Below are 57,671 nucleotides of genomic sequence, written 5' to 3'. Positions count from 1 at the left end.
ATACCATACGACTTTAAATCGAATGCTAAATGCTTAACAAACAATTGACTTCCACGGTTATTTAACTTAAATCCCCCATCACAAAATAGCTCGGGTGAATTTTGAAACATCTCATCTTCCTGATAATCAAGAAATGGAATATTAATTTCGTCTATTATTTCCATAATATTATCTCTAATTATTTTCTCATTAAATTCATCAGAAAAATATTGATTTAACCTTATAGAAAATGGAGGAATAACCACGATTGGTCTTAATCCTTTCTCAATACAATAGCTAATCATTCTTTTTAAAACCTCGCAGTTTGAAGAAAGAATCAATCTATTTTCCTGCGATAAGTCAGATTTTCTTAAATCAGATAAATTAAATAATTTTTTCCACACTTTAACCAAGTTATCCATTTCTTTCTGTGAATTATTCACAGAAAGAATATCTGGGTAATTATCATAAATACTATTCATTTTTTTTAAATCTTTAATGATTTTTTTTATTTTTTTAGGATGAAAAAATAAAGGATATTTTGATTTTATTTTTTTACTAAGTTTATAATGTGGTATATTCTCTTTACTTAGAATTTTATAATATTGCAAATTATCATCTTGACCTTTATATAGCAACACACAAGCTGCAACAACTATAACCACAATACCGTCAGGCATAATATTGTTAACATAGTGATGCAATATCTTCTCATCCATTTCAAGGCTTTCCGATTGTAAAGCAAAATTAAAGCCACTCATACATAAATCATCATAAGTATCAAAAGCATATTTTGCATACGTACTTCCCAAATTGACAAATTTGAGATCATATGGAATCCCCTCAATATATTTCTGAATATCTAATTGAGTATTTTTATATTCGTTTGTTTTCATGTACATCTGATTCAAAAATATTGAACCAAGTAGAATAATCACAACTATCAAAATAACAATCCACATTACTTAATCTCCTATCTTTGTCTATCAATGCATTTTATTCAAAAGTGTTTTTAATTTTGCCTTGATTTTTTTTAGTATTTTTCTTACCAAATTTATTTTTTCCGGTTGACAATATTTTTCAAACAGTTTATCTTTAGGCAGCTTATCGTAATCATGCCAAAATGCTTCCCTATCTTTTCCCATGGGTGCTGATTTACAATAATTGCTATTATATTTTAAAACATCATCTAACGAAGCATCTTTCCAGACTAATTGTTCTTGAATCTTCTGAAATAATTTAAGCCCTTTTTCTGAATGACATACTATACTGGATAAACCTTTATTATCATCCAACTCAGGTGCAATATAGGAATATCCCCAGCAGTCAGATATCGTGATATCACTTAAACGATTGCCTTGCTTGAAAATACACTCGCTACAAGATGGTCTTGAATATAAGTGTTTAAAATAACCTGAAAAGAAATATGTTTGTCTTCCATTTCTACAAAATGATTCATATAGCGATTCGATTTTTAAAGAAAAAGTATGCCATCCCAAGCTTTTATCTTTAAATTTAATTTTTTTTATTTCTTTTTGTTTAAAAAAAGTATTCAAGTAGTCATACCATACTTTAGGCGACGGTGTTCCTAAACAAATAAAATCTACGCATATTAGATTATCATACTCTTTTTCAAGATAACCAAGTAGGCCTCCAATCTGACATCCAGTTCCAACAAATAGTACCTTTCGGTCACTAATAAGTTGCTGTTTAACATTTTTAAACACATCACCTATTCGGCTCTGCATATATTTTGAACCTAATAAATTCTGCAATTCATCGTAATTTTGGGCTTCGGTATGATATGCAAGAAACTTTTCATCGAATGCAGAACCATATATAATTCCATCTTGGCGAATTATTTCTTTTGACAAGGCAATAAACATACCACCAGATGAACTATTCGTTCTGTCTTCAGAATTCTTATTGTATGCAGCAAAACACTTTTTAAAATCATCCAACTTTATTTTTTCCGTAACAAATGGGCATACAACCTCACATTTATTACATTTTATGCATTTATTATGATTAACACACGGATATGCAAAACCTTCGTTGTCAGTTACCATAGTAATTGCATTTGTTGGGCAACAGTTGTAACAGGCCGAGCAACCAGTGCATTTTAATTTATCTTTTATATCTATCATATTTTCAAATTTTCCAATATAGGAATTCCTATCTATTTTTTTTTGTAATATTAGGAGTATATAATCTCTCTACAACACTTTTAGCTTCAAAAGCTTTTGCGGAATAATTAGGAATATTATCTTCTAAGTGTTTTCTAATAACATCTTCATTATCATACATATACTTAAATGCTATTATCAATTCATCGAGATCTTTGATAGATTGATAATCAACCACCAATTCTGTAGGCATACCTAAATCTTTTGCAATCCCGCGTGCTTTAACTGAATACCCAAGGGCCAGCGCTGGTACGCACATTGAGTATGCTGAAATCATTGCATGTGTTCGTGTGCCAATAAAGAATTGACACTTAGAGACTGCATACCGAATCTCACAATAATTCAAATTTTCACTATTAAAAAGATGAATTCTCTCTGTCTCTTTAAACTTTTCAAAAAGAGCCTTACACACAATTCGATCATCTTGGCCTTGCCAAAACACATGCGGAATAAATACTACATCCAACGATGTATCCGAAAGAATATAGTTAATTAGATGTAATAGATTTTTCCCAAATACAGTATCAAAACTAACATCCTTTCCTACGAAGTTGCTAAGATTAATTCCACAAACCTTTTTTTTATACATATAATCAGGAAGCGTACACGTCTTCGATTCTAGTACAAAAGCCGGATCGGGGTATAACTCTACATTGTCTAATCCTAACTTTTCTTCTAACATCTGCTTTGTCAAAGACTCACGTACAGTAATAAAAGAAAATTTCTTCAACGTGTATATTTTTTCAGGCGTCAAATTATCATATCCAATAGAACATCCCCATAAAATAGTTTTTACGTGCTTCTTTGATAAATAATTATTGATATAAATTATCTCGTTATTTTCATAGCATAGCATATCTCCACCCGTCGATAATACCAAGTCTCCAGAATCCATTTCTTTCATAATATATTCATACAAATGTCCTGCTTTATATATATGACGAGTTTTATTATTTCTCAATAAAATTCTTTTTAATATAAACACCATTTTTGATACTATTGACTCATCCGAATAAGTAGGCATAGCCCTTAAATCGAACAATTTAGAAAGACCCAATTTCTTATCTACTTCCAAGTTATTACTATAACCAATTATGCTCTCTGGCAATCCATTTAATATAGCTATAGTCCCACGAGTTATAGCTTCACAACCTCTATTATCTCCATCTTTATGTGATGGTAAATAAATTTTATTCATTAATCATCCTCCAATGCAATTTTTAACGCTTCTAAATATGCATATCCATATTTTTCATCTGGTTCAAGGTAGGCTCCTTCTGCCCATTCATTCCAAGCATTAACATAAATAAATTCATTAGAGTACTCTTTATCTACCTTATTAATAAGTCTCTTCATATTTTTACCGAATTTATCAGGTGTCGATCCCTCATATACAACCCCACATATATTTCTTGATGTATTATCCCAATCTACAAAAGCACCTGCAATAAGCCTTTTATCCTTAATTTTATAATTAAGAATATCATCCCAGTCATTATCATATAATCTATGAGTTAGTTTCCTCGCACTTTGCATATTACCAACTAACTTTGAATTTTGTATTTTTCTTAACAACTTATCAAATCCTATTGTAAGCATTATTCTTTTAATTTTCTTTTTATATTTTTTCCTTTCGCGATCAACCAATTCCAAATGGATAAATATTGGCTCGAATTGAATATAATTGTCGAATAAATTTAGTTTGGCTCCTTCTAAAAAAAATGTTGGAAATTGTACAATCAACTTAATCCCCGGAAAACCATTTTCGACCACCTTTTTCCTTATTCTTTTGATGACTTTTTTTAAATTTGGTATTAATTCAGGTTTGTATATCAATAGAATTGGCATCTCATCTTCTTTAATATATCTATCATCTTTAAAAAACTGGCACAAATACTGTATATGATCATCTAAATCTTTCATATCCCCGTAATCTTGAGCGACAATAACTTCATTATTTCCCCCATCCCATCGCTTAGTCCAATTTTCATTAGCCCAACACATGCAAAAAGGAATATCTATATTGGGATTTTTCAACATATTCTCTAATGGTTTTTCAAGTATCTTTTTACCATTCTTAAACCAATAATGATAGTAGCAAAAACCATATATGCCATTTTCTTTGGCTAGTTTTGCCTGCTTTTCCATCACCCCATCATCTAATATACAATAGTAGTCTTCACCATATGGTGTCTTAGGCTGATAATGTCCATCAAAAAGAGGCTCTGCCTTTTTTGTATTAGTCCATTCTGTAAATCCTTTTCCATATGCTTCATCATTCTCGGGTATTGAGTGAAACTGTGGCAAGTAAAAAGCAATAATTTTTTTGTTTTGTAACATATTTTATCCCCTTCGAAATTTATATTGGTATATTATCTTTCCAAAAAATACATAACACATAACTGTTGAAATTTCAGATTTCTATTTGATCTATTCACAAAAAACCAATTCATATTATAAATTGAAATACTCTTGAATATACTCCCAACCTTTTGTTCTTCCAACCTGCAAAAGTAGAAATATTAATTACCATTTAATATATTTCTCCTGTCCTCATTCAATCGTATAGAAAAAAACTCATAAGTTGCAAATAATACAGGCCACATAAATGAACGGCCACTATTTGTGATAATTAGTGTTGGTGTCGTAGCTATAACTAAGACTAACAATACTACTAAAAAGCCATATTTATTCCTATAGACTTTATTTTTAAGGATATTTATGCATTCTTTTCCCCAATGAATAACAGGCCATATGTATATTATAATAGTAAACAGTCCTGTTTGAGCAAGCAATCCAACTACTCCAACATCAACGTAATAATATTTACCGAATGGGCCGTATTTCAAGCTAAAATAAATTGGATTTACAATAAAGCCGAAACATATAAGTGGATTTTGAAGAAAATGCTGCCAGTAAAATGTTAAAGCACCGAATCGAGCATTATTATCTGAAATACTTTCGTCAGAAAAAGTGCCAAAAAATCCGCTTAACATTCCTGAATATACCAAATAAATTATTACACTAAAGCCAAAAATGCAAACAATTAGTGATCTTATAGGGGTATTTGTATATAACATAATAACAACGATACAACCAAGTACCACAGCAATGATTTGCATCCGAGTTTGACCTGCATAAAGCAAAGCAAAGAAATTAATCATAAAAATAATAGTTCCTATAATCTTGTTCTTATTAGAAATTCCATAACACTTGTATAACGCATAAACAGTACTTATCATTTGAAAACTACCTAGAGACATACGTAATTTACCGTTTCTCATAACTGCTCCTGATGCTCCCTGTAAAAAAAGTGGTCCTCCATTTGAATAAATAAAAGACTGAACTATACACAAGCCAGAAATAATTGTCGCAAAAGCCAATAAAATATTAAATATTACTTTATAATCACCTTTTTTCTTCATTATTTCTAAAATATACAGTGAAAAAACAACAGATAAAAAATCCGTGCAACTATATAATATATAAATAATACCTTGTTTTTGATATATAACTATCGAATATGCAACAATAATTATTAAAGAAACCATAAGCAGTCGAAAATATTTCCTAATGAACCCAGACTTGTACCATATACTAGGCTTTTTCAGTACTTGAATAATGGTGACTACTACCATTACACAAAAAACAAATGTCCAATTTGCTTCTGACCATATTCTAGATAATACTCCTGGTATTTGAACCAGATCAAATAGTCTTATCTCCAATAATGTAATTATAATAAATATAAAAACCAACATACTTGAACTTGAAAATTTCAGTACTAACTTACCTGTTTTCACTCAATTTCGCCCCTTATATAATATATTTTCGTAAAACATTTAATCTATCGTTTAGCAAAATAACCGAATCATTTGTAAGATTTTTCTGTATTTTCAGTTTAATTACATAATAAATCAATTCACTTCGTAAATATGATTTATATCTAATATCATATTTCTTTCCCAAATATACAAATGATTTACATAACTTCTCATACACACCTTTTTTATTTGTTGACTGACCTTCCAGATGTATAATTTTTTTATCCGAAAAAAATTTGATATCATAACCTAGTTTTAATGCTCGTAAACAAATATCTGTTTCTTCACCATACATAAAAATTTTCTCATCAAATTTTTTGATTTCAACAAACAACTCAGACCTTATGAAAATATCTGCACCGTTGATATACATTTTTTTTCCATCAAAATCACTATCATTAATCTGCTTGATTTTACTTGTTAGTATGAATTTCAAGCCAAAATTAATCATATAATTATAACTTAAATTTTTATTTCCATCCTTATCAAGCAATTGTATACCAAAGACACCAAGTTTATCATTCTTTACAAATTTATCAAGTGCATATTTAAAAACAGGTTCTATCAATATAGTATCTGGATTTAAAAACAATACATATTCTTTTGAAACATGTTCAAATCCTCTATTATTTCCTGCACCAAACCCATTATTTTCATTTCTAATAATAATTGTACCAAACTGAGTATATTCTTTTAACAGAAATTCATAAATATCATTGGATGGACTTTGTTCGACTACAATAACCTGTATGTTTTTCCCAATATCATTATATTTATATATTGAATTTAAACATTGTTCAATTACTTCCATATTGTTGTAACTTACAATAACTATACTTAATCCATATTCTCTCACAATTTCACATCCTTATAATATGACTTTATAATATTGCTCGTGCATTTTTGCAACATCCGAAAACTGTGGTACTCCTATATTGTTATATTCCTGACTATTCTTAGATTTTTCTATGGAATTAAGAATTTCATCAAGCAAACTATCTGGATTATTATCAATTGATATAACATTTTTACATTCAAACCCTAAAACACTGGTATCCCCAGAGGTTATGACTTTTATTCCTTGCTCAGCTGTAGCTAAAAAGCTACTATTTCTTGGAGAAATACCATTTTTAAATAATAGTACCGCAATGTCTGAACATTTCAAATAATCAGCAACATCATCTGATGACTTGTACCCTGTAATAATCACATGCTTTTCTAATTCTAATTCCTGAATTAAATCAAGTATGTTTTTTTGGTAAGAATCCTTTGTGTTACTCATATCACAAATCATCATATAATAAAAGTTGCTATATAACACCTTTAACCGAGATAACGATTTTAAAACAACATCAATGCACTTAGCCTCATTTGGGAATCCAAAGTGTGCAATTAAAAAGCAATTCTTATCCCCCGTAATTTTATACTTCAACATATTACATTCGTCCAAACCCAATGATGATTTAGGAATACTAGCTCCTATTGGCACATATTCCATTTTGTTCCTATTTATAAATGGAGTATAATGCAAAATATCATCTATAAATCTCTTATCAACAACAAAAACCTTTTTAGCAAAGATTATTGATGGAATTCTTCCCAACTTATAATTTCTTGTACACTCATTATACTCATGTAGTGTAAGTACAATATTTATACCTATAATTCTTAACAAAGGTACACAAAACAGCATCCATTTACTATTATAATATTCTGCAGAAGGCCATTGCAAATGAACAATATCAAATTTTTCTTTTCTACAAATCGAAATAATCTTCTTCACAGCATCATATTTTTTCCAATCATCAATAACATTAAAAATCCTTATACCCTTGTTATTTCCATAACTTGTACTTGTTAATACACTTACTTCATTGCCCTCATAAGCTAACGCTTTGGCAAGTTCCCAACTATAGTCTCCGACACCGCACTTTGCTGGTGGAAAACTACCGCAAACTATTAATATCTTCATACTATTTCCTCATTCTCCATATAATAATATTATTTTCACTCTACATCATGAATCGTATTGTACAATTCCCTTAAATAACTCATGTTATCAAAATAATCCACTCTTTCTTTACCCTTTTCCACAATCTTTTTGAGTTCATCATCGTTCATTGTTTCCACTCTGAAAATACATTCAGAAAGTGCTTTCCAATCATCAATATCATCAAGATATATTGCTGCATCACTTGCAATTTCTGGCATGCATGAGACCCTACTTGTAATGACTGGGATTTCAGCCTGCATTCCCTCTAACAATGGATATCCAAATCCCTCCAATCTCGACGGAAACAATAATGAAAAAGCATTAAAATATAAAACTCTTTTCTCCAAATCATTCACATAACCAGCAAAAATTATATCATTTTTATAAGAACTTGAATTAATTACATCTCGTAAATATTCACATTTTGCAGCTATATTTCCTGCTAACATTAATTTTTTCTTACCACCATTTTTTCTGTATTCAAGATATGCCTGAATCAAAACATTCGCATTTTTCCGGGGTGACAATGTCCCAACAAACAAAATATATTCCTTATTATGTATTCCAAACTTGTTCAACACTATATCAACATCACTCTCACTTGCATCTTCACCTTTGGGGAACATTTTTTTCCCTATATAAATAACCTTTATCTTAGCTGGATTTACTTTTAACCTATGTTCAATCTCTTTTTCACCATTATTTGATATTGCGAGAATCTTATATGCATTTTTACAGGATTTTTTCAAAAATAATTTATGTGCAATAACAGTATTTCTAGGTGCATAATTTGTGTAGGCATATGCTGACATATCATGAACATGAATTATATTTTTCACATTCTTTATCTTAAATGGAAAAATAAAATTAGGTTGCCAAAAGAAGTCCAATTTATCATTTTTTATATACTTGGGTAAAACAAAAAGTAACCACAGCATATGATTATTCCCATTAGCTGTATGAATGGTAAACCGCTTGTCTAATGCTAAGTCTACTTTAGTTGGACGATCTGCATAAAGAAAATACTGATCACAGTCGTCTAGTCCATTTATATAATTCAGGAAATCAAACACTAGTGTTCCAATTCCATCCCATTGATAACACAATACGCTAATATCAATTCCAATTCTCATGCTAAGTCCTCTCTAAACTATTAATGTTTTCAAGAAATCATTCAGTCCCCTGCAAATACCTTCCCATGTGTATTCTTTTTCAAACAACTGATATGCTTGTTTCATACGTTCATTCACATCACCTTGATTTCGTATTATTTCAATAATCCTATTTGCAAATTCATGTGAATCATCCGTAATAAACATATGCTTTTCATTTTCAAACTTTGTCCCACATGCTCCCGAACTAGTACACACCACTGGCACATTATATGATATTGCTTCAATTAGTTTTGTTTTTACTCCTCCACCGCTAAAAATTGGAATAGCAACAACATCCGCTTTGTAATAATATTCTTCAACGGAATCAACTGTTCCTGTAACGATAACAGATTCATCTGAAATATTAACAAGCTCTTTACTTGGATCTCTGCCAACGATATAGAGACTAACATTTTTTACTATTTCTTTAATAACTGGCCAAACATTTTTGTAAAACCATAGCACTCCCTCTATATTTGGTGGGTATGACATTTTACCAAAAATCATAATATTTACACCATCATGTATCACTCTATCACCATTATGATTTGATTCTGCACCTATTGGAGACAAAAATGTTCTGTTTATATTGCCAAACGTGGTTTCAAAATACTCTTTATCAGATTCAGAAACAAAAGTGAAAGCATTGATAATCCCACTATTATATAAACGTGTTTCAAATCTCTCGAGACGTTTTGCTTCAAATTTATAAATAGCCTTTTTGAAAGGCGATTTAATACTATCACCTATATTTTTCAAGGACAAATATTCTATATTAGCAAGTCCAAGAACACACGGAATATTATACTTTTTTATATACTCTATAGCATTTATGGCCATTTGCGGATATTCAATGTCAATTAAATCAATACTCTCATTTTGAAGCAAAATATCAATATCTTTTTGCATATCAGATATTGTTCTACTCGCGACTGCATATGGCATTGAAAATGAATTTTTCATGCTTGAAAACAAATATTCTTTTCTAAGGTAACATTTGCAGTCCTCAGCGATACTACCAAGACTTTCTTTCTGTATTAAGAATTCTTCTCTTGAATCCACAATAGTAAAAACGAAAATCTTATTTCCCTGAAGGCTAAGATACTTAATCCGATTATATACTACTATTCTTCCCCCAGTATTAACTGGGAAGATTGCTTCTGGAGACAACAATACAATATTCATATTCACCTCATGTTCATTAATTATTACAACGTCTCAACCAACTTTAATATATTCTTTTCAAAAGAATTATACGTAAAATTCTCTAACACCCTATTTCTAGCATTTTTTCCATATCTCTCTCTTAAATCAACATCCTCATATAATTTGCATATGGCATCTGCATATGCTTTACTATTAGAATTAGTACACTCTATACCAGTAACTCCATCTAGATTAACGTAGTTCACACCACTACCAACAATTTTAAATGTCACCGCTGGTTTTCCATAATACATTCCTTCTGCTAAAGCTAACCCAAATCCCTCATTTCTTGTTATAGATGGAAAACAAAAAACATCACATGCCCATAGGTATGCTCGCCACTCACTATCTGTTATTTTTCCAACGAACTCTATTTTTGTATTATTTGCAGCTCTTATCTTCAATTCCTTGGTCAAAACACCAGTTCCTGCGATAATAGTTTTAACATTACCATTAATGTGCTTTGAGGCTTCAATCAAATACTCTAATCCTTTGTATGGTACATGCCTCCCTATAAAAAAACATATCATTTCGTCATTATATTTTCGTCGTATTTCAAGAGCCTTTTGTTTTTCTTCATCACTAATTTTTAGTCTCTCTTCGTCAATGGCATACGGTAATACTTCCTTTTTCCCCCCAAAATAGGACGTATATGCCGATTCATTTATATGTTTAGGTGTTGCTCCAATAATTTTATCTGCCCTCTTTATCAATCTAATATTCTGTGAATGAAACATCTTTCCCAGTAATTTCTGCCTAGTAATATCTAAATGCCAATATATTACCAACTTAAAATTATGTCTTTTATCCTTAAGTAAATAATTTGCGACAAAAGGGTTAGGATAATGAAATATTATGATATCCGGTTCAAACTCATTTAAAATTTTTTTCAGTACTGAAGGAAGTGAACATGAAATCGATTGAGAAGATATTTTTGCAATATATCCACACCTGATAATTTCAACATCGTCTACATATTCTGTTATTGTTTCACCTTTTTTTGTTGTTACTCCATCGGTTGTAGCATCCTCATTAAAACATAGCACTTTTTGTTGGATATCATCATTTTTTTTAAGTGAACTAACAATATCTCTTACTACTTGTTCAGTTCCACCAATAAATGGATAATAATATTTTGATATCTGCAATACTTTCTTCATACATTCTCCTTCAATTACTCTCTAAATTAACTTTCTCTCTTTGAACCAACCCCTTGAACTTCAAAATGAATATGGAATTAAAGTTCCTGTATAATCGTTGGATTAAAATGGCTGATGGCATTTCATAGACGCAGTTCAAGCGAAAATATTATAAACTGTTCAAATGAAAGGTAAATATTGCAAAACCACTCCGTCTTGTACTTGGTTTATTAATTTCCAAACTAAATTCCACACCTACTTCATTCAAAGTGGAACTTACTTTGAGAAATCCATAGGGTGGAATTTACTTTGAAAGAAAAGTCTCTGGTTTCATTGCTTACGGCTTCCCTTTTTCAAACTTTTTTTATAATATTTTTGCCTTTTGGCATATCCTTCATAAGCTGGTCAACAAATTCTTTTGCATGTACTATTACTACTTTCATATCATATTATTTTATTAATTCCCAGTCCTAGTAACCACAACTGCCAACGTCTTCAATAACAACTTAATATCCAGCCCAACCGACCAGTTATCAATATATTCTAAATCATACTTAACAACATCATCGAAATCATTTATCTGATTTCTTCCACTGACCTGCCACAATCCCGTAAGCCCTGGTTTAATACTAAGTCTTCTTCTATGTTTTGCCTCATACTGATTGAATTCATCCACAGTAGGTGGTCTAGTACCAACTAAGCTCATATCACCATTTAATATATTCAAAAACTGTGGTAATTCATCAATGCTTGTCTTTCGAATGAACTTACCAACCTTAGTAATTCTAGGGTCATCCTTCATTTTAAACATTAATCCATGCATCTCATTTTGATCCATCAATTCTTCTTTACGGTCCTCTGCATCTATATACATAGAACGCAGTTTGTATATATTAAAAATTCTGCCGTTCTTTCCAACACGCCTTTGTGAGAAGAAGACAGGACCCTTAGATTCTAATTTAATTGCGGGTGCTACAAATATAATTGCGATAAGCATGATAAGTAACCCAACAATACTACCAATAATATCGATTATTCTTTTCATTAACACACTTCTAAAATCATATATATTAGTTGCAAAAGATACAACATTATACCCAGAGAACCGATCGATCGTCTTGTTTTTCACATCCATGTTATAGATATCGATATTAAGATTAACTAGTATACCCATCTTTTCAAATATTAAGATGATATCTTCTAATTTCACTCTGTATTCATACGGAATATTTATGAACACCTCGTCTACTGCCTGATACATTACTGAATCACATACTGTTTCACTATTACCACACACGTAGACTCCACAGATTGACTTACCAGTCATATCTTCATCAATAATGACAATCCCACTAATATTAATATCCCAATCATTTTCATCACCGATTTTAGTTATGATTTCTTCGGCTCTCGCTTTTACAGTAATAATCGTACAATTACGTCTGCTCTTTGAATTTTTAAGCATTATGAATGTAAATAGCTTAAAATAACATCTTGCAACATATACTGTTATTGTAGCTACAGTAAAAAATATTATGAATACAAATCTTGAATAGTTACTTCCTTGCTTCGTAATGAATAGATAGCAGAACCAACCCATCATCGTCAATGCTTGAGATCGAAATACTACTAAGAATTCTATTACGTAACCACGCTTAAAGATATTTTTACCAACCTTCATATATGATCTAGATATAACAAAATATAATAGTAAAATGATAATTAATGCATCCTTATATTCTATATTAACACTAAAAGTTTTCAAACCATCATTTTTAGTCATTATTGAAAAGTAGAATGCAATTATGATACTAAACATATCAATAATAGTCACTACATATCCACGTGCTTTATTACCCTTACTGTTCATCCTCAGCACCCACACTATCCACTGAAGTTGCGGCTACCTCGTCCAATACTTCTGCCTGTAATATATGTTCTGCTGTAGTGACTTTGTTGATATCTTTATTCATTCTAGGACTATATACGTTCAGATTATTCGAAAGAATGACGCATACAATGAACGCTACGATAAGAACCACTATATATATAATTATCATATCAATATTATACGTACCTATGTCTTGACCTATTAACAACTCTAATATATTCATTGAATAACCCCCTTCCGATTACTTTGAAAATATATACTAATTTTGTGATTATATTTTATTTAATGAACTAACTTTCTTTCTGTACTAATTGTAATAGTAGCAGTTTTATAATTCTTCGGCCGGTATATTTTAAGTTTATGAGATATAATAAGACAGATAGCCAATGCTGCTGAAGTAACAACGATATATATAACTATCATAGTAAAATTGTAAGAACTTTCGTCCTGATTGAAAAATAGTTTTAAAATCTCCATTAATAACTCTCCCGTTAATCTTTAAAATTATCAATTCTTATTGCATTTTATCTGTATTTTCGGTATTTTATTGATCAATTTTTGCTATTGTTTTAAATTAATATATCTACGTGTACTTTCCGTGTATACTATGGTTGCGTCGTTGCTTTTATCGTTGGTTGTGTAGATGCTTTTGTCGTTGGCTGTGTTGGATTTACTACTGGTGGATCTACTACTGGTGGATCATCTGCCGGTGGATCATCTGCCGGTGGATCATTTGCTGGTGGATCATTTGCTGGTGCTACTGTTGAAGCTTTTGTAACTGTCTCAACCTGCTTCGCACCTACATGTAATATGAACTTCTCAATATTAGATGAATTACCGTCTGTATCTGTACAATAGATACTAATCGTATAATCGCCGGCAGTTTTCGTATTATATTCTCCAACAATAATAATTCTTCGAAATAATGTTTCTTTGTCATCTTTATTATCTGTTATATCTTTCACATAAGAAGTCCCATTGAAGCTACCACCTACCGCAATTGTTAATTCATTCTGAGAAAGTGTAAGCACTGGCTTTTCAGGTGATACCGTAGTGTTCTCCACTGCCTTCGTTGTAGCGACTGTTGCCAAAACATTGGTTGACTGTGCTAACGCAGCAGCGTCACTCGTTGCTTTTTCTTTCGCCAGTGTTAAACTATCAATCTCTTCCTGACTTGCGATGTACTTAAAATCATGATTAATCTTCGCAATGTTATTACTCTTATCCCTTGCCACATATATAACTTTTGCAGTTGAAAGATCTGTTGATATGTATATCTGTTCTATTATAATAGAATCACTCACATCACCATCTTTTCCATCCACTGCCTTTACATATTGTATTAATGTTTGCTTGTCTTGGCCACTATCATATGTTATCTCGCGTCCAGTTGGAATATTAAATGTAATTACAGGTGCTTTTTTATCTTCATTCGCAATTACATAAATTGCCACTGTAACTAGCAATATGATAACAATGCCAATCGCTATTGTCACTATATTCTTCTTCACTATAAGGACTCTCCTTTATTTGGCTTTATTACCACAGTTTCCCTTAATACTTGCCATAGTACTTGCCGTAGTACTTGCTATAGTATCCATTCTCACTCATATCTACCTTATTGAGAACTGCGCCTAATATCTTACAGTCAGTCTTTTTTAACTGGACCATTGTATTTTGAATGAACTTATAGCTTATTGTATTCGCTGCAATAACAAATATTGCTCCATCACATTCCTGCGCTACAATTGCGCTGTCTATGACATTTCCAAGTGGTGGTGTATCAATAATCACATAATCATATGTCTCTCTAAGTGTCTTGATCAATAACTTAAAGGTCTTATTGCCAAGTAATTCCGATGGATTAGGTGGAACTGGACCTGAAAATACTGTTAACAAGTTTTCAACATTAGTAGCATACATGACTTCCTCAAACTTGCAGATTCCTGATAAGAAGTGGGTTAACCCCTTGACCGACTTATTTATCTTATAACGTCCTACAAGAATTGACTTTCTAAGATCGGCGTCAATGAAGATTACCTTCTTCCCTGATTCCGCAAGTGATACTGCTAAGTTAAAAGATACGCTAGATTTTCCTTCATTCGGAGTTGCACTTGTTACCATGATTACTTTAACGTCTGAACCGCATAACTGTATATTTGTCCTTAGGTTCTTATAAGCTTCATTACTTCTATAATCAAGCTTTCTGATTCCCTCAATATTAATTGCTGCCACTATCTTTCACCTGCTTTCTTGCATTATTGCTTGATGAACTACGTTTCTTCTTTTTCTTCTTCTTACCTTCGCCATCGTTTAGCTCATCTGATATTGGAATAAGTGCAAGTGTACTAATTCCAAGATATTTTTCGATATCTTCTGCACTTCTTATAGTATCATTCATTAAGAACCGAATAATTACGACTGCACAGGCTAATAATATACCAAGAATTCCGCCAATCATCGCATTCTTACTAGCACTTGAACTTACTGGGGTAGTTGGGATGTTTGCTTCTTCTACTATATTCACTTGTTCAATCTGCATTACCTTACATATTGTGTCTGATGATATCTTAGCTACCTTATCAGCAATCTCTTTGGCTTGATATTGGTCTTTGTTTCTTACAGCAATCTCAAGAATACGAGTATCTGTTGGTGTATTCACAGTAATACTTCCTGCTAATGCATCTGCAGTTGTATCTAAGTTCAGTTCGCTGATTACCTGTTCTGTCACTGCTCTGCCCTTTATTAGGACCAAATAATCCTTCGTAAGCTGTGTTGATGATGCAAGATCATTATATGTTGTAGTTCCTTCGCTTTGTCTATTGATTACATATAACTTAGTAGTTGATTCATATACAGGACTGATGAATAGTTTGCTGATAAGAAACACTGACACAGCTACAATTACACCTGTTATTATAATAATAATTGCTTTTTGCAAAAGTACGCCCATAATCTGTTTTAAGTCAATCTCGATTTCCTCGTTTTGCTTACGTGTTTCCATCAATTCAAATCCTCCAAATATCTTCCTTCTATTATCCGCTCTGGATTGTATATCAATATATCTTCTGTATATTCCTGACCATACTTCTTTTCTATATATGCTGCACATTCATCCATTCTAGGGGCCCTATTCCCATCACTATGCGCATCTGTTGCTACTACATCAATGTATTGATTCTTAAGTAGTTTTTTTGTATAGCTCTTGACTCCTCTTCCGCCCTGTCCGAGTATGGAAGCGGCGTTGACCTGTATGACAGCGCCCATGTCACGAAGTTCTTCTACGTATTCTATATTCTTGACCATACACTCATATCTTTCAATGTGTGCTATTATCGGAATTAATCCTGCCTGCAATATATTGTTAATGCTCGCTCTTATGTAATGATAATCTGTTATCGTTGAATATTCCACCAAGAGATATCGATCACCTTCCATGGTAAGCTTCGTCCCGCGCTCGATTGCTTCCAGTGCATCTGACGTATATAGTACTTCTCTTCCAAGATACAACTTCATATCTGGATGTATAATCTTTGCCGCGACCTTGAATTCATTGAACTTTTCTAGTATCTCTTCATATGTATTCATTGACTTAACCGGATGATAATGTGGCGTCGCAATAATTCCTCTAATTCCCTCTTTGTATGCTATATCTAGCATCTTCATACTCATGGCCATATTTCTTGAGCCATCATCTACCTCGGCTAATATATGACTGTGAATATCAATATACCCACTGGTTATTCCTCTTTTCATATATTTACACATTACCCCTTATTCTTGACATTTTCTCATTTTAGCATAATAGCAATCTCAATGCAATAATTTAGAACTTTATTAATGCAACTATTTTTATCTAACTTAGCAATTATAGAATATTATTCCATAATTGTAAAGCAACTATTTCTCTTATTATATCTTAATATGCTACCTGTTTAAATCAGAATCTCAATTGAATATCAATTTTTCGTATTGCTAGTATTTTTTCAATGTGGTATCATTTAAATATTAATTTTAGCTATTTTATGCTTATATAAGGAAAGGTTTGGACATATACGATGACTATTTATGAAAAATCTCTGCAGTTACATGAAGAATGGAACGGCAAATTGGAAACTGCTTCAAAATGTAAAATCTCTACGAGAGAGGATTTGGCGCTTGCTTATACACCTGGTGTAGCTGAGGCTTGTAAGGTTATTGCTCAGGATAAGGAAGCTGCTTACAAATATACGATTAAGGCCAATACAGTTGCTGTTGTTTCAGACGGTAGTGCGGTTCTTGGTCTTGGCAATATCGGTGCTTACGCAGCTTTGCCTGTTATGGAAGGAAAAGCTGTCCTTTTTAAGGAATTTGGTAATGTGAACGCATTTCCAATCTGTCTTGCTACGCAGGATACGGAAGAGATTATTCAAACCATTGTTAATATCGCGCCTGCATTTGGTGGTATTAATTTGGAAGATATTTCAGCGCCTAGATGTTTTGAAATCGAATCTCGATTAAAGGAACTGCTTGATATTCCTGTTTTTCATGACGATCAACACGGTACAGCAATTGTAGTTCTGGCTGGAATTATCAATGGTCTTAAAGTCACTGGCAAGAAGATGGAAGATTGTCAAGTTGTTGTGAATGGTGCAGGATCTGCCGGCGTAGCGATTACTAAGCTTCTTTTAACCTATGGTTTTAAGAGTATTACAATGTGTGACATAAGCGGAATCTTATCAAAACGTAGTGACGGTCTTAACTGGATGCAAGAATCTATGATGGAGATCACAAATCTTACTGGACGTACCGGAACTCTTTCTGATGCGCTTAAAGGTGCTGATATTTTTGTAGGGGTCTCTGCTCCTGGTATTGTTACTGCCGAGATGGTTACTACGATGAACAAAGATGCGATTATCTTTGCAATGGCGAATCCGATTCCAGAGATTATGCCTGATGTTGCAAAAGCTGCTGGTGCTAGAGTTATTGGTACTGGACGAAGTGATTTCCCTAACCAGGTTAATAATGTAATTGCTTTCCCTGGTATCTTTAAGGGTGCTCTTGAAGGACGCGCAACTCAAATCACAGAAGACATGAAGCTTGCTGCGGCTCTTGCTATTGCTAATCTTATTCCAGATAACGAAGTGAGTGATATCCATATATTGCCAGAACCATTTGATCCTCGTGTTGCAAACGTTGTAAGCCAAGCAGTAAAGGATCATATAAAATAATGCTACCACAATTTTATTCTTTAAGTGAATATTTGAATACTACGTTTGGTGAAAAAGTGTACAAGTTAGCCCTGAATAGTGGGATGTCATGTCCCAACCGTGATGGGCTAATTGATACAAGAGGATGTATTTTTTGCAGCGTTGGCGGGTCTGGGGACTTTGCTGATGGGTCTCAAAATATCACGGAACAGATTGAAGCTGCTAAGGCCTTGGTGCAATCCAAGTATTCTGGCAACTCTTATATCGCTTATTTTCAGGCTTTTACTAACACCTATGCTCCAATTGATTATTTACGCCGTATATTCACTGAAGCAATTCAGCATCCAGATATCGTAGGCCTGTCCATTGCTACGAGGCCAGACTGCCTTGATAATGATATTATTGCCCTAATTAGCGAGCTTAATACAATCAAGCCCGTATGGATTGAATTGGGCCTTCAGACCATACATGAAAGGACTGCTACTTATATTAGAAGGGGGTATCCTCTTTCTGTATTTGAGCACAGTATTGCGATGCTAAATGCTGCTAAGATTACTACGATTGTTCATATGATTATTGGACTTCCTTATGAAACGCCCCAGGATATGTATGCTACCGCAAGCTATCTAGCGCGGACGAACATTCAAGGTATCAAGTTGCAGCTTCTCCACGTTCTTCGTGGAACCGACTTAGCAGATGATTATGCCAATCGGCTTTTTGAAACTTTGTCGCTTGAGGAGTACATTATTATTTTAGGGCATATTATCGAACTACTCCCAAAGGATATCGTTATACACAGAATCACTGGAGACGGCCCTAAGAACCAGCTAATCGCTCCACTATGGAGTGGGAACAAACGAAATGTATTGAATTTAATCAATCGAGAATTTAAGATACATGGTATTGAACAAGGAAAACTCTTTGACCAGCAACAATAAATCAGGAAAGAAGGTCTTTTATTATGTCATCTGAATCTATGACTTTATACAAATTAATGGTTTTATATATGTTAAAAAAGGTGAATTTTCCACTGAATAACGGCCAAATCTCCGATTTTATACTGCAAAGGGAATATACAACTTATTTCACATTGCAAGAAGCAATCAATGAGTTGGTGTCAGATAATTTTATACAGCTTATCAATTATAGGAATTCTACTCAGTACAAGTTAACAGATGAGGGTACCGATACCATCGCTTTCTTTGACAGTAAGATATCTTCTGCCATTAAGGTAGATATCGAAGAGTACCTAAAAGTAAACAAATACGTACTAAAAAGTGAGGTCGGTACCACTTCTGACTATTACAAATCGACTTCAAAAGATTATATTGTCCATTGCCAGGTGAAGGAAGGTAAGTCTACTCTTATAGAGCTGAATTTGTCTGTTCCACTTGAGGACCAAGCAGATGCTATGTGTGCCAAATGGAAAGAATCCAGCGCCGAAATCTACGAATTTATTATGCACAAATTGCTCTAGTAATGAGGAAAGTAAAATAAAATAAGAATCGCAAAACCAAGCTTGCTTGAGTTTTGCGATTCTTATTTTGTTTTATTTGACGAATACCGCACAACTTTAGAAACTCGTCCTTTTGAGTTTCTAAAGTCTGCCGTCTCCCACAACTCCCCGCGGTATTCGTCAAATGGGCAGCCCAAGGCTGCCCACTTTCTGTCTTATATTCCCATCACAAAAACTTCCTCTTAATCTCCTCATATTTTTCCTTCGTCATAAGCGCCGTCACATCACAATCCTTAAACAACACGACAAATGTCCATCTACCATAAGGTTCAATCTTCTTAATCTGTGAGATATTTATGATATAGGATTTATGTGATCTCATAAACTGATTCTCGTCCAGTTTTGATTCAATATCTCCAAGTCCTGCTGAGGTTTTATACAGATCTTGCTTCGTATATATCATAGTGGTATTATTCTCCCTTTGTATCAAGATAATATCCTTTGCATCTATGAAGCTGATACTTTCTTTACCTTTCACAATCAGTTTGTCTAATCCACATTCATATTTTATAATCTTATCAATACTTTCATGGTCTGTACTTTTTCTTTCTTCACTGATTGATTTGACACGTTCTAACGTTTGTTCAATTCGTTCAATGTTGAATGGTTTGATTAAATAGTCAAATGCATATAATTCAAATGCATTTGACATATATTCAGAATGAGCAGTAGCAAATATTATCTTCGTATTCGGTTGCAAATCTAAAATCATCTTAGCGCAATCAATTCCGTTGCATCCGTTGATTTCTATATCCATAAACACAACTTCAGGTGCGGTTTCATTGAACACTGCAATTGCATCGTTGATGTTATCGCATTCGCCTACTACCTCAAAGCCCGGTGTTCTTTCAATGACTTTGGATAGTATTTTTCTGATATTGATTTCATCCTCAACTAAAATCACTTTAATAGACATATTGCTCCTATCTGCTTCTACCTTCTATCTGCTGTCTGCTTCTATCTGCTGTCTGCTTCTTTTGGTCCTTCTGTATCCTCTTGTTCTACATACTGGTTGTGAAAGAACCTCTGACATAATAACCGCCTGCTGAAGTTTTTTTACTAGCTCGCTTTGCTTATCATTACTTGTCTCATTACTTTGCTTAACGTTGCTTATAACATTATTTTCGCCATAATAATTCTCTTCAATATCACTACCTTTATTATAGTTTCTTTGATTATCACTACTTAAGGTATTATTGCTTTGCGTATTACTGCTTTGCATATTGCTACTTTGCGTATTGTTACTTTGAGCGTTTTTTCTCACAGAATTCGTTCTCTGAATATTATCACTTTGAGTTCCATTGCTCTGACTGTAATCCATTACATCCATTACCTTATAATTCATACGATTAAAATCATTTTCATCAAAACTACTTTGCGTAACATTACTTTGAATTTCGTTATACATACTTTTGATTATATTATAAATGCTATTCGCCATAAGTTTGGCCTTTCGTATCTATCTTTGCTTCTTTACCATTTCCGGCAATATTATCTCTCATTTTTGTGTCTGCTTTAATATTTTGCATATCATAATAATCCATGATTCCTAATTTACCTTCACGAAGTGCAAATGCAAGTGCTTTAGGAACTTCTGCTTCTGCTTCTACAACATAAGCTCTCATCTCTTGTTCTCTAGCAACTGCCATTGCTCTTCTTTCTTCTGCCTTTGCCTGTGCAATATTTTTATCGGCTTCTGCTTGAAGTGTCTGTAAATGTGCACCTATGTTACGGCCGATATCAACATCAGCAATATCAATTGATAGGATCTCAAATGCAGTACCAGAATCCAAACCTTTACTCAGTACTAATTTTGAAATTTTATCAGGGTTTTCTAGCACTTCCATATGTGACTGAGAAGAACCAACTGTTGTTACAATACCTTCACCAATTCTTGCAAGAATCGTTGCTTCACCTGCACCACCAACAAGTCTTTCCAAGTTCGTTCTTACAGTTACTCTTGCTTTTACTAACAATTCAATTCCGTTTTGTGCTACTGCTGATATATTTGATGTTTCAATAACTTTAGGATTAACACTCATCTTAACTGCTTCTAATACATCACGTCCTGCTAAATCAATTGCAGCTGCTTTTTCAAATGGCAATTCAATGCCGGCTCTTTCTGATGCAATCAAAGCATTTACTACATTATCAACATTACCACCTGCAAGGTAATGTGCCTCTAACTCATTTACATTAATATCTATTCCAGCTTTTGTCGCTTTGATCAGTGGCAAAATAATTCTTGCGGGTGCAACTCTTCTAAGTCTCATTCCTACAAGATTAAATATACTTACTTTAACATTCGCTGCCAATGACGAGATCCAAAGACCTACTGGGACAAAACTAAAAAATAACAAAACAAAAATAACAACAACACCGATAACAACATAAATTCCTATCATACTTTTCTCCATTCCTGCCGTGCGAATTTAATTCGCATTATTTAACGGCACTAAAATATAGTTTACTTGCTTACTTAAACATTTCTCTAACCACTAATTTAGAATTGAATACTTTATATATCTCGATTTTACTTCCGATTGAAATATAACGCCCATCTGATATAACATCAAATTCTATTTCATCAAATACGCCTCTTCCAGTTGGTCGTAAATCTGTTGATGCAAGACCTACTTTTCCTAACAGATAATTTAAGTCATTAGAACTTATGTAACCATTCTCTTTGTCTTGCTTTTCATGTAAAATGATCGGCGAGTCAAGTTTTCCCTTTGAAAGTAGCGACATGATTACTATAAACATAATCAAAAGCACTACTAATATAATCGCAGTAAATACTAACGCTTCATTAACTGTATCTGATAAAAGAACCACTCCTGCTGCTAAACAGACCGCTCCTAATAACCCGTGTGCTCCAAACCCTGGAATCATCATCTCTATCGCTACAAACACGAATCCCATTATTAACAAAATTACGCCTAAAATCATTAATCCATCCATATTGTCACCTCCTAGGTTTATAAAATATATGTAATTAATTGTTCTTTCTATCATATCACTCTTGTAAATACAATTTCAACTGATTTATCATTATATCATAGTAAAGATCAAAATAATCTAATATGTGTATTTTTCCGCTATCCCCTTATAATGATGTGTCTCTAATACCCATGTGTACTCTTGATTTCAGCGATCTGTGCATTGATTTCGTCCAATGTCATTTTACTTGGGTACTTCTCCAAAAACAGCTTCCAATCAGATAGCATCCCACTTAATCCGTTTTGGTTGAACATATAATATATGCTCTCATCATATGCATCCATCATTTTCATCACACTTTCAATTCCATATGTATTTACCATATAATCAACAAAAGAATAATTGCTTAAAATGAAGTACTCATTGTAGGAATGGTAAGTCAGATACTTACTGATTTCTCCTACATTATCTCTTATCTTGCTCATAGTAACATTCTTAATCGTATCTTGTTCATATTTTTTTGTGAGCTCATTTAAATAGTTATGAACATCTATACCGTAATTGAGTGAACCAATCCCCATTCCTAAATAACTCTGTACATACTCATAAAATCCATGCTCTAGAGCGTTTGTTCTCCCGTCAGCCATAGTCATCGTATTTGTGGTTTTAGTTGTAACTAATTGTGTCAGCAGATGAATCAACTGACTCCTATTATGTCGAAACATCGTATTATTCATATACAAATCACATGTCACAATTGTTTTACTAATATTTTTCGAAAAAGTTATACCTTCTAGATTTGGGGCATCATCGCTGTCGGCGACTTTTAATCCTATGAAAATGGTATCAATGCCTTCATATTGTTGATACCAGTCCTGCTTGTTCAGTAATGATGCAATTTGATTGATATAGTTTCGCACTGCCGTTTCATATTCCGCCTGCGTTTTATAAACTGCATTTTTTAAGTCATATGTTTGCCAGTAGTCCTCATAATATGTAAATTCAATGTTAATTCCAGTCTTGGTCTTGGTTTCGCTTTCTGCGCGAATGTTTTCCTCCGTTTCTGCTGACTTCGCTTTATTATCCTTTATTACAATTACAGTTGCGATTATTGCAATCACTACAATTACAGCTATAACTGCTATTAAGATAGATTTTTTCCTCATTTCTCTCCCCCATTATTCATTCAAAGCTTTTCATGTCTATTTACATCAATCACTTTGATATTCATAGTATATGATATTTTTGTAACAATGAAATATCAAACCAATATGTTATACATTTTTGAATTTGAACTGTCACTATTGCATGTTTAACTTACATCTTCCTTACTTATGAACACGGTAAATGAAGTTTTGCCTTCGATTGACTGAAGTTCAATCGTACCATTATTGCTATCAAGAATTTGATTAATGATCATAAGGCCTAAACCATGTCCCTCATCTTTTTTTGTTGAATATCCCTTTTTAAATATGAGGTCTTGCTGTGACTCAGGTATTACTGGGCCATTATTATAGACACAAAATCTATAGTTACGTATATCTTCACCGATCTCAATATGTATCGTTTTTTCTTTCTCCATTTGATCAACAGCAGTAATTGCATTATCAATCAGATTAGCAAGTACCTTACATAGCTCCCATTGTTCTATTTTAATATTACGCAAATCTGAAGTCACTCCTAAAAACATAGCAATATCAGCTCTGCGAGCGGTTTCCATCTTTGCTTGAAGAAGCGCATTCAGTGCAGGTTTTGAGGTCTTTAGGGCATTGCTTACCTTCATAATGTCAACAAATACAGGTTCTAGATATTCCCTTGCATCTTGATATTCGTCCAATTCAAGTAGCCCATATACAATTTGCATATGATTAATATAATCATGCCTTTGTGTTCTAAGTGTTGTATTCAATTCCTCTAAATTTTTAATTGTTTCTTCTATTCCAACATTATAATATCGATTAATCAATCCAATTCCAATTATCAATCCACCACTGCAAAACAGTACTGCACCCATAATTGCATAATCGCACCACCCAACGCGACCCAATACTTTAGTTCCAACGCCAATCCAGAATAGAATGCATAAAAAAAACTGTATATAACAAATGATCAATAAATTACGAACTACTTTTCTAACGTACATGTGGCTCCCTGCCCCCTATATATTCTATAAATACTGCTGGTTTTTATTATACCATATCTATCCATATTTACTGAATATCTTTTTCACTTATTTTGATTGATACTCTCAATATTTCACTTAAAACCAGAAAAAAAAAGTAACAGCTCACGCTGTCACTTCTTCAATATTCTTAACCATATTTTATCTTTTTTTCGCTCCGGTTCTGCCCTTTTCTTCCGACTTTGGTCTAGCTCCGATTCTGCCTTTTTCTTCTGTCTTTGGCCTAGCTCCGATTCTGCCTCTTTCTTCTGTCTTTGGCTTCACTCCAGTTCTGCCTCTTTGCTCAGTCTTTGGCTTCATTCTAGATCTGCTTCTATCTTCTGCCTTTGGCTTTTCTTCAGTGCTGTCTCTATCGTCCGTCTTTGGCTTCGCTCCAAATCTGCCTCTTTGTTCTGTCTTTGGCTTCATTCTAGTTCTGCTTCTATCTTCCGCCAGTGGCTTCACTACAGTTGTTCTTCTGTCTTCTGACATTGGCTTCGCTACAGTTGTTCTTCTATCTTCATACCTTGGCTTCGCTACAGCTGCGTTTCTGTCTTCTGTCATTGGCTTCGCTCCAGTTGCGCTTCTACCTTCTGTCTTTGACTTTACTCCAGCTTTGTTTTTTACGTCTGTCTTAGGCTTATATTTTGGTCTTCTTCCTTCATTTTCTTTCGCTTTTGCCAATTTTTTAGCCAATGCTTTGCTTTTTCTTTCCTTCTTTTCTTTCACTTCAGGAATTACTATATCTTCAGTTCTTGCCTTCACTTTCGTTCTTGCTTTCACTCTCGGTCTTGGTTTCACTTTCAATCGTTCTTTCATTTCAGCTTCAACTTCAGTATTCTCTTCCGCTTCAACATTCAATTCAGATTTCGCTCCCGATTTCTCCTCAGCCTTCACTTCCGCCTTAGCCTCATCTTTCACATCTGCATTCATTTCAGTTTCCAGTTTCTCTTTCACTTGCATTTCCGCCTTAACCTCTGTCATCTCTTTGCCTTCTACCACTTCGATCAACTCTTCATCTAAAACATAGCCATCAATCGCTTTCCATAATTCTGGAAGTCCTTGCTTGCTTGTCGCTGAAAATGGAATCAATACATCATCTTTTCGCAGACCCAATCCATCTCTAAGCATTTTTACATGTTTTGGAACCTGGCTTCTATTTAGTTTGTCCACTTTTGTTGCAATAATGACAGGTCTAAATCCATTTGACACAACCCAGTCATACATGATCTTGTCGTTGGTGGATGGATCATGTCTAATGTCTATGAGTAAAAACACTTGTTGTAGCTGGCTTGAGTTAATAAGATACTTTTCAATCATCTTACCCCATTTTGCTTTAACTGCCTCATTTGCATTGGCATATCCGTATCCAGGGAGATCGACCAAAAACATCACATCATTGATGTTATAAAAATTAATCGTCTGTGTCTTACCTGGCTGTGATGAGATTCTTGCATATGATTTTCTAAACATCAGCGCATTAATGAGTGATGATTTTCCTACATTTGACTTTCCGGCAAATGCAATCTCTGGCTTATCTGTTTCAGGGATTTCACTTGTAACTCCAATTACGATTTCCAAATCAACTTTTTTAATTACCATTCTAATACCTCCTTGCACCGCAGGCCTTCATTTAAATAGTTCTATCAAGACTAATAAAAGTGTATAAAGGGAATCAATGATTCACTTTATACACTAAATTAGATTCTCAAACCGATTACTGTATGATATTTTACTGTGCGACTTTATAATATGTGACCTATACTGTGCGACTTTGCTATACAACTTTTACTGTGCTATTTTTTTCTGTGTACTCTTTTTGTCAACAATACTTTCTGTTCTATACTGTACGATTGGCTTATCAGTACCTTCAACAGATTCCTTCGTGATAATACACTTTGCAATTGTATCATCTGATGGAATTGTATACATAACATCCATCATTACTGATTCCATAATTGAACGAAGCCCTCTGGCACCTGTTTTTCTCTCGAAGCTTTTTCTTGCAATCACTTGGACAGCCTCTGGTGTAAATTCAAGTTCAACTTCATCTAATTCGAAAAGTTTCTTGTACTGTTTCACAATTGCATTCTTAGGCTCTGTAAGGATTTTAACCAATGCCTCTTGATCCAAATTATTAAGTGCAACTACAATTGGAATACGGCCAACAAATTCAGGTATTAAACCAAATCTGATCAAATCCTGTGGAAGTACTTTACGTAAGATTTCTCCTACATTTTCTTCTCTTTTATCAGCTATCTCTGCATTAAATCCGATTGATTTTTGATCCATTCTCGTCTCAATAATCTTCTCTAATCCGTCAAATGCACCACCACATATAAATAATATGTTTGTAGTATCTATCTGAATCAACTCTTGCTGTGGATGTTTTCTACCGCCTTGTGGTGGAACCGATGCAGTTGTACCCTCTATTATCTTTAAAAGTGCTTGCTGAACGCCTTCACCTGAAACGTCTCTTGTGATTGATACATTTTCTGATTTCTTAGTTATCTTATCTATTTCATCTAAGTAAATGATGCCGTACTGCGCTTTTTCAACATCATAATCAGCTGCCTGAATGATTTTCAAAAGGATATTCTCTACATCTTCACCAACATAACCTGCTTCTGTAAGTGTTGTAGCATCTGCAATTGCAAATGGAACATTAAGAAGCTTCGCAAGTGTCTGTGCCAAAAAAGTCTTACCAGAACCAGTTGGCCCAAGCATCAAAATATTACTCTTTTGAAGTTCAACATCTAAGTTCTTACCAGACAAAACCCTCTTATAATGATTATAAACGGATACTGCCAATACTTTCTTCGCTTCATCCTGACCAATTACATAATCATCAAGAAATTCTTTTATTTGCATCGGTTTCAAAAGATTAATATCAAGCTCACTCTCTTCTGTATCTTCCGTATCAAATTCATCATCGAGAATGTCCCCACAAATCGAAATACATTCATCACAAATATATACGCCATTCGGTCCTGCAATCAACTTTTTAACTTGTTCCTGTGATTTGTTGCAAAATGAACAACGTAGTTTCTCATCAATAATCTTTCCTGCCATAATTGCCCTCATTTCTGCGCATCTTTTATTGGCTCGCTCTGCGAGACAATGCACATCTTAAATTTGTGCCACCGCACAACTATTGTATGTGAATGATTCACCATTCACACGAATACCGCATTCCCTACTAATTCATAAATGAATCCCATATACTGAACTGACTAACCATTTGCACTAGGAAACTATAAAAATAAAAAGGCCAGAAAAGGGGCTGTGCAATTTTTTTGCAACAGTCCCCATTATCGTAACCTATCTCTTGTCAACTACACTGTCAACCAAACCGTATTCTAAAGCTTGCTGTGCATCCATATAGTTATCTCGTTCTGTATCAACCTCAATAATCTCTAATGGCTTACCAGTATTTTCAGCTAAAATCCTGTTTAATTTCGCTCTAGTTTTAATGATATGGTCTGCTACAATTTTGATATCTGTTGCTTGACCTTGCGCGCCACCTGATGGCTGATGTATCATGATTTCTGCATTCGGAAGAGCAAATCTCTTTCCTTTGGCTCCGCCTGAAAGCAAGAATGCACCCATACTTGCTGCCATTCCGATACACATTGTTGAAACATCACATTTCACATAATTCATTGTATCGTAGATAGCCATTCCTGCAGTAACTGAACCGCCTGGACTATTAATATATAAATGTATATCTTTACCAGGATCTTCTGACTCTAAGAATAGTAGCTGTGCAACAATAACGCTTGCTGATATATCGCTAACTTCTTCCCCTAGGAAAATGATTCTTTCTTTTAAAAGTCTTGAATAAATGTCGTAAGATCTCTCTCCTCGACTTGTTTGCTCAATGACATAAGGTACTAAACTCATAGTAATTCCTCCAATCCGAATATATGATTTCTAATTTTTACTTTTCTACAGCTGCTTCTGTAACAAATGTAACGGCTTTCTGAATTGCAATATCTTCTTTGATTTGCTTTGTTTCATTTTCGCCCATGAATTCTTTGATCTTTTCGATTTCCATTTTGTAAAGTTCAGCCATTTTGACAAGTTCTTCATCAAGTTCAGCGTCTGTTGCTTCAATGTTTTCAGCTTTCACAATTGCTTCAAGAACCAATCTAGTCTTAATACGTTTTAGGGCTTCTGGCTTCATATCTCCTAATAACTTTTCAGCTGTAATTCCTGTAAACTGGAAGTATTGTTCAACTGATAATCCTTGTTGTTGTAATCTTTGAGAAAATTCTTCAGCCATTTGTTTTACTTGTGTCTGAATCATTGGTTCTGGAATATCCATCTTTGAATTTTCAACGATCTTATCAATTACTTCTGATTCTTTCTTCGTTGTAGCTTCTTTTTCTTTATCTGTAATTAATTTTGCTTTTACGTCTTCTTTGTATTCAACTAATGTATCAAAATCTGATACGTCTTGTGCGAAATCATCATCAAGCTCAGGAAGTTCTTTTACTTTGATTTCATTAACTGTTCCTTTGAATATTGCAGCTTTTCCCTTCAAGTTTTCAACATGATAATCTTCTGGGAATGTTACATTGACTTCAAATGCTTCTGCAATGTTCTTTCCAATTAATTGTTCTTCAAATGTATCAATAAATGAATGTGAACCAATTGTTAGTGCATGGTTTTCACCTTTTCCACCGTCAAAAGCTTCGCCATCTACAAATCCTTCAAAGTCAATTACTGCTTCATCACCGTCTTGTACTGCTCTATCTTCAACGTTGATTGTTCTTGAATTCTTTTCTCTAACTTTATCCAACTCAGTAGCAAGCTCTTCGTCTGAAACTACGCCTTCAATCTTAGCTACTTCAATTCCTTTATATTCGCCAAGTTCAACTTCTGGTTTAACAGCGACTTCTGCTGTGAAGATGAATGGTTTATCTTTTTCTAATTGTATTACATCAACTTGTGGCTGTGAAACTATATCTAAACCGCTTTCTTGTGCTGCTTGAGAATAAGCATCTGGAATTATTGCATTAGCTGCATCTTCAAAGAAGGTTTCCTGTCCGTAAAGTTTTTCGATCATCTTACGAGGTGCTTTTCCTTTTCTAAATCCCTGAACGTTCATCTTGCTCTTATTCTTCTGATAAGCTTTTTCCAAGCCAATCTCAAATTCTTCATTAGTCGCTTCAATTACAAGCTTCACCATATTCTTTTCTTCAAGTTGTTCTACTTTAAAATTCATTCTAATCAATTCCTCCTTATATATATGTAAAGTTTTTCCTAAAGTACAATGTACATATTTTCTGATTATACCATAATACTTTTTTAATTACTAGCATTAATTTATTTCATATCCTTTAATTGTTCTCCGATACGCTTGGTGTTTTCAAGAAGTAGCTTTAATTCTCTTATATGATCTTGCTCTGCAACCACATTATTAACTACCGTCTCTGTTGTTGCTGTCACTTCCTGAAATACTGCTGATACATTTTCAGATGCATTCCTTATTACATTGAACGCTTCCGAAAACGACTCGGTCTCTCCAGAAGTATTCCCAACGAGCAAATTCAAACGCTGTTGGTTTTGATTTATTTCATCAAACATGAGCTTTAAGTCATTAAATACCTTCATTGCCTCAACGACTATTTTCATAATCTCATTCGCGCTTAGATTTGATTTTTCAATATTATTGCCAATCATACCAATTGTGCTCTGAATTTCTTTTATTGCATCATCCGTCTGTTGTGAAAGATTGCGTACTTCCTCTGCAATAATAGCAAAGCCTCTTCCATGTTCTCCTGCTCTGGCTGCCTCAATTGATGCATTTAACGCCAACAGATTTGTTTGGGAAGATATATTTAAAATCAGTTCAACAACATTGCTAATTGTCACTGCTGTTTCGCTTAAAGAATGAGAGTACTCAATTGATTTTTCTGCATTGTCATTTGCCATATTAAGTTCCTGCTCAAGATTGCTAACAATACTAGAGGTATCCGTAATTATGCTTAGTGAATTATTCACACGATCCATCATCTCATTGTTGTCTTTGTGGATTTTTTCAACAGCTACCGATAAATTAGTTATCTTCGTTGTTACATCAATTACATCTTTTGTAGATTCAGCGATTCCTGCTGAAACTTGATTCAACGAAGATAGATTTAAATCAGCCGTTTTATAAATATCAGCGATTTCAAAATTTCCTTGTGCTATGTTATTGTTTTGTAGATTAATCGACTCTTTAATTTTTACAAGTAATTTATCATTCTGTTCCAACAATAGATTCGATTTTTTAATATTTTCAGTGGCTAAATTAATATACTCACTACCCCATTTACTAAGGAAGAACACTACAGCAAGTGAAATATTGAAAAAGACTACACTTTTTACTAGAAATAGAATATTCGTACTATTATTGAGCAAAAACTGTGATATTAATCCTAACATAATATTCAAACCGTTATAAACTATGCCCAAATGTATGATCATCTTTACATTGAAATACATTCCAAACATGATTACAAATATTATTTGCGCTGGCAATATATATTCATTTGGCTCTATTATAGACATAATAGAAGCCGATATAATCGGAACAAACACTATAAAATACCCCTTGATATGTGAACTAATCGGTAAGATAAATATAATCCCAACAACGACACACGCTCCCCCAACAAATGCCAAAACTGATAATCCATAAGCAATTCCCTTCGGCAATGATTGTAGAAATACCAAAGTTGAAAAAATAATTAGCATTGCAAAACTAAACCGATTAATTCTTTTTACGTTATACTGTTCCATTTTCCCCTCTATTCCTGCAGTTCGCTTAGCAATCCTAAACCGCATGTTTTATTAATTCTTACAGTCCCTCTCAAATAACCATTCCTATACTTATTACAAGTACTCTTCCAGCAGCAAATTATATTTTCCGACAAATCTAGTCCCTAGTTAAGACGATATCGAAATTATAAAGCATAAAATTCCCAAATACAACATATTTCTCCAATAAATCGAATAATTTGTATATAGTTCTAAATTAATTTATTTATAGTTTAAATTTTTCAATTGCCTCTTTTAGTGTATTGGCAATCTCATCTAGCTCAAAGGTATATTCATTAAGTGTCTGCATGGTTGCATTTACCTCTTCTACTGAAGCGGTCACTTCTTCTGATGCCGCAGCTGTTTCGGAAGATATCGATGTAACATTTTCCATACGTTGTACTACTGCTTCTCTACTGTCATCCATTTTCTTATTTAAATCACCGATATTTCTAAGACCTTCTATAAGCATATTAATTGAATCAGAAATTTCATTAAATAATTCTCTAGTTTCCCCAATTGCTTTATTTTGCTCCATATGAAGTTCATCACTTTCAGCAAGTGTTTTTTCAACGATATTCGATTTTGCTGAAATCTCAACTATTATTTTCTTTATCTCATCTGTTGATTCTTTCGACTGTTCGGCAAGTTTTCTAATTTCTTCTGCAACTACCGCAAATCCTCTACCGCTCTCCCCAGCTCTTGCTGCTTCTATACTTGCGTTTAGGGAAAGGAGATTCGTTTGCTTTGTAATATTTGTAATCGCATCAGAAATATAGTTAATCTTATCGATACTTTCTACCATCTCACCAACAACATCTTTTGAAAGTATTGAATTGCTTCTTGCCTTCTTAGCTTTTACAATTAATTCATTTACCATTTCGATACCTTTACTACTCAATTGCTGCGTATCTGTTGACATATTATTTATATCATTTACATACTTTCTAGTCTCTTGTAACTTTAGGGCAAGACTTTCAACCTCTTTGGTCGCATTAGCAGTACTTTCTGCCTGTCCTACCGCACCATTTGAAACACTCTGAATCGCTTCAGACACCTGGTTTGTTGTTTCAGTTGTAGCCTTTGCAATTTCTGAAATGTTATCTGATGCACTCACAATTGTGATCGTTTTTACCTCAACATCCTTAATCAGGGCAGATACATTTTCAACCATCTCATTGAAATTATTCTCTAACATACCAAATTCATCTTTTCTCTTAACCGTAATTCTCTTCGTCAAATCGCCATCTGCTACACTCTTCATAGTAGATTTTATCTTATTTATTTCTTTTACAAATATAATAGTTACTAACATAGCAATAAGTATTCCAATAACAAATGCAACGATACCTGACAGCACAGTCGCAGACTTAATACCGTTCACTGTTGATAAAATTTCATTTTCACTAATCATACCAACTAATTTCCAGCCCGTAACCACATCTTGTAATACAACAATTTGAATATTTTCGCCATTAATTTTTTCTGTATATGTAAACACGGTTTTGTCCATTGTAATTCCATCTTTGCCAGTTGCAGCTGTCAAATCAGATTGAATCTGACTCCAAAACTGAAGTTTATTGACAGAACCATTGACATATTTATTTTTATCATTATCAACAATTACATTTCCATCTTTATCTACCATAAGAACAAAACCAGTATTTAGAAGTCCTATATTTTGTACATAGTTCTTGAGAATATCAAAATCGATATCAAGCGCTACTACACCGTAGTGCTCCTTGTTAAGTTTAATCTCTTGTGACACCGTAAAGATTGTTTTTCCAGTTGCTGTATCTAAATATGGTTTTGAGATTGAAGCAAATGTTCCATTTCGGCTAACTTGCCCTATACAGCTTGTATACCAATCCTTCTTTGTATTGTCAATTCCATCTTCACTTGTGTTATATGTTTTTGAGGTTCCAGCTGCATCCACTTCAATCCATGATTTAATCAACTTACCATTCTTAGTGGAATAGTAGTTTCTTACTGAACCTTGTGTTACCTTCACTGATGCAAGCAAAGAATCTTGAATCTGTGTAATATTATCTTTTAATACACCGCTATCCTCTAAATGTTTTACTTCATTTTTCCTTGTAAGCAAGTCAATTGGTAGAGTCAGAGTCCTAAGATATGTATCAAAACCTTTTTGTGTCTCCTGTAACGTTTGCTCGCTTGTAAGTTTCATGTTGCTCTTCATTGCAGAACGTGTCGTATTAATCGACGTAATCGCTAACAATAATATTGGGATACTAATCGCAATCACAAAAAAAGCGACAAGTTGTACGCCTATTCCTCTAAATTTTCTCTTCATTTTATTCATCCTTTTCCCATTCATATTCTTCGCATTTTTTTATATAAGTGCTTCACATAAGTTTTTTGCATAAGTACTATAGTACCATTATTTTCATAATTTACCATACTTTTCTCCTATTTTTTTCTAGTTTTTAAATATTTTATATTTACATCTTAATTCTTTATATTTATTATATAAGCTTAATATCTAACATCACCGATCATACACTCTTAATTTTAATCCCATTATTTTTAGCCCTTCTGTTTTTAGCCCTTCTGTTTTTTAGCCTTTCTGTTTTTTAGCCCTTCTGTTTTTCAGTCCCCCTCCAAATATCATTTATGTGGTAAAATCTCTTATAACCCTATCCGTGAATATTAATTTCTGATGATCCATTTATCGCAGACCGGCTGAAAGCAGCGCCAATGTTGTTTCCAAGACTCAGATAAAAATCGAACGAAGTGAGATTTTCATCATCCCTGAGGCTTGCAAAACAACATGCTGCTTGAAGGAAAGGCAAGATAAATGGATCATCAGAAATTAATATTCACTCAACACCTAACAACCAGATTTCCACCCAAATAATATTACCCTCTGTTTATTTTTTTGTAATCGTGGTAAAATAAAGCCGTATTTTAAATAACACAAAATTTGTTTTAAAAAGGTAGGATAATATGGAAAATGAAAATATAGTACTTGCTAATAATAGTATAAATGAAGATGGTAAGATTTACAGAACTGTCGATTATTCAAAAACTGAGCAGACTCATTTGTTAATGAGCAGACACATGAATGGCGCCGGCCGATTATTTGGTGGCCAATTGCTTGCTTGGATAGATGAAATTGCAGGTATTGTAGCCAAACGTCATTCTAGTAGCAATATCATTACTGCTTGCATTGATAATCTTGAATTTAAAAATGGATGTTATCTAAATGACCTAGTCGTATTAATTGGATACGTTACTCATGTTGGCAGATCTTCTATGGAGATAAGAATTGACACCTATCGAGAAAAACCTGATGGCAGTCGTCACCCTATTAATCGCGCGTTTTTTGTTATGGTCGCTTTGGATGAGTTCGAAAAGCCTGTTGAAGTTCCTCGTTTGAAAATTGAAACAATTGAACAGCAAGCAAAATGGGAATCAGCGATCAAAAGAACTGAATTAAGAATACAAAGAAAACTTGAAGGTTATTAAAATAACGTAGGTTATTAAAATAATAGTAGCGTAGGTAATTAGAATATTTTTCAAGAAAATTATTAGAAAAATAGCAGAGAAGGTAAATGCTTATGCATTCATCATACTCTGCTATTTTAAAGTTACTTAGTTGTTTAGTTTAATAAATTTATTTGATTAGTTTCTTCATTTTTGATCATTTTCTCTATTAGCTTCTAATTTTTTATCGAATTATAAACTTTCGTCTAATGTTTCGTTAATTAGTTACCTGAGATTTGATCTTCTTGCTGCTTAATCATTTTTCTAACCATTTCTCCACCAACAGAACCGTTCTGAGCTGAAGTAAGGTCACCGTTATATCCATTTTTCAATGGAACTCCTAATTCAGATGCTACTTCCATCTTGAATTGACTAAGTGCTGCTTTTGCTTGACCTTTTGTTTTTGAACTTGAAGTACTTGCATTTGAGTTTGTCATAAAATACACCTCCATACATATTATTGGGTTTCTAGTTTTCAGATAAGTTTCTTTCGTCGCTTATCTTGGTATTATTATGTGCATGGATTCGAAAATTATTATAGCAATTTTTGACAATGTGCTTTGAACCAGGTATTTCCTAGTAATTATATTATATATTGTGTAGATTTTTCGATTTTATCTTTCATTTCCTCACCTAAAAGTATTCTTATAATTTCAAATCCCATTTCAAAACTAGCTCCCATTCCAATTCCTGTCGTAATAGTTCCATCTGTCACAACCTTTTCTACTACTACTTCTGCTCCATATAGATCTTTTTCATAGCCAGGAAAACAAGTTGCTTTCTTTCCTTCTAATATTCCAAGATGACCTAATACACTTGGTGCCGCACATATTGCAGCGATTAATTTATTTTTATTGTTAAACTCTTTTACTATAGAAAGAAACGCTTCATTTTTTTCATAATTTTTGGTTCCTGGTCCACCGGGAAGGAATATCATATCTGTGTCTGAAAAATCATATCCGTCAAAGATATATTCTGCTTTTACAACGATTTTTTGTGCGCTAACCACATCTAGACTATCTGAGATTGAAATTATATCAACTGTAATTCCTGCTCTTCTTAATATATCAATAACTGCTAACGCTTCTACTGTTTCAAAACCCTGCGTTAAAAATGTACTTACTTTTTTCATATTATCTCCAATCTGATTTTTTTAAATCTAATTATAGTAAAATACTTTATTTTATAGCTTTATTCTAAATTTCATCTTCTGTACTATTACGTCACCTCTTCTGTACTTTTAAGTTTCATCTTCTGTGACTTCAAGAAGTTCTCCGGTCTCAGAATTAATAACATATCCTTCTATTTTCACATCATCAGGAATCAGCGGATGTAACTTTAACATCTCAACGTTCTTTCTTACTGATATCTCAACTGAGTCAAATCCTGATAGCCAATTTTTAAAATCAACACCACAATAACTAATCATGTCTATCTGATCTTCACTAATTCCTCGCTCTATCATGTGATTAATCATCCGCTCACTGTCTATATGCTGAACTCCGCAATCTGTATGACCAATGACCATGATTTCATTAACGCCAAGTTCAAATATTGCCACCAATAGGCTTCTAATGGCACTGCCAAATGGTGCATTTATTGTTCCTCCAGCATTCTTGATCATTTTAACGTCGCCATTTTTTAGACCAAGTGCCGCCGGTAGTAATTCAACCAACCTCGTATCCATACAGGTTAAAATTGCTATTTTCATCTCCGGATACTTACTTGTTGAATATTTCTCGTAACCTTTATTCGCTACAAATTCCTTATTGAATTTTAGGATTGCATCTTTCATAACAATCACTTCCTTTTCTACTCTGTCTGCGCTTCTATTTTTATTGTTTCTATTCTCTTAGTCGCTGTTACACCTTTTCCCATATTAGGGTATTTTAATGAATATATCTGATCTGTCAGAATTAAGGAAATCAAAACAACGCAAATTGCAATTTTTATATTTATATTTATTTTCTTATATAGCAGTTCGAGTCCTGGGGCAATTACATATGCAACAAGGCATCCACCAATACCAAACACGACTGCTCCTTGAAGACATATTCTTCCATTTACATTCATGAAATATCCACTGTAATCCCACCATCTTGCACCGTTTCTCATTTCCAAAAACCAACTGGTAGAGTACTCCATAATTGATGAAATTACCATTGTAAGAAAAAATGTAAAAATTGGGTTTTTAAATATTTTTCTAAGTAACAAAAGTACTAAGACTCCGCCGCTCCCATATATCGGTAGCCAAGGTCCATATAGTACACCTCTTTTAACAAAGTCACCAGTTTGCACAATGTGCAATCCAACTTCCCATAACCAACCCATTACAGAAAATGTGAAGAAAAACAATACATATGTAGTAAAACCATACCATTTTTCATAATATTGGCGTTCCTTTGCCTTAATGATGTGTAGTGAATGCTCAAATTCTTGAATTTTTATATCATAATCAGCGTCACCAATTTTGCTAGCATTACTAGTATTGCTGACATTGCCATCGTTTTCTTTGTTGCCTACATTTTCAACATTGCCTACATTTTCAACATTGCCAAAGTTGCTGACATTTCCCTCATTATTTTCCTCGCAGGATAATTTGTTTCTAGCTGTTTGAATCCTCATATGACAGCATCTCCTCTAACTCCCCAGTTTAATAACACCATATCTTAAATAAACTCTTATTTATAAATATTCATCGATATTTTCATCAAAAAGAGGATTTTTTAAGCATTCAGAATATGGCTTATTCAGTGTAACTGCTTCATTCCTAATTGCCATATATGCTTCCGTTTTTGTTGCTGCGATGTAAGGCACAATGTAGAATATTCCTGCAATTCCAAATGTTAACGACTCTAATATATTCCAAAGAACAAATGATAGATCTAGTACAAAGAACTTCCACTTATAACCATTCATGATTGATTTTGATAGCTTAAATATTTCTTTTTTTGAAAGTTGAAGATTATCTGCCAAAATATATGGGATTGCACGGTACTCATAATATTTTATTATGCCTCCGACTACTGTAAGCATCCACAAAAAAATATATAAGTCTCTAAAAAACATTATCTTGACTGTTTTTCCATACAAACCTTTCTTATAGCAGTAAAGCATCGTGCCGATTGGAGTTCGGAAACCATTTTTAATTCTGTTTTCCATGAAAAATCTTCTCTTACCAACAATTAACGTATTACCAATAAATAAGTCAAATAATAATATGATTAATGAGCCCATTCCTATTCCTATCGCCATAACTGTTCTGTTATTCATTACATATTCTTTATTTAACTCATACTGTCTTAATAATAATGTATCATTTGAGACTAAATCCTCAATAACTGAAACATACAGTCCTTTTTTAGTTGAGTCCTCTACATTGTCAGTTTTTTCTGGAAAGATGTGAATATCGCTTAACCAATCTATTATAGCTTGCCTATTACTATACTTTGAAATCTGACTAACCGCGTTCATAGCTTGTTCTCTTGTTGCATCATATTTTGTAATTATTTTTACTGAATTAGCTGATTCGCCTGCAATAAATGCTACCAAAAAACAAACTGCAACTGCATAAGCATAATTTTTCACAAATGCTTTCTTTGCCTTTTCTTTAAACCGTTTTCGATTCCAGACCATATGCTTACCTCGCTTTCATAGTATTCTGCTTTTTCTTATTTATATGTAGCTGTAAATGTAGTAGTTAATGTAGATCTAGCCTTTTCCAAATTTATCTATATTTTAACATGATATAGAATTTTCTTCAATAACATACTATAAAAGCCACTGAAAATAGTAAAAAAAAGAACTTCAAGCGGTTAGGCTTGAAGCTCATAATCAAATTCATGCAATATTTTCTTAATGCTTTCTTCATTGTGACTTCCGTTAAATTCCAGCTTGATTGGTTTTGACAAATCTAAACTAAATATACCTAGAAGTGATTTCGCATCCACAATATATCTTCCCGATACCAAATCGATGTTATCCTCAATCTCTGACATTATGATTACAAATCTTTTAACTTTATCAACCGAATTCAAATTTACTTGCATATGTTTATATCCCCCTTTCAAAAATTATACTGTGCTTTGATTTCTATTTTTAAACACTAAATATATATATGCATCTAATGATTAAGTTAGCACCAAAACGCGGTATATTTTTTCAAGATAGAATTAAAATTGCAATCTCTCCAATTAAATACTTTCTTATTATCTTCTCTTTTTCTGATTATTTAAATTGTCTCGCTCTTTTTCTTTTGCTTGCATCTTCATATACTTCTATTCCATCTATACTTTGAGCAAACTTTGAAAATTGTGAATATCCCAAATCTTTAATGTTAAAATCAGAATATTTTTTATGAGTAAGATTGCTTAGTTCATTGATTCCAATTCCATGCTCCCCTGCACTAATTACGAGCTGTATGATATATTTTACTAGTTCTTCTGTTGACTTTCCAGGATCTTTGAGTTGAACCGTTATTGTTCGATTACTTTTTTGTAGATTAAATTGTAAACCTTCTTCTAAAAATTTTGACAATAGACTGTAGCCATAATTTCTAACATCAAAATCTGGATATTTGTTAACCAAACGGCTTCCGATTTCACCAATTCCGGTGGTTTTATCTTTGTTTTGATTTTCTGTGATAATTCCAACTATTGTTTTTTCAATAATTGACTTGTTAATCACTTGTTTTTCTTTGCTTAATGAATAGGAAACAATTTCTTGTGACTCTTCCTCTTCTTCATCTTGGTCAATTAAGTTTTCTAAATTCGTGAATTTCGTGCAAGCTGTCATAAATGAGCGAGGCGTCTTTTTCTCACCCATTCCAATTACCATCATACCTGATTCTCTAAGACGGCTTGCTAGTCTTGTGAAATCCCCATCACTAGAAACAATACAGAATCCATCGATATTATTGGTATATAAAATATCCATAGCATCAATGATAAGTGCTGAATCTGTAGCATTTTTACCAACGGTATTACTAAACTGTTGAATCGGTATCAGTGAATTTTCAAGTAATTCTGCTTTCCACTTAGTAGATTGTGTACTTGTCCAATCTCCATAGATTCTTCTATACGTAGTAATTCCATGTTTTGTCATCTCATCCAATATTGATGAAATGTATTTTGCTGAAATATTATCAGCATCAATTAATAGTGCAAATCTTTTATCTTCCATTTATACTCCTATCTGTTATGCGAATGTAAATCGCATTATTTTGCGACGCAAAAGCTAAGTCATGTGAATGATATAATAATATATATTATTCATATTCTCGTGTGTAGTGATTACATATAACCAATGATTTTCTTATCTATATACTATTTTACGATATTTATAATCTTATTCTCATTATACAACAATTTTTACCATTCCGCCTATTTTTTTTGCGATTTTTGTATGTTATTTGTTCACATTACTTATATCACAAAAAAACAATATGACTACCATGCCAAAATAGTGTACAATATAAACCTATCTAATATTAACACCCAAACAAACGCAAAAAATAGACATAAGTGTCTATCAACACTATATTTGCACAAACTAGATATGCGCATTGTCTCGTAGAGCGAGTCAATAAAAGATGCGCAGGAACGAGGAAATATGATAAAGACTTTACTTGAAAATATTATGAATGGAATAGATGTCAGACAAAACCTAAGCCAATTACGTCAGGAGATCAAAGAAACCAACCCCAAAAGCGAATTACTTGAATTGATTGGTGAAGATGATAAATTCATTGACGGCATTAAAGATTTACTGAATAGTGAGGATGCTAAGACTCGCAAGAATGCAGCCTTACTTATGGGCGATTTGGGAATCGAAGATTTCTGTGCTTCATTATTTAATGCATATCAAGCTGAAGTTCAAATGTTTGTTAAAAGTGCTTATTTAACAGCCTTAAAATCTTTTAACTATTTTGACTATCTGCCTGATTTCAAAAATAGGCTAATGGAATTAACCGAAATCGATCTTACGATTGAAAACAAAAAACATGTGGAAGAAGAAATGCGTGCTTTAACCGAATTAATTGTGGATATGGAAGGAATTGTAGCTCATAAGTTTGGTGGATTCAATGAAGCCTATGATTGTATTTTACTTACTAACAGACTTCATACCAATGTTACCGAAGCACAATTATCGGAAATCAGTGGCTGTGATGCTAGATGCTTTAATGCTGGCGTTGAAGTTAAAACGAATAATTTATATAACATTTTACCGATTCGTACTTATAGCGAATTACTATTTACAATTAGGGGAATGAAAAATTGTGAAATGGATGCAATCCCGGCCGCTTTGACTATTTCAAAGTCAGATTTACTAACTGTTTTGAAAAAAGCGCATTCTGGCACTACTCCTTTTTACTTTAGAGTTGAAATAAAGAGCAAAATGCCTTTAGATAAGAAAAGCATTTTTGCGAAGAAGTTTTCAAGTGAATTAGAGCGACTAAGTAACCGTGAACTTCTCAATTCTCCATCTAACTATGAATTTGAAATTAGGATGATTGAAAATAAGCTCGGTACTTTTAATGTATTACTCAAATTTAACACAATAAAAGATGAACGATTTAGTTACAGAATTGAAAGTATTTCCTCAAGTATCAAGCCTGTAAATGCTGCACTTTTGGTTGCCTTAGCAAAAGATTACATGATTGATAATGCGAGAGTTCTTGATCCTTTCTGCGGGGTCGGAACTATGCTCATTGAGCGTCAAAAGGTTGTGAAAGCTAACACCTCTTACGGAATCGATATTTTGGGAAAAGCAATTGACAAAGCGAAAATTAATACGGAAGCAGCCGGCCAGATTATCCATTATATTAATCGAGACTTTTTTGATTTTACACATGAATATGTTTTTGATGAGATATTTACTAATATGCCTTCTGCAATTGGGCGTACAACCGAGGAAGATATCTATGAACTATACAAAAAGTTTTTTGATACCGCCAAAAACTTTCTTACTCAGGATGGCACAATTATTATGTATTCCCATAATAGGAATTATGTAAATCAACTTGCGAGCGAAAATCGCTTTACGATTATTAAGGAAATTGAAATTATGGATAAAGAGGAAACTTTCTTGTTTGTAATTAGATAGGGTGAAATGTGATAGGGAAGGTGGTGAGTGAATATTAATTTCTGAATATCCATTTTATCTTGCCTTTCCTTCAAGTAGTATATTTTTTACAAGCCTCAGGGATGATAAAAAGACTCGCTTACGCTCATTTTTTATCTGAGTCTTGACAAAATATGGGCACTACTTTCAGCCGGTCTGCGAAAAATGGATATTCAGAAATTAATATTCACGGGTTACTTTGCTAAAGCGGGTTACACGGATATTGTAATTATAAAAAGGGGCGTAAATGCTTAGATAGCGTTTTACACTTAAATCATAATTACAAAAAGGGGCGTAAATGCTTAGATAGCGTTTTACACTTAAATCATAATTACAAAAAGGGGCGTAAAAGGCTTAGATATTGTTTTACACGCATATCATAATTAAAAGGAGCATCGCGCCATAACTGATTTTCCGTTATGGGGCGATGCTCCTTTTTGATTTAATTTAGTATCAAACTTTGAATTTTCCGATTAGTAGCTGTAGTTCTTGGGCAATACCGGATAGGCCTTCTGCGGAATTTGCGATTTCTTGAATTGCTGCATTTTGTTCTTCCATAGATGCGGAAGCTTCTTGTGTTCCTGCTGCATTTTCTTCTGATATCGCAGATAAATTCTGAGTCAATTCTATAATCTTATTCTTACTAACTGCCATTAATTTCATTGAATCATTTAATTGTTCAATAATCTCTTTGATAGAATCAATTGCTCCTGCAATACCGTTAAATTTGCTTTCTGTTTCTTTAACACTTAGCGTCTGAGAATCAATGATTCCCTTTACTTCTCCCATCGACACAACTGCGCCATTCGATCTTAGTTTTAACTCATCAATCACTAACTTAATATCATTTGTAAAAGTATTTGACTGTTCTGCAAGCTTTCTGATTTCATCGGCAACAACTGCAAATCCACGTCCTGCTTCACCCGCTCTTGCTGCTTCAATTGCAGCGTTTAAAGCTAATAAGTTTGTTTGATCTGCTATATTTTGAATCATCAAACTTGCACTTTCGATTTTCTCCGTACTTTCATTGTTGCTTAAAATCGCCTCATATACTAAGTTAGATGCAGTGTTACTTTTATCTGTCTGAGCAACTAATATTTTAATGATATGAAAGCCTTCTTCTTTTTCTTTGTCAATCACTAGAACAGCATCTTTGAGTTCATGCATAAATGTAGTATCCTGGTCTAACATTTCTCCCATTTCTTCTACACTTCCTGCTGTTGTCTCTGTATCTCTTGCTTGGTCACTTGCGCCCTGTGCGATATCTTGAATTGTCCTTGCTACTTCTTCTGCTGCTGTGGCTGTCTGCTCTGTCGTGGCTGTAAGTTCCTGTGATGTTGCAGCTACTTGTTGCGCAGAGTCTGAAGTTTTAACAACAAAGTCTCGTACATTATCCTTCATCATCTGAAGTGATATAACCATTTTTCCGATTTCATCTTTTCGCTTTTTATATATTTCTGTCTTCCCATCTTTATCAATTGAAAAATCCAAATCCGCTTGTTTTTCTATATCATTTGTTACAGCAACAATTGGCTTGGCTATATTGCTACTTACAAAGAACGTAACAACTCCACCGATAAGTACGGCTCCAATAATCATTAAAATCAAGACATCGCTTACCACTTTAATCTGTCCAAGAATCTCTGATTTTTCAGCTCCTACAACTACAACCCATGATGTATTAGGTACAGGCGCATATCCTACAATTCGTTGAATATCCTTATATAAATATTCACCATTTCCGGCCTCACCCTTTGCCATATGTTGTGATACCAAGGGAGCTAATTGTATATAATCCGGATCATTTTGAGCAGCTTTATCAATGATGTTTATTTGATTTATTACATTCTCTCTGTTTGAATATGCAACAAAGGTTCCGGCTGTATTAATTATATAGCCATAACCAGTTTGACCATATTTAATACTATCTGATATTTCACTTAAGACTGTTCCATCTCTTCTGCCATACAAAATGCAGACAACCTTGCCATTTTGATAAACTGGTGTTGCAACAATCAGTACTGGTGTATGAGTTACTGTACTAATAAGAATATCTGATTCATTTGCTTGCCCATTTTTTGCTTTTATAAAATAATCTCTGGTACTAACGTCTGTTGTCGATCCAGCCTTATCTAGGCTTACACTCTTCCCATCCAAATCTGCGATTGCAAATGCCAAATATCCGGTTCTTTTCGCTTCTGCTTCAAAAAATGCTACCCGCTGTTCACTCGAAATATTTTGATCAAAAACAATAGAATTCTGTGCCAATGCACCCATATACGCGATCTGTTCATCCGTCTTTGCTTCCACATATTTTGCTTCTTCTTGCGCTGTTACTCTCAAATCCTTATTTGCATCTACTAGCAAATTATTACTAATAATATTAATTGTAATAATTCCTAATGCTCCTGTTACCACAAGTATAATTATTGAAAATGTGGCAATCAATCTTAATTTTATTGATTTCATAAAATACTCCTTTCTGAATGTAATATTCATCTATAATTAATTTTTTTATCCCTTAATTCCATCCCAATATGCCTGCCATATTTTCTTTTTATAATTATCTAAATCTGATATTAGGTACTCTGTTTCATTATAAACTAATATTGCGTCCAAAACCCCATGTATCATTGCTATGAATAAAAATAATGAGCCCTCTAAAGACTCATATTTAATTTCGCCTTTCCTTTTACCTTCTGTAAATATGTTTTTTAACAATATAGCTATTTGTGTTTCATTTTCTTTAACCAATTGTCTACAATTTTCTCTAAGCTCATAATTATAAATCAATGATATGCTTTTCCAAAATCTAATTCTTTCTGGTTTCGTAAAATACGTAAATATAAAAAAACAAAACGACTTCAATTTGGTTTCACTGTTGTGCTCGTCCTTATCTACTATACTAATTTGAGCGTTTAAATTGTCAAAGAAACTTCTAATTTCTTGTGTCATAACTAAACAGATAATCTCATCTTTACTTTGAAAATGGCTATAAATAGATGGAACTTTAATTCCTACCTTTTTTGCAATATCTGCCATTGTTGTGTTGTAACCTTTTTCTGCAAATAGTTGAAATGTTGCACTCAGAATTTCAGCTTTGGTATCCATTTTTTCTAGTCTCCTAATTATTCAGAACCAAATCGTGATTTTTATCAGCTCATATTGAATGACTTTAGTTTGACTAGCGAGCGTTAGTTTGGTTGATTTGATTTTATCATATTTTTGTAAAATCTACTACATATTTCGACAATTATCGCCAGAATAGTTTACCAATTATTTTACCAGTTATTTACATATATTCGATCAACATAAAAAAGCTAGCTAAGACGCGTAGTCCTAGTTAGCCTAGTATTTTTCTATGTTTATAAGTTGTATTTATCTTACGATCATTTATTTACATGCTTCCATCATAATGACTAAAATAATCAAACTTCTTTTGTGCTGTATATATTGTTTTATTTCCATTAAACACATATGCTAAAGAACATACAATTGCAAAATATAATATATTCTGCGGTCCAAACACCTCAGCGCCTATAAGTATTGGTGCGAGAAGTGTATTCGTTCCACTTCCAAAAACGGCTGCATATCCTAGTGCAGCAGTAATTTCAATTGGAATTCCAAGCAAATTGGCAAGTACGATTCCAAGGCTTGATCCAATGGCAAAAAGCGGAGTTATTTCGCCACCCTGAAATCCTGCTGAAAGTGTCAATATGGTTAATAAAAATTTCAAAATCCAGTCATAGATATATATTTCTCTACCGGAAAAACTTGCACTGATGAGGTTGGTTCCAAGACCACAATATCTTCCCAGATGTAATGCCAGAAAAATAAGTGAAAGGACACAACCCATTGCAAATATTCTTTTCATTGGATCATTTATAATCTTTGCAAAAAATACCTTAGAAACACTTAAAACATGTGCAAATACGCCGCCTGTAATTCCAAATGCGATTCCAACTACGATTAATTTCAATATCATGGTGGGTGAGAAATCTAGATTATCTTGAACCACTACCGAAAATTTTTCAAGACCAAGGAAATGTGATGTATAGCTTGCAACAAAGGAAGCCATCAAAGCGGGAAGCAATGCATCGTACTGAAGTGATCCTGCAACAAGTACTTCCATTGCAAAAAATGTTGCTGCAAGCGGGGTTTGAAAAAGTCCTGAAAATCCAGCTGCCATTCCTGCAATTAAAAGAACTCTTGAGTTGTTTGGCATTTTCATTTTTCGCCCTATTGTATGAGCAACTGTAGCACCTAATTGTACCGCAACGCCTTCTCGTCCAGCACTTCCGCCAAATAAATGGGTAATCCATGTACTAATCATTACTAATGGAATGAGTGACTTAGGGATTCTATCATTATCTCCAAGACCCGTTTGAAACACAAGTGTCATCCCTTTAATGCTTTCCTTGCTAAATCTCTTATACAAAAGCATAATAGCAACACCTGCGATTGGAAGAAATGGCACTATCTTCATTACATTATTATCTCTTATGTCTGTGATTGCGAGCAATGTAGCTCCAAAAACAGCATCAATGGCGCCAACGATTATGCCTATCAATACAGCTATCAACGTATACATTATTATCTCTTTATAATTAATATAGATTCTATGGATCATTAGTATTGTCTCCCAAATAACTTTTTATTTTAAACAATGCATGTGGGTCAAATTATATCAGATTATATTTAAATACTCAAGCACTGATAAATAGACATGCTGATGGTTATTACATAGACAGATGGCACCTTAGAGTGGATATTTTTATTGCAAGGCCAAGTAATCTGTAGTATCATAATTCCTATAAGCTATTTTATAGCATTATTATAGAGAAGATAATATTTTCTCAATACAAAAAAGGAAAAGGATTGGAAAGTACAATGACAATATCACTTCCACAGTTTCTTTCACAATTAGTATCAAATCCCGCATTATTAATAACGGTTATTTTGACTTTAGCTGTTATTATGGTAAATGGTTGGACGGATGCTCCAAACGCAATTGCGACATGTGTTTCTACTCGTGCGATTGCACCAAAACCGGCCATATTAATGGCTGCATTTTTCAATTTTCTTGGTGTATTCATTATGACAATGGTGAATAAAACAGTAGCTATGACAATTTATAACATGGTTAATTTTCAAGGTGATCCAAAGAATTCTTTGGTTGCCTTATGTGCCGCCATGGTAGCAATCGTAATATGGGCAACAGCCGCTTGGGCTTTTGGCATTCCAACAAGTGAAAGCCATGCCTTAATTGCAGGTATTTCTGGTGCTGCTATCGCATTACAAAACAGTTTATCTGGAATTAATGGACACGAATGGATGAAAGTTATAATCGGTCTAGCGTTATCTACTTTTCTTGGATTTTTTATGGGTTGGATAACTGTCAAATGTGTAAAACGCATATGCAAAAATATGGACAGGGCTACAACAACTAGATTTTTCAAACCTGCCCAAATCGGTGGTGGAGCCGCTATGGCATTTATGCATGGTGCGCAAGACGGTCAGAAATTCATGAGCGTATTTATGTTAGGTCTGTTTCTTGCACAAAATGATTCTTCTGTGCACAACTTTGATATCCCAATTTGGCTTATGTTACTATGTTCAGCCGTAATGGCTCTAGGAACTTCAATTGGAGGATATAGAATTATTAAAGCAGTTGGTATGGATATGGTAAAGTTGGAGACGTATGAAGGATTTTCAGCAGATTTAGCCGGTGCAGGATGTATTTTGATATCCTCATTAAGCGGAATCCCAGTTAGTACAACTCATACAAAGACAGCTGCAATCATGGGTGTCGGTTCTGCGAAGCGTATATCAAACGTAAACTGGGGCATTGTAAAAGAAATGGTTTTAACATGGATTTTAACATTTCCAGGTTGTGGCTTAATTGGTTACCTCATGGCAAAGCTCTTTATATTTATTTTTTAATCAGTGACAAATAGGAGAAACGTAATGAAAGATGAAAAAAACAAGAAAAAAGTAATGGATGCGAAAGATGTAAAAGATGCAAAAGATGCTAAAATTGCTAAAGATGCTAAAGATGCAAAAGATGCTAAAATTGCTAAAGATGCTAAAGATGCAAAAGATGCTAAAATTGCGAAAGATGCTAAAGATGCAAAGGATGCAAAGGATTCAGATGATTCAAAAGATTCAAAGAACAAAAAGTCAAAAAAGAAAGATAAGAAATCAAAGAAATACAATTATTTTGAAGCCACAGTATCCTTTACTGACTATTCTTGCCAGGCTGCAGAATTACTTCACTCAATTCTTTCCAACTTTGATACAGCAACATTAGAATCACAGATGTTACAAATGCATGAAATTGAGCACTCTGCTGATTTAGCAAAGCACCAGATGATGAGCAATCTTGTAAAAGAGTTCATTACACCGATTGAGCGTGAAGATATTGCTGCTATCGCACAAGAAATAGATACAGTTACAGATACAATTGAAGATGTAGTGATGCGTCTATATATGTACAATATCCAAACCATTCGCCCCGAAGCATTGGAATTCAGCGAAACGATTGTAAGCTGTTGTAACGCACTTAAAATAGCTATGGAAGATTTTCATAATTACAAGAAATCAAAAAATGTTATAGAGAATATTATTCGAATTAATAATTTAGAAGAAATCGGTGATAAAATTTATACAAGAGCTATTAGAAATTTACATACTACTTGTACTGATCCTATTGAGATTATGACTTGGTCAAAAACTTTTGATTATTTAGAAAAATGTTGTGATGCCTGTGAAGATGTATCAGACGTTGTCGAATCAATTATAATGAAGAATTCTTAATTGATACTACTAAAATAGTGATAATAATTTAATGATTTCATTATATTATTATATAAGCTCAATTCTATTATGAAAAGCAATCAAAAAAAATGACGGTTAAAGCGAACTATGCTTTTACCGTCATTTTATTTTTTCTTATTAATCGTAAATATCGTAGTAAAATATTATTATATCTACCAGAACTTTTTCTTTTTAAATATCCATAGACAAAGTATAATAACAAATATACAGATTATCATGACCGTTGGATAACCATACTTCCAACTTAATTCAGGCATATATTCAAAATTCATTCCGAACCAACCTACAATTAATGTTAATGGTAAGAATATCATTGTAACAATCGTTAATACCTTCATAACATCATTTTGTCTTATACTAATTTCGGATTGATAAACCTCCTGAACTTGCATTGCATATTCTCGAAGAAGTTGTGCCTCAAATTGCAATCTTGATGATCTTTCTGTAAACACTCTAAATGTGGCTATATCATCTTTTCCAAAGAAATCCATCTCATTTTCAGATAGTGATTCGCCCATAGCAGTTATCTGACTATAATACCGATATAATCTTGAAATTTCTTTTTTAATATTAAGCATTTTATAGTTGAAATTATCATACCTTGCCTTTAAAATATCTTCCTCAGCCTTAGAGATTTCTCGTTCAAACAACTCTAAGTAATGCAAATCATCTTCAATAAAGGAAACTAGGAAATCAAACAGGAATCTTTCCATACTATATTCTTTTTTTCGTTTGTATTCAGCTATTTTATTAATAACATCCTTCACTGTATTTGTATCATCTATGAAAATAATTCTACCTTCAAGAATATAAAATTCAAAACCAATATGCTTCGTATAATTCTTCTTAACTGGTATGGACATAGCACCAAACAAATATTCTGCAAAACTCTCTAGTTTACAAAAATGAATCTTTCCCTGTACTTGATTTAAATTATGCTCATTTCTAAATTCCACTTGTTCTTGCCACTCAATTGAAGTAAATACACTAATTGCATCTTGACTTTCTTGCCAATTTTCATTGTCTGTCGCTTCAATTGTACCGTTTTGAATTACAAAATACATTTAATTATTTACCTACTTTCAACGCCTATTTCATTAGTGCAAACCAAACTATAATTTTATTTTATTAATGGAATAAATTCCTTCATCGTATCTTTGATATTTTGGATATCTTCATCAGATGGCTTAAATTGTACTTTTAAATTAGTAGGGAACACATTGTATCTTAAGCCTTTTAATCTTTCACTTAATAATTGACAAGCCTCTCCACTCCATCCATAAGAGCCAAATACCAAAGCAGGTTTTCCCTTTGCCAATGGCATTACTGATTTATCAATCAAGTTCCAGATTGGTTCAAGTGCATCTCCATTAATCGTTGGTGAACCAAACAAGACAGCATTTGCATCATTCATAATTGCAGCATATTCTTCTAGTGAAAGACCTAATAAGTCAAATATCTCTACCTTGATACCCTCTTTTGTGATACAATCTTTCATTATCTCTGCCATCTGCCTTGTATAGCCGTAAGCTGACACATAAAAAATTGCGGCATACACAGGTTTTTCTACTGGGCTTGACCACTTCTTATAAAGTTTAATTGTTTCTTTAATTCCGGTCTTTAATATCGGTCCATGACTACAACAAATCAATTCAATGTCTAAATTTTCAATCTTTTCAATTCCGCTTAACACAAACTTTTTAAAAGGAGCAAATATACAATCATAGTAATTTTTACGTTCTATTTCATATAAGTTCGGGTTTTTTAGTTGATAATCATATAGGAATTGTTCACAATAATGACTTCCAAATACATCACAACTAAATAATATCTTTTCTTTCTTATAGTAAGTAAACATTGAATCTGGCCAATGCAAATTAGGGGCAATAATGAAATCAAATACTTGGTCATTGCCAATATCCAAGCTATCTCCCTGCTTTACGAGCTGACTTTTAAATGTTTGATTCGTAATATTCTTAAGATTTTTGATTGCTGCTGCTGTTCCAATAACAATAATCTCAGGATTCATATTCAAGATTTCACTCAAACTTCCCGAGTGATCTGGCTCTGTGTGATTTAATATTACATAATCAATATCACTTATTTTCACATATTCTTCTATTTTTTCAATATATTCTTTTGTATAGGTATTATGTACTGTTTCAATCAGTACATTTTTTTCTCCCATAATAAGATAACTATTATAAGTAGTACCATACCCTGTAGTCATAATGATATCAAAATTTCTCATACCAGGGTTTTGCATACCGACGTATACAACATTTTCCGCTATTTTCATATTTTGTTCCTTGCCTTTCTATCTGTCAAATAAAACCATACTATTATTAATAATTTGGGATGGAGTTTATTATATAAACCCATCCCAAATTAAGTTGATTATAACTGTGTAAATGAATCCTTATCTAGTCCACAAGTTGGACAAGTCCAATCATCTGGAAGGTCTTTCCAAGCAGTGCCTGGCGCAACTCCATTATCAGGATCGCCTAATTCAGGATCATACACATATCCGCATACACATTCATACTTTTCCATATTATACCTCCATATTATCTATAGTTTTTTCTTGTGTTTCCAAATATATACCTTAAATATCAATAAAATATACATTTTTATAATTTTAGCATATTATTACATTTAATTCAAATGAAATTGAAAAATCCCATAGACTTATGATACAGTTATGATACAGTTATTCTACTATTATACTACTGTTATACTGCTGAAAAAACTACGCTACTGTAAAAGATTCTACAATTTTATGATTTAGTCGCAATTTCTTTATAATACATAATTCCAATCAGACAAACAAACATACAAAATAAAACAAAGAATGGAACATACGTAGGATTTGATATAAATCCACCTATAAATATAATTGTTGATCCTAATATTCCAAAGATAGGGCAAATAATCCCTTTGAATTTACTGATTATAATATTTTGTTTCTTCATTTTCAAAACTTTTAAATACAATATAATATAACATGCATAGCTAAATACAATTGATATCTCGCTGATATCACCGCCAGACATTGTCTCACTGTTTTGCGTAATATAATGGATTAATAACCAAAATGCTGCTGCTCCAAATGAAATGAGGCAAGACCATATGGATAATTGAATTTTGGGATTAATCACTGCAATCTTTTGCGCATATGGTAACATATTTTTACTTGCAAGTGCATGTGGCATTCTTAAACTGCCAAGAATGACACCATTCAGAACACCAAGTACTGATATAACAATAAAGATTAATATTATTTTTGCTCCATTACTTCCAAGTAATAATTCACCAACTTTATTAATCGCCGAATTACCGGTTGACATAATGTATTCTTGACCAAGCACTTTGTTTAGGCCCAAAAAATATAAAAGATAAACACCTAAAACAACAATCGGTCCAAAGATAAGTGCTAGCGTCATATTCTTCTTTGGATTCTTCACTTCATTCGTTATACTTGTTGCTACAATCCATCCATCGTAAGAAAACGCAATGGGTGCCAGTGCGGCAAGCCATCCAATACCTACATTACTTTGTGAAACGATTGCAATTCCTTGTGGTACAGATGGATGTGGTGCACTCCAAAAAACGCTGACAATCGCGATTCCTAATAATGGTATCAACTTTACAACTGTTGATATATTTTGAAAATAACCGCCAAGTTTAATGGAAAAAATATTAATTGCATAAAATGTAACCATATATGCAAGCCCAATTAATATCTGCATCTCGAGGGCATTTCCCGCATTTCCAATGTCAAACAATATACAGGTATAGATTCCAGCAACCCATGCAATAACTGCTGTTAAAGTTGGGTAATACACAAATGTCTGAAACCATCCAAATCCACATGCGACTTTCTTAGAAATAAAATCCTCATAATACCCGACTACTCCACCGTTTTTCTTAGTTCTAATCGAAAGTTCTGTAAGGGTTATACTACCAAATATGATACCAAATGCACCGATACAAAACACTAGTATCCCAAGCCATACGTTACCGCCGGTATACATTAATACATTATCACCTTTAAAGAATATTCCGCTTCCAATGACAATACCAATAATCATAGTAGTTGCAGTGGATAAACCGTAATGCTCATTTTTATTTTCCAAATTTTCATTTTCTAAAATTTGGCTTTCAATATTTTTATTTTCCATTTTTTCTCCATAACAAGTATTATAGTTCAGTTCCGTTGCTACAATCAAAATGCTATAAAGTAGCGACTTTACTATGATATCCTATTATCTGTAAGTAGTATATACTTTATGTGAAAAATTTAATGTAAATCAATAGACTAAATGATGCAAAAGCCACTAATATAATTGTAATCATTATTTTTACAGTTGATATATGTTCATAAACTATATTTCCTTCTTGAACTATTACTACCACGCTATTATGTATATCTGCTTCACCACCATGCTCCACACATGCGCGGTTAAATGTACCTGTTATTTTTACTATATCACCTTTATTTTTGTAATTACCATAATACAAAATCTTTTCCGCGTCCTCTTTACTTAACCAAATACCCATTGCATTGGTGCCATCATTTATATTTACCCAAGAATAGTCTCCTCTATCCATACGCTCACCAATAGCTTCACCTTGAACGGTAACCTCTTGTCCATCAAGTTGTTTTGCATTTTCAATTAAATAATTTAATTCTTTCGTATCTTCAGCCTTTACATTTAGTGTAAGTGAAAACATGAGAACAAAAGTGAAAATTAATGTTTTAATACATTTACGCATACTTTTTTAATACCTCCTCCAATATATCCTATTAATGCAAATACAGACAGGAATTCTAGTCTTCCTAAATACATTGCTATGATATAATAAATCTTCATAACTGTTGGCATTGAAGGAGTTGTAACGCCGATTGATAATCCAACATTACCTGTTACAGAAGCTGATTCAAAAGCAGAATCTAAAAATGAAAATCCATAATATGTACCAAGCAATGTGCCCACGAAGAATGTTACTATATAACATAATATAATAATTGCAGACGATTTTATCAAACTGTCCTCTAATACATAGTCTTTGATATGATGATATTTATATACTTTCATACTTCTTTCTGACGAAAGAAGTTTTTTTACTTCCATCAACAATCCTTTGAATACAATTCCTACTCTTAACCCCTTAAATCCTCCTGCTGTTGAGCATGCAGAACCACCGATTAGCATAACAGTGATTATAATTAGAACACCAAAATCGCCCCATTCAAGTGCAAACTGCCTTGCATAAACAGAACCAAATCCTGTTGTCGTATGTGCTGAAAGCACATTGAAAATAACTCTTCTTAATCCTGCTATAGCATCAGGATAGACCTTTAGCTTAGCTAATCCAATAAGTGCAAGCATGCAGGCTACAAACGATGTTATTACAAAACTTTGTATCTCAATATTTTTAACTATTTCTTTTCGTTTTCCCTTCCAAATTGCATAGTGTAGTCCAAAATTGAATGAGCCTATAATAAATATAACCATAGCTGCTATTTCATAAGCAACACTGTGATAATACATAATATTTTGAGTATTTGGAGCGAAACCACCGGTGCTCCATGATGACTCAAAGATATAAAGTGCATGAAAAAATGCAGATACAGGCTGCAACCCAATTAGCATTCCAACTATCCATAATATTACAGTTCCAACTACAAGATAAATCATACTGATTTTCCATATTTGTCTTGTTGTACCTTTGACATTTGGAAGTAGCTCAATATCTTTGCCTTCTCCAACATACATTTTGTATGCTCCACTGGTTTTTTTTACTAATAACGTAAGTGCTAATACTACCATTCCTTGACCGCCAATGAATGTTAACATATGTCTCCACATATTTAACCCATTAGAAACATGGTCCAAATCCTGCAATAGTACTAAGCCCGTAGTTGTAAATCCACTCATTACGTCAAAGCAAGAATCTAGAAATGATTTTGAGTTTCCACTTAAGGTATAAGGAATTGCACTTATCATTGTTAAAATAATCCAAGAAAGAGCTGCAATCGAAAATCCATGTTTCCATTGAAAACTTGATTTACTTTCCTTTGTTTTTATTCCAATCAATATAAGCGTCAATCCGACGATTAATGATATTGCACAACTAATCATAAAATCTAGCATTGGATTCCATTCTTTAAATGCAAGTGAAGTAATAAGTGGTATAATCATTAACCCAGCTATAGCAAGTACTATGTAACCTGTATAGTAACTTATCATTTCTATACTATACACTCTTCTTGATTTGTACATCATCTCACCTCATTATGATTATCGCAGTAATAAATATTAACACAAGATACAATACAACGCTAATCAACTCCAACATTATTCCTTTGATCTCATTTTTTAAAGCCATTTCTTATTTCCTCCATCATATAATTCAGCAACTAAATGTGATAACACCAAATTATTTGTTATAATCATTACCTTATCCTCAAATAAGATCTGTGTATCTCCTCTTGGATAAATAACATTTTCGCCTCGCAACAAAGAAACAAATACGCATTCTTTCGGCAATATAAGGTCCTTGACCATTTTATTGCACCAAGGACCATCTTCTTTTATTAATAATTCAGCTAAAATCATAGACCCAAGTTCAAATGTATTAATAATTCTATAATCATCTTTACTAAGAGCACATTCAATCAAATTTGCAATAACCGCAGTACTACAAACTGTATTATCTATTCCAAGGTTCTTAAACATAGTATTATTTTTCGGATTATTCACTCGAGCTATTGTTTTCTTCGTATTTGAAATCAATTTAACAATCTGGCAAATAACAAGATTTTCCTCGTCAGTTCCTGTTACAGCTGCGACAACTTCAGCATCGTCAATACCCGCATCCCTTAAGACCTCCAAATCTGTACCATCGCCCCAAATCACATCTGTGTCGATATCCTCAGCAATTTTCATACAGGTATCCTTGTCTCGTTCAATCACAGTTACTTGGTGGCCTCTCTCTTTTAATGTCTTCAAGAGGTTGTAACCAATTTTACCTCCACCAATTATTATTGTTCTCATAGTAATGTCTCCCTTTGAATGCTCTCTAATTTTTTCTTATCTGATTTTTTAACATTTCTATTTCATACTGTATTGGGTTAATTGTATGAATGCCTAACTGATTATATATATCATTCTTTTGAGGATCATTGACTTTTGCAATAATATTCGGAACATGAAATATTTTCTCCGCAATAAGAGATACCGTTATATTTATATTATCGTCTGATGTCACTGCTAACAAAACATCTGCTTGTTTTACACCTGCTTCTATGAGCTTATCACTATCAAATTCAATTCCTTTTATCCTCTGACCGTTAAAGCCACTTCCTAAAGCATTTAATTTATCCCCATTCCGGTCAATAATACAAATATCGTTACCCTCATCTGACAATCCCTTTGCTAAATTACTACCTAATCTTCCACAACCGATTATGACTATATGCATAAACTTTCCTCCAAAATCTCAACTTACTTTTATATTATTTATCCCCGATCAAACCGGAGATCACCGTTTTATGAGATACCATATTTGTAAATATCATGAGCTTATCTCCTTCGCGTATTTCAGTCTTACCATTTGGAACAATCGTATTATTTCCTCTTAATATATACCCAATAATTATATCTGCAGAGATACCCAAATCCTTAATCTGTTTACCACAAGCGCAATATCCGCTCTCAATTTCCACTTCTATCAGCTTAAGTTTATCTTTCTGTTCTTTGGCTTTTTCTTGTTCCTCTAATATTTCTTCACCAAAATTGACCTGTTTTCTTTTCGCTTCAAAAAATGTACACACTCTCTCTAAATTCTCACTAGCTGGCTTATAGGTTGGATCTAATGCATATGCAGCCCGATAATGTTTCCTTGCTAAATCATTGTTATTTTTGAACTCATACCAAATTCCAAGAAGATTATGTGGTTCTGGTGCATTGGGATTTATATTTATCGCATTTATAATCGTTTTATAAGATTTTTCAAACTCATGATTGTGAATTTCATTTGCTGCCTCTCTTATGTAATCAATAAATTTACTTGAAATCATTTCAAATCTGTCCATATCATATACCTCCTTTATTCTTTTATACTTTCTCGGAATCTCTAGCCCTTATTCTATAAGGGTTTCAACTCCTATATTTTAAAAATCACCCACTTTTTTATCGAAAAGGCTTGACAAAT

At 33.2% G+C, this 57,671-nt stretch carries 54 protein-coding genes and 1 pseudogene (1 of these 55 running past the window's edge); 7 read left to right on the top strand and 48 right to left on the bottom strand.

Translation table 11 applies throughout. The annotated features are described in order from the left end of the window. The 17 genes from BMY18_RS17815 to BMY18_RS17735 form a co-directional block, all read right to left on the bottom strand. On the bottom strand, nucleotides 1-941 hold the 5' portion of the coding sequence (locus BMY18_RS17815; protein WP_092456935.1) for a hypothetical protein. Its footprint begins 31 nt before the window's first position; only the first 941 of its 972 coding nucleotides appear in the window; it begins with the start codon at nucleotides 939-941; its stop codon lies beyond the left edge, outside the window. 24 nt (nucleotides 942-965) lie between these two features. After that, a complete protein-coding gene (locus BMY18_RS17810; protein WP_092456932.1) occupies nucleotides 966-2,126 on the bottom strand; it encodes a Coenzyme F420 hydrogenase/dehydrogenase, beta subunit C-terminal domain in 1,161 nt (386 codons plus the stop codon). A gap of 28 nt (nucleotides 2,127-2,154) precedes the next feature. Then, on the bottom strand, nucleotides 2,155-3,363 hold the full coding sequence (locus BMY18_RS17805; RefSeq protein ID WP_092456929.1) for a polysaccharide pyruvyl transferase family protein: 1,209 nt from the start codon (nucleotides 3,361-3,363) through the stop codon (nucleotides 2,155-2,157). Then, nucleotides 3,363-4,505, bottom strand: coding sequence for a glycosyltransferase WbsX family protein (locus BMY18_RS17800; RefSeq protein WP_092456926.1), 1,143 nt, complete (start codon nucleotides 4,503-4,505; stop codon nucleotides 3,363-3,365). The genes BMY18_RS17805 and BMY18_RS17800 overlap by 1 nt, the downstream gene beginning before the upstream one ends. Nucleotides 4,506-4,687: 182 nt before the next feature. Continuing rightward, a complete protein-coding gene (locus tag BMY18_RS17795; RefSeq protein WP_092456923.1) occupies nucleotides 4,688-5,968 on the bottom strand; it encodes an O-antigen ligase family protein in 1,281 nt (426 codons plus the stop codon). A gap of 13 nt (nucleotides 5,969-5,981) precedes the next feature. Beyond that, nucleotides 5,982-6,845, bottom strand: a complete 864-nt coding sequence (locus BMY18_RS17790; protein WP_092456920.1) for a glycosyltransferase family 2 protein — start codon at nucleotides 6,843-6,845, stop codon at nucleotides 5,982-5,984. Between the two features lie 12 nt (nucleotides 6,846-6,857). Next, complete coding sequence (locus tag BMY18_RS17785; protein WP_092456917.1) at nucleotides 6,858-7,961, bottom strand: glycosyltransferase family 4 protein; 1,104 nt, start codon at nucleotides 7,959-7,961, stop codon at nucleotides 6,858-6,860. A gap of 35 nt (nucleotides 7,962-7,996) precedes the next feature. After that, on the bottom strand, nucleotides 7,997-9,115 hold the full coding sequence (locus BMY18_RS17780) for a glycosyltransferase family 4 protein (protein ID WP_092456914.1): 1,119 nt from the start codon (nucleotides 9,113-9,115) through the stop codon (nucleotides 7,997-7,999). Nucleotides 9,116-9,127: 12 nt separating this feature from the next. Then, the gene (locus BMY18_RS17775) at nucleotides 9,128-10,321 is read right to left on the bottom strand and encodes a glycosyltransferase family 4 protein (protein ID WP_092456911.1); all 1,194 of its coding nucleotides are present in this window, start codon (nucleotides 10,319-10,321) and stop codon (nucleotides 9,128-9,130) included. Nucleotides 10,322-10,344: 23 nt separating this feature from the next. After that, complete coding sequence (locus BMY18_RS17770) at nucleotides 10,345-11,502, bottom strand: glycosyltransferase (RefSeq protein ID WP_092456908.1); 1,158 nt, start codon at nucleotides 11,500-11,502, stop codon at nucleotides 10,345-10,347. Between the two features lie 436 nt (nucleotides 11,503-11,938). After that, a complete protein-coding gene (locus tag BMY18_RS17765) occupies nucleotides 11,939-13,351 on the bottom strand; it encodes a sugar transferase (protein WP_092456905.1) in 1,413 nt (470 codons plus the stop codon). Beyond that, on the bottom strand, nucleotides 13,341-13,595 hold the full coding sequence (locus BMY18_RS17760; protein ID WP_092456902.1) for a hypothetical protein: 255 nt from the start codon (nucleotides 13,593-13,595) through the stop codon (nucleotides 13,341-13,343). Before BMY18_RS17760 ends, BMY18_RS17765 begins: the two co-directional genes overlap by 11 nt. 59 nt (nucleotides 13,596-13,654) lie before the next feature. Next, nucleotides 13,655-13,849 (bottom strand): hypothetical protein, encoded by a 195-nt coding sequence (locus BMY18_RS17755; protein ID WP_092456898.1) that lies wholly within the window; start codon nucleotides 13,847-13,849, stop codon nucleotides 13,655-13,657. A gap of 128 nt (nucleotides 13,850-13,977) precedes the next feature. Then, on the bottom strand, nucleotides 13,978-14,883 hold the full coding sequence (locus tag BMY18_RS17750; RefSeq protein ID WP_092456894.1) for a hypothetical protein: 906 nt from the start codon (nucleotides 14,881-14,883) through the stop codon (nucleotides 13,978-13,980). A gap of 43 nt (nucleotides 14,884-14,926) precedes the next feature. Beyond that, nucleotides 14,927-15,607 carry a polysaccharide biosynthesis tyrosine autokinase gene (locus BMY18_RS17745; protein WP_092456891.1) on the bottom strand — a complete coding sequence of 227 codons (681 nt, stop codon included), beginning with the start codon at nucleotides 15,605-15,607 and terminating at the stop codon, nucleotides 14,927-14,929. After that, nucleotides 15,594-16,376: a YveK family protein gene (locus BMY18_RS17740; RefSeq protein WP_092456888.1), complete on the bottom strand. Its 783-nt coding sequence runs from the start codon at nucleotides 16,374-16,376 to the stop codon at nucleotides 15,594-15,596. The genes BMY18_RS17745 and BMY18_RS17740 overlap by 14 nt, the downstream gene beginning before the upstream one ends. After that, entirely contained in the window at nucleotides 16,376-17,128 is a 753-nt protein-coding gene (locus BMY18_RS17735) for a CpsB/CapC family capsule biosynthesis tyrosine phosphatase (RefSeq protein WP_092456885.1), read from the bottom strand. The genes BMY18_RS17740 and BMY18_RS17735 overlap by 1 nt, the downstream gene beginning before the upstream one ends. A gap of 302 nt (nucleotides 17,129-17,430) precedes the next feature. On the opposite strand from BMY18_RS17735, the gene BMY18_RS17730 reads away from it, so the two are divergent. Genes BMY18_RS17730 through BMY18_RS17720 form a run of 3 tightly spaced genes read left to right on the top strand, consistent with a single transcriptional unit; the run spans nucleotide 17,431 to nucleotide 20,038 of the window. Beyond that, nucleotides 17,431-18,582 carry an NAD(P)-dependent malic enzyme gene (locus tag BMY18_RS17730; protein ID WP_092456881.1) on the top strand — a complete coding sequence of 384 codons (1,152 nt, stop codon included), beginning with the start codon at nucleotides 17,431-17,433 and terminating at the stop codon, nucleotides 18,580-18,582. Further along, a complete protein-coding gene (locus BMY18_RS17725) occupies nucleotides 18,582-19,499 on the top strand; it encodes a tRNA modification radical SAM protein MnmL/YtqA (RefSeq protein WP_092456878.1) in 918 nt (305 codons plus the stop codon). The genes BMY18_RS17730 and BMY18_RS17725 overlap by 1 nt, the downstream gene beginning before the upstream one ends. Nucleotides 19,500-19,522: 23 nt before the next feature. Further along, entirely contained in the window at nucleotides 19,523-20,038 is a 516-nt protein-coding gene (locus tag BMY18_RS17720) for a DUF4364 family protein (RefSeq protein WP_092456875.1), read from the top strand. Between the two features lie 205 nt (nucleotides 20,039-20,243). Here the strand turns inward: BMY18_RS17720 and BMY18_RS17715 are convergent, their stop codons facing one another. From BMY18_RS17715 to BMY18_RS17660, 12 genes and pseudogenes are all read right to left on the bottom strand, one after another. Continuing rightward, the gene (locus BMY18_RS17715) at nucleotides 20,244-20,993 is read right to left on the bottom strand and encodes a LytR/AlgR family response regulator transcription factor (protein ID WP_092456872.1); all 750 of its coding nucleotides are present in this window, start codon (nucleotides 20,991-20,993) and stop codon (nucleotides 20,244-20,246) included. 24 nt (nucleotides 20,994-21,017) lie between these two features. Next, nucleotides 21,018-21,518, bottom strand: a complete 501-nt coding sequence (locus BMY18_RS17710) for a hypothetical protein (protein ID WP_092456869.1) — start codon at nucleotides 21,516-21,518, stop codon at nucleotides 21,018-21,020. Then, entirely contained in the window at nucleotides 21,508-22,482 is a 975-nt protein-coding gene (gene floA, locus BMY18_RS17705) for a flotillin-like protein FloA (RefSeq protein WP_278281132.1), read from the bottom strand. The genes BMY18_RS17710 and floA overlap by 11 nt, the downstream gene beginning before the upstream one ends. 70 nt (nucleotides 22,483-22,552) lie before the next feature. Further along, nucleotides 22,553-23,038: an NfeD family protein gene (locus BMY18_RS17700; protein ID WP_092456863.1), complete on the bottom strand. Its 486-nt coding sequence runs from the start codon at nucleotides 23,036-23,038 to the stop codon at nucleotides 22,553-22,555. A gap of 161 nt (nucleotides 23,039-23,199) precedes the next feature. Then, nucleotides 23,200-24,183, bottom strand: a complete 984-nt coding sequence (locus BMY18_RS17695; protein ID WP_092456860.1) for a hypothetical protein — start codon at nucleotides 24,181-24,183, stop codon at nucleotides 23,200-23,202. 146 nt (nucleotides 24,184-24,329) lie between these two features. After that, complete coding sequence (locus BMY18_RS17690; protein WP_092456857.1) at nucleotides 24,330-25,160, bottom strand: sensor histidine kinase; 831 nt, start codon at nucleotides 25,158-25,160, stop codon at nucleotides 24,330-24,332. A gap of 1,047 nt (nucleotides 25,161-26,207) precedes the next feature. Continuing rightward, a pseudogene (gene yihA / locus BMY18_RS21720) lies at nucleotides 26,208-26,780 on the bottom strand (ribosome biogenesis GTP-binding protein YihA/YsxC); the annotation flags it as partial. A 186-nt stretch (nucleotides 26,781-26,966) separates the two neighbouring features. Beyond that, the gene (gene clpX / locus BMY18_RS17680) at nucleotides 26,967-28,250 is read right to left on the bottom strand and encodes an ATP-dependent Clp protease ATP-binding subunit ClpX (RefSeq protein ID WP_092456852.1); all 1,284 of its coding nucleotides are present in this window, start codon (nucleotides 28,248-28,250) and stop codon (nucleotides 26,967-26,969) included. A gap of 249 nt (nucleotides 28,251-28,499) precedes the next feature. Then, nucleotides 28,500-29,081: an ATP-dependent Clp endopeptidase proteolytic subunit ClpP gene (gene clpP / locus BMY18_RS17675; RefSeq protein WP_092456849.1), complete on the bottom strand. Its 582-nt coding sequence runs from the start codon at nucleotides 29,079-29,081 to the stop codon at nucleotides 28,500-28,502. A gap of 37 nt (nucleotides 29,082-29,118) precedes the next feature. Further along, nucleotides 29,119-30,408: a trigger factor gene (gene tig / locus BMY18_RS17670; RefSeq protein ID WP_092456846.1), complete on the bottom strand. Its 1,290-nt coding sequence runs from the start codon at nucleotides 30,406-30,408 to the stop codon at nucleotides 29,119-29,121. 101 nt (nucleotides 30,409-30,509) lie between these two features. Continuing rightward, the gene (locus BMY18_RS17665) at nucleotides 30,510-31,967 is read right to left on the bottom strand and encodes a methyl-accepting chemotaxis protein (RefSeq protein WP_170841477.1); all 1,458 of its coding nucleotides are present in this window, start codon (nucleotides 31,965-31,967) and stop codon (nucleotides 30,510-30,512) included. A 244-nt stretch (nucleotides 31,968-32,211) separates the two neighbouring features. Further along, nucleotides 32,212-34,299: a methyl-accepting chemotaxis protein gene (locus BMY18_RS17660; RefSeq protein WP_170841476.1), complete on the bottom strand. Its 2,088-nt coding sequence runs from the start codon at nucleotides 34,297-34,299 to the stop codon at nucleotides 32,212-32,214. A 653-nt stretch (nucleotides 34,300-34,952) separates the two neighbouring features. Here BMY18_RS17660 and BMY18_RS17655 point away from each other — a divergent pair. Next, nucleotides 34,953-35,474, top strand: a complete 522-nt coding sequence (locus BMY18_RS17655; RefSeq protein ID WP_092456837.1) for an acyl-CoA thioesterase — start codon at nucleotides 34,953-34,955, stop codon at nucleotides 35,472-35,474. 239 nt (nucleotides 35,475-35,713) lie between these two features. Here the strand turns inward: BMY18_RS17655 and BMY18_RS17650 are convergent, their stop codons facing one another. From BMY18_RS17650 to BMY18_RS17620, 7 genes are all read right to left on the bottom strand, one after another. Then, a complete protein-coding gene (locus BMY18_RS17650; RefSeq protein WP_170841475.1) occupies nucleotides 35,714-35,929 on the bottom strand; it encodes an alpha/beta-type small acid-soluble spore protein in 216 nt (71 codons plus the stop codon). A 146-nt stretch (nucleotides 35,930-36,075) separates the two neighbouring features. Then, nucleotides 36,076-36,624 carry a DJ-1 family glyoxalase III gene (locus tag BMY18_RS17645; RefSeq protein WP_092456831.1) on the bottom strand — a complete coding sequence of 183 codons (549 nt, stop codon included), beginning with the start codon at nucleotides 36,622-36,624 and terminating at the stop codon, nucleotides 36,076-36,078. 108 nt (nucleotides 36,625-36,732) lie between these two features. Then, nucleotides 36,733-37,287, bottom strand: coding sequence for a beta-class carbonic anhydrase (locus BMY18_RS17640; RefSeq protein ID WP_092456828.1), 555 nt, complete (start codon nucleotides 37,285-37,287; stop codon nucleotides 36,733-36,735). 17 nt (nucleotides 37,288-37,304) lie between these two features. After that, entirely contained in the window at nucleotides 37,305-38,117 is an 813-nt protein-coding gene (locus BMY18_RS17635; protein ID WP_092456826.1) for a putative ABC transporter permease, read from the bottom strand. Between the two features lie 60 nt (nucleotides 38,118-38,177). Then, complete coding sequence (locus BMY18_RS17630; protein ID WP_092456824.1) at nucleotides 38,178-39,128, bottom strand: DUF975 family protein; 951 nt, start codon at nucleotides 39,126-39,128, stop codon at nucleotides 38,178-38,180. A 179-nt stretch (nucleotides 39,129-39,307) separates the two neighbouring features. Further along, entirely contained in the window at nucleotides 39,308-39,541 is a 234-nt protein-coding gene (locus BMY18_RS17625; protein ID WP_092456821.1) for an HPr family phosphocarrier protein, read from the bottom strand. A gap of 178 nt (nucleotides 39,542-39,719) precedes the next feature. Continuing rightward, entirely contained in the window at nucleotides 39,720-40,673 is a 954-nt protein-coding gene (locus tag BMY18_RS17620; protein ID WP_092456818.1) for an NYN domain-containing protein, read from the bottom strand. A gap of 429 nt (nucleotides 40,674-41,102) precedes the next feature. Here BMY18_RS17620 and BMY18_RS17615 point away from each other — a divergent pair, with 429 nt between their 5' ends. Beyond that, nucleotides 41,103-42,596: a TRM11 family SAM-dependent methyltransferase gene (locus BMY18_RS17615; protein WP_092456815.1), complete on the top strand. Its 1,494-nt coding sequence runs from the start codon at nucleotides 41,103-41,105 to the stop codon at nucleotides 42,594-42,596. A gap of 471 nt (nucleotides 42,597-43,067) precedes the next feature. Here BMY18_RS17615 and BMY18_RS17610 read toward each other — a convergent pair whose 3' ends face one another. From BMY18_RS17610 to BMY18_RS17600, 3 genes are all read right to left on the bottom strand, one after another. Continuing rightward, nucleotides 43,068-45,083: a methyl-accepting chemotaxis protein gene (locus BMY18_RS17610; RefSeq protein WP_170841474.1), complete on the bottom strand. Its 2,016-nt coding sequence runs from the start codon at nucleotides 45,081-45,083 to the stop codon at nucleotides 43,068-43,070. Between the two features lie 45 nt (nucleotides 45,084-45,128). Then, entirely contained in the window at nucleotides 45,129-45,725 is a 597-nt protein-coding gene (locus BMY18_RS17605) for a TetR/AcrR family transcriptional regulator (RefSeq protein ID WP_092456809.1), read from the bottom strand. A 286-nt stretch (nucleotides 45,726-46,011) separates the two neighbouring features. After that, complete coding sequence (locus tag BMY18_RS17600) at nucleotides 46,012-47,244, bottom strand: chloride channel protein (protein WP_092456806.1); 1,233 nt, start codon at nucleotides 47,242-47,244, stop codon at nucleotides 46,012-46,014. A gap of 260 nt (nucleotides 47,245-47,504) precedes the next feature. On the opposite strand from BMY18_RS17600, the gene BMY18_RS17595 reads away from it, so the two are divergent. Both BMY18_RS17595 and BMY18_RS17590 read left to right on the top strand, forming a co-directional pair. Next, nucleotides 47,505-48,557, top strand: coding sequence for an inorganic phosphate transporter (locus tag BMY18_RS17595; protein WP_092456803.1), 1,053 nt, complete (start codon nucleotides 47,505-47,507; stop codon nucleotides 48,555-48,557). Between the two features lie 24 nt (nucleotides 48,558-48,581). Beyond that, complete coding sequence (locus BMY18_RS17590) at nucleotides 48,582-49,430, top strand: DUF47 domain-containing protein (protein WP_330386010.1); 849 nt, start codon at nucleotides 48,582-48,584, stop codon at nucleotides 49,428-49,430. Nucleotides 49,431-49,603: 173 nt separating this feature from the next. Here BMY18_RS17590 and BMY18_RS17585 read toward each other — a convergent pair whose 3' ends face one another. The 9 genes from BMY18_RS17585 to BMY18_RS17545 form a co-directional block, all read right to left on the bottom strand. Then, on the bottom strand, nucleotides 49,604-50,515 hold the full coding sequence (locus tag BMY18_RS17585) for a magnesium transporter CorA family protein (protein ID WP_092456800.1): 912 nt from the start codon (nucleotides 50,513-50,515) through the stop codon (nucleotides 49,604-49,606). A 56-nt stretch (nucleotides 50,516-50,571) separates the two neighbouring features. Then, nucleotides 50,572-51,750 carry an FprA family A-type flavoprotein gene (locus tag BMY18_RS17580; RefSeq protein WP_092456797.1) on the bottom strand — a complete coding sequence of 393 codons (1,179 nt, stop codon included), beginning with the start codon at nucleotides 51,748-51,750 and terminating at the stop codon, nucleotides 50,572-50,574. A 98-nt stretch (nucleotides 51,751-51,848) separates the two neighbouring features. Beyond that, complete coding sequence (locus BMY18_RS17575; protein WP_092456794.1) at nucleotides 51,849-52,004, bottom strand: rubredoxin; 156 nt, start codon at nucleotides 52,002-52,004, stop codon at nucleotides 51,849-51,851. A 224-nt stretch (nucleotides 52,005-52,228) separates the two neighbouring features. Further along, entirely contained in the window at nucleotides 52,229-53,632 is a 1,404-nt protein-coding gene (locus BMY18_RS17570; protein ID WP_092456790.1) for an APC family permease, read from the bottom strand. Nucleotides 53,633-53,738: 106 nt separating this feature from the next. Next, nucleotides 53,739-54,227, bottom strand: a complete 489-nt coding sequence (locus BMY18_RS17565; protein ID WP_092456787.1) for a hypothetical protein — start codon at nucleotides 54,225-54,227, stop codon at nucleotides 53,739-53,741. Continuing rightward, nucleotides 54,203-55,741: a TrkH family potassium uptake protein gene (locus tag BMY18_RS17560; RefSeq protein WP_092456784.1), complete on the bottom strand. Its 1,539-nt coding sequence runs from the start codon at nucleotides 55,739-55,741 to the stop codon at nucleotides 54,203-54,205. The genes BMY18_RS17565 and BMY18_RS17560 overlap by 25 nt, the downstream gene beginning before the upstream one ends. Before the next feature lie 93 nt (nucleotides 55,742-55,834). After that, entirely contained in the window at nucleotides 55,835-56,512 is a 678-nt protein-coding gene (locus BMY18_RS17555) for a potassium channel family protein (RefSeq protein ID WP_092456781.1), read from the bottom strand. A 25-nt stretch (nucleotides 56,513-56,537) separates the two neighbouring features. Next, on the bottom strand, nucleotides 56,538-56,939 hold the full coding sequence (locus BMY18_RS17550; RefSeq protein ID WP_092456778.1) for a potassium channel family protein: 402 nt from the start codon (nucleotides 56,937-56,939) through the stop codon (nucleotides 56,538-56,540). 34 nt (nucleotides 56,940-56,973) lie between these two features. Further along, nucleotides 56,974-57,552, bottom strand: coding sequence for a tetratricopeptide repeat protein (locus BMY18_RS17545; protein WP_092456775.1), 579 nt, complete (start codon nucleotides 57,550-57,552; stop codon nucleotides 56,974-56,976). Between the last annotated feature and the right edge of the window lie 119 nt (nucleotides 57,553-57,671).

It is taken from the genome of [Clostridium] fimetarium, from assembly GCF_900111235.1.
Classification (GTDB): domain Bacteria; phylum Bacillota; class Clostridia; order Lachnospirales; family Lachnospiraceae; genus Clostridium_N; species Clostridium_N fimetarium.
This window is presented reverse-complemented; position numbering and strand designations above follow the sequence as displayed.

What these genes read in the sequence shown, in the direction of transcription:
- BMY18_RS17700 (WP_092456863.1), bottom strand. Translation starts at nt 23,038, where the DNA reads ATGGATGGATTAATGATTTTAGGCGTAATTTTGTTAATAATGGGATTC.
- BMY18_RS17805 (WP_092456929.1), bottom strand. Translation starts at nt 3,363, where the DNA reads ATGAATAAAATTTATTTACCATCACATAAAGATGGAGATAATAGAGGT.
- BMY18_RS17565 (WP_092456787.1), bottom strand. Translation starts at nt 54,227, where the DNA reads ATGCGTAAATGTATTAAAACATTAATTTTCACTTTTGTTCTCATGTTT.
- BMY18_RS17725 (WP_092456878.1), top strand. Translation starts at nt 18,582, where the DNA reads ATGCTACCACAATTTTATTCTTTAAGTGAATATTTGAATACTACGTTT.
- BMY18_RS17610 (WP_170841474.1), bottom strand. Translation starts at nt 45,083, where the DNA reads ATGAAATCAATAAAATTAAGATTGATTGCCACATTTTCAATAATTATA.
- BMY18_RS17630 (WP_092456824.1), bottom strand. Translation starts at nt 39,128, where the DNA reads ATGGTCTGGAATCGAAAACGGTTTAAAGAAAAGGCAAAGAAAGCATTT.
- BMY18_RS17660 (WP_170841476.1), bottom strand. Translation starts at nt 34,299, where the DNA reads ATGAAGAGAAAATTTAGAGGAATAGGCGTACAACTTGTCGCTTTTTTT.
- BMY18_RS17715 (WP_092456872.1), bottom strand. Translation starts at nt 20,993, where the DNA reads ATGTCTATTAAAGTGATTTTAGTTGAGGATGAAATCAATATCAGAAAA.
- BMY18_RS17730 (WP_092456881.1), top strand. Translation starts at nt 17,431, where the DNA reads ATGACTATTTATGAAAAATCTCTGCAGTTACATGAAGAATGGAACGGC.
- BMY18_RS17625 (WP_092456821.1), bottom strand. Translation starts at nt 39,541, where the DNA reads ATGCAAGTAAATTTGAATTCGGTTGATAAAGTTAAAAGATTTGTAATC.
- BMY18_RS17545 (WP_092456775.1), bottom strand. Translation starts at nt 57,552, where the DNA reads ATGGACAGATTTGAAATGATTTCAAGTAAATTTATTGATTACATAAGA.
- BMY18_RS17760 (WP_092456902.1), bottom strand. Translation starts at nt 13,595, where the DNA reads ATGAATATATTAGAGTTGTTAATAGGTCAAGACATAGGTACGTATAAT.
- BMY18_RS17665 (WP_170841477.1), bottom strand. Translation starts at nt 31,967, where the DNA reads ATGGAACAGTATAACGTAAAAAGAATTAATCGGTTTAGTTTTGCAATG.
- BMY18_RS17735 (WP_092456885.1), bottom strand. Translation starts at nt 17,128, where the DNA reads ATGAAAAGAGGAATAACCAGTGGGTATATTGATATTCACAGTCATATA.
- BMY18_RS17710 (WP_092456869.1), bottom strand. Translation starts at nt 21,518, where the DNA reads ATGGCGAATAGCATTTATAATATAATCAAAAGTATGTATAACGAAATT.
- BMY18_RS17605 (WP_092456809.1), bottom strand. Translation starts at nt 45,725, where the DNA reads ATGGATACCAAAGCTGAAATTCTGAGTGCAACATTTCAACTATTTGCA.
- BMY18_RS17560 (WP_092456784.1), bottom strand. Translation starts at nt 55,741, where the DNA reads ATGATGTACAAATCAAGAAGAGTGTATAGTATAGAAATGATAAGTTAC.
- BMY18_RS17655 (WP_092456837.1), top strand. Translation starts at nt 34,953, where the DNA reads ATGGAAAATGAAAATATAGTACTTGCTAATAATAGTATAAATGAAGAT.
- BMY18_RS17800 (WP_092456926.1), bottom strand. Translation starts at nt 4,505, where the DNA reads ATGTTACAAAACAAAAAAATTATTGCTTTTTACTTGCCACAGTTTCAC.
- BMY18_RS17595 (WP_092456803.1), top strand. Translation starts at nt 47,505, where the DNA reads ATGACAATATCACTTCCACAGTTTCTTTCACAATTAGTATCAAATCCC.
- BMY18_RS17810 (WP_092456932.1), bottom strand. Translation starts at nt 2,126, where the DNA reads ATGATAGATATAAAAGATAAATTAAAATGCACTGGTTGCTCGGCCTGT.
- BMY18_RS17600 (WP_092456806.1), bottom strand. Translation starts at nt 47,244, where the DNA reads ATGATCCATAGAATCTATATTAATTATAAAGAGATAATAATGTATACG.
- BMY18_RS17770 (WP_092456908.1), bottom strand. Translation starts at nt 11,502, where the DNA reads ATGAAGAAAGTATTGCAGATATCAAAATATTATTATCCATTTATTGGT.
- tig (WP_092456846.1), bottom strand. Translation starts at nt 30,408, where the DNA reads ATGAATTTTAAAGTAGAACAACTTGAAGAAAAGAATATGGTGAAGCTT.
- BMY18_RS17575 (WP_092456794.1), bottom strand. Translation starts at nt 52,004, where the DNA reads ATGGAAAAGTATGAATGTGTATGCGGATATGTGTATGATCCTGAATTA.
- BMY18_RS17695 (WP_092456860.1), bottom strand. Translation starts at nt 24,183, where the DNA reads ATGAGGAAAAAATCTATCTTAATAGCAGTTATAGCTGTAATTGTAGTG.
- BMY18_RS17720 (WP_092456875.1), top strand. Translation starts at nt 19,523, where the DNA reads ATGTCATCTGAATCTATGACTTTATACAAATTAATGGTTTTATATATG.
- BMY18_RS17615 (WP_092456815.1), top strand. Translation starts at nt 41,103, where the DNA reads ATGATAAAGACTTTACTTGAAAATATTATGAATGGAATAGATGTCAGA.
- BMY18_RS17580 (WP_092456797.1), bottom strand. Translation starts at nt 51,750, where the DNA reads ATGAAAATAGCGGAAAATGTTGTATACGTCGGTATGCAAAACCCTGGT.
- clpP (WP_092456849.1), bottom strand. Translation starts at nt 29,081, where the DNA reads ATGAGTTTAGTACCTTATGTCATTGAGCAAACAAGTCGAGGAGAGAGA.
- BMY18_RS17650 (WP_170841475.1), bottom strand. Translation starts at nt 35,929, where the DNA reads ATGACAAACTCAAATGCAAGTACTTCAAGTTCAAAAACAAAAGGTCAA.
- BMY18_RS17555 (WP_092456781.1), bottom strand. Translation starts at nt 56,512, where the DNA reads ATGAGAACAATAATAATTGGTGGAGGTAAAATTGGTTACAACCTCTTG.
- BMY18_RS17775 (WP_092456911.1), bottom strand. Translation starts at nt 10,321, where the DNA reads ATGAATATTGTATTGTTGTCTCCAGAAGCAATCTTCCCAGTTAATACT.
- clpX (WP_092456852.1), bottom strand. Translation starts at nt 28,250, where the DNA reads ATGGCAGGAAAGATTATTGATGAGAAACTACGTTGTTCATTTTGCAAC.
- BMY18_RS17645 (WP_092456831.1), bottom strand. Translation starts at nt 36,624, where the DNA reads ATGAAAAAAGTAAGTACATTTTTAACGCAGGGTTTTGAAACAGTAGAA.
- BMY18_RS17620 (WP_092456818.1), bottom strand. Translation starts at nt 40,673, where the DNA reads ATGGAAGATAAAAGATTTGCACTATTAATTGATGCTGATAATATTTCA.
- BMY18_RS17590 (WP_330386010.1), top strand. Translation starts at nt 48,582, where the DNA reads ATGAAAGATGAAAAAAACAAGAAAAAAGTAATGGATGCGAAAGATGTA.
- BMY18_RS17570 (WP_092456790.1), bottom strand. Translation starts at nt 53,632, where the DNA reads ATGGAAAATAAAAATATTGAAAGCCAAATTTTAGAAAATGAAAATTTG.
- BMY18_RS17585 (WP_092456800.1), bottom strand. Translation starts at nt 50,515, where the DNA reads ATGTATTTTGTAATTCAAAACGGTACAATTGAAGCGACAGACAATGAA.
- BMY18_RS17640 (WP_092456828.1), bottom strand. Translation starts at nt 37,287, where the DNA reads ATGAAAGATGCAATCCTAAAATTCAATAAGGAATTTGTAGCGAATAAA.
- BMY18_RS17785 (WP_092456917.1), bottom strand. Translation starts at nt 7,961, where the DNA reads ATGAAGATATTAATAGTTTGCGGTAGTTTTCCACCAGCAAAGTGCGGT.
- BMY18_RS17690 (WP_092456857.1), bottom strand. Translation starts at nt 25,160, where the DNA reads ATGTACGTTAGAAAAGTAGTTCGTAATTTATTGATCATTTGTTATATA.
- BMY18_RS17550 (WP_092456778.1), bottom strand. Translation starts at nt 56,939, where the DNA reads ATGCATATAGTCATAATCGGTTGTGGAAGATTAGGTAGTAATTTAGCA.
- BMY18_RS17765 (WP_092456905.1), bottom strand. Translation starts at nt 13,351, where the DNA reads ATGAACAGTAAGGGTAATAAAGCACGTGGATATGTAGTGACTATTATT.
- BMY18_RS17755 (WP_092456898.1), bottom strand. Translation starts at nt 13,849, where the DNA reads ATGGAGATTTTAAAACTATTTTTCAATCAGGACGAAAGTTCTTACAAT.
- BMY18_RS17740 (WP_092456888.1), bottom strand. Translation starts at nt 16,376, where the DNA reads ATGGAAACACGTAAGCAAAACGAGGAAATCGAGATTGACTTAAAACAG.
- BMY18_RS17780 (WP_092456914.1), bottom strand. Translation starts at nt 9,115, where the DNA reads ATGAGAATTGGAATTGATATTAGCGTATTGTGTTATCAATGGGATGGA.
- floA (WP_278281132.1), bottom strand. Translation starts at nt 22,482, where the DNA reads ATGATAGGAATTTATGTTGTTATCGGTGTTGTTGTTATTTTTGTTTTG.
- BMY18_RS17635 (WP_092456826.1), bottom strand. Translation starts at nt 38,117, where the DNA reads ATGAGGATTCAAACAGCTAGAAACAAATTATCCTGCGAGGAAAATAAT.